Raw genomic sequence first — 57,671 nt, forward strand, 5'->3', positions numbered from 1 at the left:
CATCGATGAAGCCGCTGCACAAGCACCACTTCATCTACCGGCGCGACGGCGGCTCGGACGGGCGGACGAACCTTCGCCTCGTACACGCCGACTGCCATCGCCAGCACCATGCCGGCGACCACAGAAGGGCCAAGCAAGATGACCGACCCGCGTGACTCCAGGGGCCCGCTTGAGCCGGATGCGGTGAACAGCCGCACGTCCGGTTCTGAGGGGGCCGGGGGGCGGCAACGCCCTCCGGCTACCCGACTGAGCGTGGTCCTCGCGCCCGCCGCGATCCAAGACGTCGCGGAACTGCGGCAGTTGTACTTCGACGTGTACGGGCACGGCTACCCGGTACCGCTCGGCAGCGATCCGGCCGTCATGCGCAGACTGGTCTGCGACGGCACGGCCCACTGGCTGACCGCCCGCACGCCCCACGGCGACCTGGTCGGCTCCGCCGTCGTGCAGACCGACCCGGGCAACCGTGTCGGCAAGCTCGTTGGGCTGGCAGTCCACCCCGCACACCGCGGCGAAGGACTCGCCTCCCGGCTGACCGGCGCCGTGTGCGCGGAGGCGTTCAGCACCGGTCGCCTCGACTCGGTGTACGCCACCGTGCGCGTCGTCACCGAGGGACCGCAGAACGTCGTCGTACGCAACGGCTTCCGCCCGCTCGGCCTGATGCCCAACGCGGTCGAGGTCGAGGGCTGCGAGAGCCTGGCGCTGTTCGCCCGCTACGCGGACGGCGTGCTGGAGCACCGGGCCCCCGTCGACCACGTACCGGAACGCCTGACGGCACTGCTGTCCGCCGCGGCCTCCGGCATCGGCGTCGACTACAGCGGGGCCGGACAGGTCCCCGCCCGCCCCACGGCGCGGGCCGCCACCGGAGCGGAGCCGATCGAACTGATCGCGGCCCCCGCCTTCGTCCGCCGCCGCTTCCTGGAACGGTTCCCCGGCCCGGACGACCGCTTCTTCCCCCTCCACACACCCAACGCGCTGCTCGTCGCGGCCGACGGCGGCTTCGAGGCGTACGCCGATCTCGATCCGGTCGCGGGCGGTTGCGCCCTGGTCGCCGTCCACCCGCGTCCGGTGTCCGTGGCCGGAGCGCTCGAGGCGCTGATGACCGCGGTCACCCGGGCCGGTGCCGACTACGCCGAGACCCTGCTGCCGCTGGCCGACACCGAGGCCCTGGACGTCTTCCTGGCATCGGGGTTCGTGCCGAGCGCGGTGTACCCGGCGATGCGCCGCATCGGCGACCGCTTCCACGACTACGTGGTGCTGTCCCGCACCAGCCGTCAGATCGATTTCCGCACCACAGCCGTCAGCCCGCTGCTCCAGCCGTACCTGAGGGCCTACCTGACCGCCTGGACCGCCACCTACCTGCCCCTTCACGAGGTTTCCCGATGAACCCCCATCTCGCTCCTGTCGAGGTCCCCGACCCGGGGGCGCTCGGCCACGTGCAACGGCTGTGCGACCTCGCGGCGCCGTACACGACCGGCGCCGACGTCGACGCGTTGTTCGCCGACGCGATGGCCGAGGCCAACGCCTGGCACGCGCGGCGCTCACCGTTCTTCGCCTCGCTCCTGGGCGATCCCCCGGAGGAGGCCGCGCCCACGGTCGGCGAGCGGGTGCGTGCCCCGCTGGTGCCCGCCGCGTTCTTCAAGCGCCACGAGGTGCTCTCTGTCCCCCGTGACGATGTCTTCCTGCACCTGACGTCCTCGGGCACCACCGGCCAGAAGTCGCAGATGTTCTTCGACGAGTGGAGCATCCGCGCGGCGCAGCGCATGGTGGCCCGCGTCTTCGACCACTACGGCTGGATCACGCCCGATCAGCCGGTCAACTACCTGCTCTACAGCTACGAGCCGGCACCTTCCCTGAAGCTCGGCACGTCGTTCACCGACAACTACCTGTGCGACTTCGCCCCGGCCCGGCACACCACGCACGCGCTGCGGCACACCGGCGCCGGCCACGAGTTCGACGTGCACGGCTGCATCACGGCGCTGCACCGCTACGCCGAGGAGGACGTACCGGTGCGCATCCTCGGCTTCCCCGCCTTCCTGCACTTCACGCTGGAGCGGATGACCGCCATGGGTGTGCCGCCGCTGCGGCTGCCGAAGGGGTCGCTGGTGGTGCTGGGCGGCGGCTGGAAGGGCCACGCCGACCGGCAGATCGGGAAGGAAGAGTTCTACGCGGAGGTCACGGAACTCCTCGGAGTCCCCGGCGAACGCATCCGCGACACCTTCGGCTCCGTCGAACACTGCGTGCCCTACGTGGAGTGCGCCGAACACCGTCTCCATGTGCCGGTGTGGTCGCGCGCCGCCGTCCGCGACACGGCCGCCCTGCGGCCGCTGCCGTACGGCGAGCGCGGCTTCCTGCACCTGGTGAGCCCGTACATCACCTCCGTACCGGCCCACAGCGTGGTGATGGGCGACCTCGCCTCGCTGCACCCGGGCGAGGAGTGCGCCTGCCCGCTGTCCACCGACTGGTTCACCGTGCACGGCCGTGCCGGGACGAGCCGTAACCGCAGTTGTGCCGTCGCCGCCGCCGAGCTGCTGAAAGGGACGCCGTGACCACCTTCGTTCCCCGCCCCGTACTCCACCTGTGGCAGGGCGACTTCGTCGACGACGCCGAGGCCGGCCGGCGGCTCGCCGAGCTGCCCGAGCTGACGGGACGCGTCGTCGCCCGGCCGCTGCCCACCGATGTGGTGATCGGCGCGTGTGCCGCGGTCAGTGCCGAACTGGCCGACCCGGCCTCGCCGTTGCACGCACGACTCACGGCGCACCTGCCCCCCGACGAGGCAGGGACCGTCCTCGCCGAACTGGCCGCCGCGCTCAGCCGTCAGGCCCTGGAGCGAAAGCTGCGCCGGGAGTTGGGCGGTGTGCGCCCCGAGCGGCTGACGCGGCCGGACGCCCGCCTCACGACGTACGAGGCCTGGGCCCCGGTGGGTCTGCTGGTGCACATCGCGCCGGGCAACGCCGCCACGGTCGCGCCGCTGAGCGTCGTCGAGGGACTGCTGGCGGGCAACCTCAACGTGCTCAAGACCAGTAGCTCCGACACGCCGCTGGCCGTCGAGTTGCTGGACGCGCTCTGCGCGGCGGATCCCAGCGGGTCGATCGGCGAGCGGGTGGTGGTCCTGCGCTTCCCCTCGTCGCGCCGGGAGTGGCTGCGCGCGCTGTGCGGTCAGGCCGACGCCATCGCGGTGTGGGGCGGCGAGGACGCCGTACGGTCGGTGCGCGACCTGGCGCCGCCCGGCTGCCGGGTCGTGGAGTGGGGGCACCGGATCTCCTTCGCCTACCTGACCCGCGAAGCGGCGGCCGACGTCGCCACCCTCGACGGCCTCGCCGCGGACGTCTGCCGGTTCGAGCAGCAGGCGTGCTCCAGTCCGCAGGTGGTCTACCTCGACACCGAGGACGCGCAGGAGGTCTTCGCCTTCGCCGCAACGTTCGCCGAGCGGCTGGCGAAGGTCTCCCAGGCCCGGCCGGCACCCCGGCCGGCACCGGCCGAACAGGCCGAGATCACGACCGTGGAGCAGCTCGCCAGGCTCGAACGGCACCTGGGCCTCACCCGGGTGATCAGCGCCCCGGACGGCACCTGGCGGGTGCTGGCCGACACCCGCCAGGTGCTGACCGCCTCCCCGCTGCACCGCAGCGTCTGGGTGAAGCCGCTCGCGCGCCACGCGGTCACCGCGACCCTGCGGCCGATGCGCAGGTATCTGCAGACGGCGGCGGTCGGCGGCGACCCGGCCGACGTGGCCGAGCTGTCACGAGCCGTGCTGGCCGCGGGCGTCACCCGGGTCACTCCGGTCGGGTCCATGCACGAGGGCTACGAGGGCGAGCCGCACGACGGCGTGTACGCCTTGCAGCGCTACAGCCGGCGGGTGAGCGTCCGCGCTTCCGCCGCGGCGTTCCGCACGGTGCCCTGCCTGGACGACCTGGTCGCCCCGCCCGTGCTGCCCCCGCCGCCGGACGGCCCGCTGCTGGGCAAGGAGGGCGTGCAGACGGCGCTCGCCTCCCTGCCCGACGAGTACGCGCACCTGTACTTCCGCAGCGGGGGCTCCACGGGGGCGCCGGCCCTGTCGGTGTTCACCTGCGACGACTACGACAACCAGATGCGGGCCGCCGCCGACGGTCTGCTCGCCGCCGGATTCGACCCGGCCCGCGACCGGGCGGCCAACCTGTTCTACTGCGGCGGGATGTACGGGAGCTTCATCAGCTTCTTCTCCATCCTGGAACGGCTCAACGCCACACAGGTCCCGATGGCCGCCGGACCCGACCACGCCGGGGTCGCCGAAGCGCTGGTCAGTCATCGGGTCGACACCGTGTTCGGCATGCCTTCCTACCTGTGGCAGCTGTTCCACGCCGAGGCGGACCGGCTGCGGGCCTACGGGGGCATCCGCACCGTGTTCTACGGCGGTGAGCACTTCACGGCGGAGCAACGCCGGGTGCTGACGGAGGAGTTCGGTGTGGAGGTGATCCGTTCGGCCGCCTACGGCAGTACCGACCTCGGCCCCCTGGGATACCAGTGCGCCGCCTCGCGGGGATCGGTCCACCATGTGCTCACCGACCTGCACACTCTGGAGATCCTCGACCCGCACTCGGACGTGCCCGTGGCGTCCGGTGAACCCGGCCGGCTGGTGTTCACCTCGCGGGCGCGTGCAGGACAGCGGCTGGAACGCTACGAGATCGGCGACCTGGGGCGTGCCGTGGAGGAGTGGTGCCCGTGCGGCAGCCACGTACCGCGTCTGGAGCTTCTCGGCCGCTACGGCGACGTGGTGCGCGTCGGCACGTACTTCTTCAACTACCGGCGCTTCGTGCGGGCCGCGCAGGAGCGGCTGGACTACCGCGGTGAGACGCAGTTGCTGGTCTGCCCCGGCGCCGGCCGCGAGCGGCTGACGGTGCGCCTCGACGAGCAGTACGCCTCCGACGCCGCCGCCGCGCGGGAGGCCTTCGTCACCGAGGTGGCGGAGGTGGCCTCGGCCGAAGCGGAAGGACTCCTGGCCTTCTCCGTGGAAACCGTGCCGAGGGCAGCGTTCGAACGCACCGCGACCAGCGGCAAGCTGCGCACGGTGGTCGACCTGCGCGGGTAGGCGCGGCGCGGCCGGTGTTCGGCGACCACCGGATGACCAACGCCTCCGTCCCTGCGGTCGGTTCAGTGGTCGGCCGACCCCCTGTCCGGGGCTCGCAGAGGTGCCCGGGGGCTTCGGCCGGCGATCCGGTGCAGGGTCAGCGCGGCACCGAGGAGCTGGACTCCGCGGCCGGTGTGCGGGTCGACGCCGGTCAACTCGGCGACGCGGGCCAGGCGGTTGTCGACCGTGTTCGGGTGCACGCCGAGTGCCTGGGCCGTACGGCGCCGGTCGAAGTCGCAGGAGAGGAACGCGGCGACGGTCTCGGTCAAGCCGGGGTGACCGTCCAGCGGTTCCAGCAGGGCGCCCAGTTCGGGCGCGCTGTCCGCGGCCGTCGCCACGTGGTATTCGAGCAGCACGTCCCGCAACCGGTGCAGGCCCGGCCCGTCTGCCACCAGGGCGATGCGGCGTGCTCGTTCGGCCGCTGCGGGCACCTCCTGAAGGGTGTCCGCGGCCGCGACGCCCACGATCGGCGCCGTCGGAGGGTGGGAGGAGAGCCGGCCGGCCACCGCGTCGACCGCGATCCGGGAGGGCAGAAGGACGTGGCCGCCGCGCTCGTCCGGCAGGCTCAGAACGCGTCCCTCGGCCAGCGGGGCGAGCCGGGCGAGCGCCCAGCGCAGCAACCGGCGCGCCGTCACCGGTGTCTGCGGCTCGGGCGCCCGCACGCGGAGCACGAGGTAGCCCGGCTCCAGTGGCAGCCCGTAGCGGGCGGCGACCTCCTCGGGCTCGTCACCGCGGATCAGTGCCCGGGCCAGCTCCCTCGGCGCAGCCTGCTGGTCGGCGAGAGCCGCCAGGTAGGCCTCGGTGACGTTCTCGACGGTGGCCTGCAGCGCCCTCAACTGCATCCGGGTCAGGGACTGCAGCGCGGCTTCCTCGCCCGGACGGGCCAACTCGCCCAGCGCGTCCAGCAGTACCTCCGCCCCGACGTGGTATCCCCGGAGCAACTGCACCAGGGGAAGGCCCTCCTCGGCGCGTTCGGCGGCGCGCTCCCGGAACGGCCAGATGTCGACGTCCGGTTGGCCTCGGACGTGGCGGAGGAACCCGCGCAGCGCATGACGAGCCGTCGCCGCCACCTCCACGTCCCGCAGCTCCGCGGGCAGGAGGTCGAAGCCGGGCACCTCGGCGCGCTGTCGTTCCACGATGGATCTGGCCAGCTGGTTGACCCGCGGTTCGAGGCGTGCGGCCAGCCGGATCGCGCCGTCCCGCGCAGCGTCTGGTTGTGACATGTCCCAACAGTAGGCAGCCATCGGTGGCCCCGCAGTCGATTGCCGCGCGCACGGGTTCACGGTGGCATGGGCCCATGAACTTGTCCCTCACCGATTACGCAGACCGCGTCTGGCACGGCGCCGTCGACGACAGCGTCGTCCATGCCGGGCAGGCGGGTTCCGGCGTCATCGAGGTGGCCGACGGCGTCGGCTGGCATCCCGGCTTCGGCAATGTCGTCACCTTCCGCACGGACGACCAGGTCATCCTGTTCGACACAGGCAACCCGCTCTCCGCCGGCAGTCTCCACCAGGCCGTGCGCGCCTGGACACCACTCCCGGTGACCACCGCGATCTTCTCCCACGGCCACATCGACCACGTCTTCGGGATGGGTCCCTTCGACGCGGAGGACGCAGCACGCCCGACCGTGCTCGCCCACGAGAGAATCGGGGAGAGGTTCGACCGCTATCTGCTGACGGGCGGCTACAACACCCTCATCAATCGTCGGCAGTTCCAGGCACCGGACCTCCGTTGGCCGACCCGGTACCGCAGACCCGACCTGACCTATCGCGAAGCGCTCACCCTGACGCGAGGGGATTTCACCTTCGAGCTCTTCCACGTCGAGGGTGAGACCGACGACGCGACCGTCGCCTGGGTCCCCCGACACCGCATCCTGTGCCCTGGTGACATGTTCATCTGGGTGAGCCCCAACTGCGGCAACCCGCAGAAGGTGCAGCGCTACCCGCGCGAGTGGGCGCTCGCGCTGCGCCGCATGGCCGCCCTGGGCGCGGAGATCATGCTGCCTTCGCACGGAGCGCCGGTCTTCGGCGTCGGCCGGATCCGCCTGGCCCTGACCGAGACCGCCGAGTGGCTGGAGAGTCTGGTCGAGCAGACGCTGGACGGACTCAACGCCGGTGCCCGGCTGGACGACCTGATCCACTCCGTGCGCCCGCCCGCCCATCTGGCCGACCGCGTCTACCTGCGCGCGAGGTACGACGAGCCGGAGTTCATCGTGCGCAACCTGTGGCGGCGTTATGCGGGGTGGTACGACGGGAATCCAGCGCACCTCAAACCGGCTCCCGAGGACCGGCTCGCCACCGCGCTGGCGGATCTGGCGGGCGGTGGGGCCGCCCTGTCGGAGGCGGCCCGGCGTTACGCCGACGCGGGCGAGTTGAGGATCGCGGGCCACCTGGCGGAGTTCGCCGTGCAGGCCGCCCCGGACGACGCAGCCGCACACGCCGCACGAGCCGACGTCAACCAGGCGCGCGCCGAGCACGAGTCCTCCCTGATGGCCCAGGGGATTTTCACCTGGGCCGCCGCGGAGTCACGAGAACGGCTGGGTGACGAGCTCTGACCGGCAGCACAGCCGACGGCGGACCGCTCCCATCCCCTTGTCCGGTCGCGTCTCATCCCCTTGTCCGATCGCGCCGTGCACGACTTTTCCCTTCGTAAGGAGCCGCGATGCCCTCCGCTCGCACGGAATCCCGTCCCTGGCGCCGCAGAGCCTTCGGTCTCGCCGCCACCGCGCTGCTCGGCCTGGCCTCGGCGTGGGTCACTGCCACACCCGGCAACGCCGCCACGGTGAAGCCGATGCCGGACACATCGGCCTTCGACGATGTTCCCCTGAACCAGATCTCCGTGTCCGGACTGCACAACGCCTACGACAAGAGCAAATCGAAGTCGATCACCGCGGGCCTCGACCTCGGAGCCCATCTGCTGGAGATCGACGCCTACAGCACCTACGGCAATCCCGGCGGCTGGGTCGTCAGTCATTCCGATCCTTTGATCAACGACAACAACTGCACCTACCACACCGGTTCGGGCGTCTTCAGGACGACCTGGGAGAACGGCAGCCTCAGAACCTGCCTCGACGATCTCAGGGCATGGAGCGACGCTCATCCCCGTCACGACCCCGTCTACCTCAAACTGGAGCTGAAATGGGGTTTCCGCTCCAACGCGAACATGGGGCCGGCCCAACTGGACCAGCTGGTGACCGCACACCTCGGTGCCGGGAACCTCTTCACCCCCGCTGACATGCTCGGGACCGCCTACCCGACCCTTGACGCAGCGGCGCAGGCCGGCGCATGGCCCTCCTGGGGCCGGCTCCGCGGCAAGTTCATCGTCTTCCCGATCACCGGCACCATCGAGAACAGACTTTCCGGCTACGGACTGGACAACCTCTCCACCGAACAGGAATACGCCCAGCACCTGGCCGACCTTTCGGCGGCCGGCCGACTCCGCACGGCCTCCATGTGGCCCGCCATGACCCACCCCGGCCCGAACGGCGACCCCCGCCTCATCCACGCGGCCGCCCTGCGGCCCTGGTTCGTCATCTTCGACACCCAGGCTACCCACTGGCTGAACGACGGGTACCCCATGTCCTGGTACTGCCGCAGCAACTACCTCACCGTCGAAGGCTCGGCCGAGAGTGTCGCCCCCGCACTCGACGACACCGATCCCGACCCCACCGCCGCCGCCCAGCGCGTGCAGTACCTCGCGCAGCAGGGCCACTCCAGCGCCACGACGTTCGACTGGATGACCGCTCCCGGCGCCTTCACCCTCTGGCCCCGGAACTGTTGACGGGGCCGGCTGATGACGGGAATCTCCGACCGGCAACGGAAGGTTCGGACAGTCGACGGCGAGTGGCCCGAATGGAGTCGCCGCAACGCGCGCTCCGTGCAGACCACCATCGGATGGATCTTCTGGGATCCCGGGGCAACGGCGCGGTACGAGGCCCGCGGTCTGCCAAGCCCGCTCGGGTACATCGCTTCACGCGGAGCGCCTCTAGGTTCTGTCGTCAAACGTCACGTCCACATCAGCAGGGCTGCGAGGGTTGACGGCTGCTTGGTAGGACTCGGTGGTCTTGTCGTACCGGGTGGCGATGCCGCGCCACTGCTTCAACTTGTTGAAGCACCGTTCCACCACGTTGCGCCGCTTGTAGGTGTCGCGGTCGAAGGCCGGGGGCCGTCCGCCACGGCTGCCGCGGTTCAGCCGGTTGCGGACGTGATCGGCTCGCTCGGGAATGGTGTGGCTGATACCGCGCCGACGCAGCCAGGTGCGTATCGCCCTGGAGCTGTAGCCCTTGTCGCCCAGGACGTGCGAGGGCCGCACCCGGGGGCGTCCCGGGCCTGGGCGGGCACCCGGATCGCTTCCATCACGGCGGTGAACTGGGTGCAGTCGTTGGTGTTGCCGCCCGTGACGATGAAGGCGAGCGGGCGGCCGGCACCGTCGCAGGCCAGGTGAATCTTGCTGGTCAGGCCGCCTCGGGAACGTCCGAGAGCTGGACTGCGGAGCCCCCTTTTCGAGCACCGGCGGCATGCTTGTGGGCGTCGACGATGGTGGAGTCGACCGACACCAGCCAGTCGATGTCACCGACGGCGTCGGCCCGGGACTGGGCGGCGCGGAGCATCCGTTCGAACGTGCCGTCCGCCACCCACCGGCGGAAACGGGTGTGCAGCGTGGCCCACGGCCCGTACCGCTCAGGCACATCCCGCCAGGCCGTCCCGGTACGGAACTTCCACACGATCCCGTTGAGGACCCTGCGGTCATCCAGCCGCTTGCGCCCATGCGATGACACGGGCAGCAGCGGCCTGACGAACTCCCACTCGGCATCGGACAGTTCATGGCGACGTATCACCCGTCCATGATCCACCACTCAAGATCATTTGAAGACACTGCATAGGACCGCTACGCGCCAGCGCGCAGGGCCCCGTCGAAGTCCCGACGGGGGCCGGGGTCGAACCGGCTTCCGCCTTTCGGGCCGCGTCCTGGTGGGGCGCGGCCCGATCATAGGGGGCGTGGGTGTGGGGTGGTAGCTGTCTTGGTGCGCTGCTGTCGGCATACGGGCCGGCTCAGGCCCGAAGTCCCGTCGCGCTTCCGGAGGATCGGCCCATGGCCGGTCACTCCTGCGTCACGGCGTCTGGGTGAAAGCTGTGCGTACTCGGGCGCTGATGACGCTGCCGGGGTATGCCTCCGCATGCTTTCAAGCAAACAGGCCATGGGCCGTTTTCGCCGAGAGAGAAGGAGCGCGTGGGTGGAACTGAAGAGCAGGGTTGCTGCGTCACTCGCCGCCGCAGTAGTCATGACATTCGCCGGAGCCGGAGCAGCGCAAGCAGCGACGGGTGCCGGCCCGGCTCAGGTGGTGCGGCTTGCCCACGCCAGACCGACTCCGGAGGGGAGGAAGCACTGCGAGGACATCGACTCGGCGGGGGACGAGTACTACGCCGCCCACGCGTTGTACGTCTCGGCGGTCTGTGACGGGAAGGTGTACGTCTTGACGATCGACCCGACGACCACGCCGCCCACCGCCGTTGGTGGCTGGCAGGCCGTGGGCGGCCCCACAGATGTCGTCGATGCCACGTTGGCGGCCGGCACCCAGGACGTCCTTGGCGGCCCGGTGTTCGTCACCGCCCTGACCCGGAGTGGAGCCGTGTGGCAGGGGGTGTGCGCCAACACTCGGCCGCTTGGGGCGTGCTCGTTCAGGCAGCTGCCCCAGACGCCTCATTGATCCGATGTCGCGCCGGCTCCGCTGTGCGCCTGGCGGGATCTCTGCGCCGCCCTCGTGAGCGGCTGGCGTAATCGACACGAAAACGGCCCCACCGATGATCTCTGGTGGGGCCGTTTTCCCTGGTCATGGCGGCTGTAGCTGGGGCCGGGGTCGAACCGGCGACCTTCCGCTTGCTCCGCGCGTCCGGAGAGGATCGGCTGCACGCCCTCTACGTGCTGGCCCTGGTTCTGGGGGTGCGGCGCGGCGAGCTGCTGGGGCTGCGCTGGGACGCCATCGACCTGGACCGGGAGGCGCTGACCGCGGAGCGTGCGCTACAGCGTGTCGGGGGAGAGCTGTGGCTGGTCCGACCCACGACACAGGCATCGGTCCGCACTGTCCTGCTGCCGCCTCTCGTCGTGAAGGCGCTCCCCGAGCACCGCGAGCGGCAGGCACAGGAGCGGGCCGCCGCCGGCGTCGGGTGCAGGGGCTGATCTTCACCTCCCGCATCGGTACCCCGCTGGAGCCGGACAACCTGCGGCGGAGCTGGGCCCCGCTCCGGAAGCGGCTAGCTGTATTGATCACGAGCGTTGTTGACGCCTGTCGGGCTTGATCATGGCGAAGACCTCCGGTGTGGTGGAGCTGTCTAGGACTGCACCGCACGGAGGTCTTCGTGTCCCACCGTAATGCCCGGCTGACCGTTCATGGCAGGCGGCTGCTGGTCGAGCGTGTCCGTTCCGGCCGCCCCGTCGCGCATGTCGCTGCCGAGATGGGTATCTCGCGGGCCACGGCCCACAAGTGGCTGCGCCGCTGGCGGGCAGAGGGCGAATCCGGCCTGCACGACCGTTCCAGCCGGCCCCACAGGACGCCGCACCGCACGGCAGCAGCGGTCGAGGACCGCATCTGCCGCCTGCGGCAGGATCGCAAGCTCGGCCCGGCCCGCATCGGCCCGATCCTGGGCCTGCCCGCCTCGACCGTGCACCGGGTCCTGACCCGGCATGGCCTGAACCGCCTGGTCTTCCTGGACCGGCCCACCGGCCAGGTCATCCGCCGCTACGAACGCAGCCGGTCCGGCGAGCTCGTCCACGTGGACGTCAAGAAACTCGGCCGCATCCCCGACGGCGGAGGCTGGCGCGTCCACGGCCGTGCCGCCTGCCCCGACCGCCGCCGCACCACTGGCTTCGACTACATCCACTCCGCCGTCGATGACCACAGCCGCCTGGCCTACAGCGAAGTCCTCAGCGACGAGAAGGCCACGACCTGCGCGGCCTTCCTGGCCCGGGCCGCAGCTTTCTTCGCCACCCACGGCATCGACCGGATCGAGCGTGTCCTGACGGACAACGCCTGGCCCTACCGCAAGAGCTTCGCCTGGCGGCAGGCGCTCGCCGACCTCGGCGCGGCCGGCAAGCTCACCCGTATCTACCGGCCGCAGACCAACGGCAAGGTGGAACGCTTCAACCGCACCCTGCTCGACGAATGGGCCTACCTGCGGCCCTACACCAGCAACGACGAACGCACGGCCGCCCTGGCAGCTTCCTGCACACCTACAACCACCATCGCTGCCACACCGCACTCGGCGGCCAGCCACCGATCAGCCGCGTGAACAACCCTGCGGGTCAATACACCGGTAGTGAGCATGGGCATTGCCCACGCATCGGACAAGGGAACGCATGCCGTCAACATCACCATCGACGACGGCCCGGATCCGGTGTGGACGCCGCGCGTACTGCAGGTACTCAAGGACAACGGCGTCAAAGCGGTCTTCTGCATGATCGGGGAGGAAGCGGCCGGCTATCCCGCCGTGGTGCGGCAGGTCGTCGCCGACGGGCACCGGTTGTGCGACCACAGCCTTCATCACGACACGACGATGGGTCGTAAGCCACCTTCCTACCAGTACAGCGAGATCGTCAACGCGAAAGGGGAGATCGAGCGTGCCTCGGGAGGCGTGAAGCCGCTCTACTACCGCGCGCCGGGCGGCGCGTTCACCCCCTACAGTCGGCAGATCGCCGCGTCGATAGGCATGCGCCCGCTCGGCTGGAACATCGACGCCCGGGACTACAAGCGATCCGGTGCGCTGGCGATCGTAAGTACCGTGGAGCATGAGCTGCCCAACGGCCCCACGATCCTTTTCCATGACGGCGGCGGGGATCGATCGCAGACGGTCGCCGGGCTCGCCGCGCTCCTGCCCCGTCTGCGGCAGCAGGGCTATGCTTTCGGTTTTCCCGTGCGATGAAATACGCAGCGCCCAGGAGTGTGTTCCCTCGTCACCAGATCATCGGCGAGGGTGTGGAACGCCGACTCGGAGCGGACGGGCACATCCTGGAACAACACAATCGCGTCCCTGTGAGCCGAACTGCTCATGACCCCTGGGCTGGCGGAGCGGACGTTAGAGAGTGTGCTGTCGTCCGCCGTGCTCAGGGAGCGGTGATCACTCTGGGCAAGTTGACCTTCGGGCGGATCGCCGTGGGAACGGACGACTCCCCGGCAGGGCGCGGGGCGGGGACACGAGCGGCCGAGCGCGAAGGGCGCGGGTCGAGGACAGGAGGGCCTCGTGGTGAGGCCAAGGAGCGGCCATCGGATCCGGGCGGCCGGTGCGTGCCGGGGATGCCAGTGGAATGAGGTAGCCAACGCAGAGCACGCCGCGCGGCGGAGCAGGATGAAGCGCTCTCACTGCGGCCACCGGCGCCTGATCAGGTATGCGGCAAGCCCGAACACTGCCAGGGCCCCGCCCACCATGGCCGCGGCAGTGCTCAAGCCTGCGGAGCCGGAACCAGCAGTAGCGCCTGGTTCCGACGATGGCGTGCCACTCCGAAGGGCGCTCTGCGGTGCCACCAGTTCGCCCACCGGGGTCACCTTGCCGTCTGCTCGGAAACCCCAGTCGAGAAGCTTGGCGGTCTCCTTGTAGACCTGGTTGTGCTCGCGTTTCGCCGGGTGCATCACCGTGACGAGCAGTACCTTGCCGCTCCGCTGGGCGGCTCCGGTGAAGGTGGCGCCGGCGTTGGTGGTCTCGCCGTTCTTCACGCCTGCGATGCCCTGGTAGACGGGTACGTCGGTGTCGCCGCTCAGAAGCCGATTGGTGTTGCGGATCTCACGGGAGTCGAACGTGGCGCTGACCGTCGAGCAGTAGTCGCGGAAGTCCTCCTTGTGCAGCCCGGACCGGGCGAACAGCGTCAGGTCATACGCCGACGACAGCTGGCCCGGCTCGTCATAGCCGTCGGGCGTGACCACGTGCGTGTCCAGGGCCTGCAACTCGTCGGCGTGAGCCTGTATGTCCTTGACCGTCCGCTGGAGCCCGCCGTTGAGGTGCGCCAGGGTGTGCACGGCGTCGTTGCCCGAGCGCAGGAACACCCCTAGCCACAGGTCGCGGACAGTGTAGGTGTGCCCCTGCTTCATCCCGACCACGCTGGACCCGGCGCCCATGCCCGCGAGGTCAGACGGCTCGACCTTGTGCCGGATGTCTTTGGGGAAGCGGGGCAGCAGAGTGTCCGCAAACAGCATCTTGAGGGTGCTGGCCGGAGGCAGCCGCCAGTGCGCGTTGTGCGCGGCGAGCACCTTGCCGGATTGGGCGTCGGCGACGACCCAGGAACGCGCTGTGAGGTTCTTGGGCAGCGCGGGCAGGCCCGGAGCGAGGTTCACCTGGATGCCCGGCCGGCCGAGCCGCTCTCCGCCCACGGTCGACATATGGGCAGGGGGCGTGACCGTCGGGCTCGCCGAGGGGCGGGGGACGGCCAGGGCGGTCGGCGCGGTCACGGACAGGGACAGCAGTGCGGCGGACGTGACCGGCAAGGATCGCCGGGTAAGCTTCTTCGGCGCGGGCACGGTCGCGACCTTACCCGGAGCGCACCGCGAAATCCCGGCTTGCCCTCCGACACGCAACCCGACGCGACGCGAGGCTTCCGGTTCGCCGTCCGCACCCCAATTGCGCATCGTGGTGCCCAGTCGATCACGACAGAGCCTTCCGCCCATTCACTGGCTTTGCCCGGCCGAGCTTCTCCCTGCGATGCCCAACGGCATCGCAGGGAGCGAACGATCGGATGACAAGCAGTCGCCGGACGATGCTGGCGGCCATGACGGGAGGCCTGCTCGCCGGCTGCGCTGGCCCGCAGACCAAGACAAGCGGCCGTTCTGACACCGCCGCCCGCGCTGAATCGACGCCAAACCGGTCGCCTTCCGCCAGTTGGCCGCCGAGCCGCTGTTCGAGATCGCGAACCACGGCACCCACCACCTCCCCTTGTCGGGCACAGGCCGGTCGCAGCATGCGGGAATGATCTTCACCGGATCCTGCGGGGGAGGACGAACCCGCTGTCAGGCTCCGCAAGACCTCGGGCCGATCACCAGGCTCTACGTCAATGCATGGGTACCAAGACCGTCAAGGATCTCCTAAAGAAAAACCGTCCCTGAGACCTCACATCGAGAACGTTGTGCGCTCATCGTCACGGTCCCGGAAGAACACGCTCCAGGGCTTCCCAGCTGGTGTCGCGGGCTTTTTCAGCCGCTTCGGCTTTTCCGCCGCCGCGTAGGCCGAACAAACGTTTTGCGCTGAGGAGGTAGAAGCTGATCGCCACGTTGATGGCCAGGGTCAGGATTTTGGTCGGCGTGATACGTCCTTCGGCCAGCTCATAGATCTCAGGAACGAGCAATACGGTTGTGGCCACGAACGTCAGGTATTCCGCCCAGCGCTTGGCCAGCCACAGTCCGATCGCCTCGATGCCTTCGAGGAGTGCGTAGGCGCCGACAACCAGCCCGACTGCCCACAAAGTCGATGAGCGGGCGGTGAAGGCCTTGCTGAGCTCGCCCAGCATTCCCCGCCCGGATCTGCCAGTGGGGCCGCCGACACCGTTTTGCAGCAAATCCATCGTCCGATAGAACGGCGCACTGAGCCGTCGGCGTTCGTGCGCGAAGCCGAGTACAGCGATCGAAAGAACGCCGAGTACGAGAAAGTGAACCAAACGGTCGAGCGCGATCAGTCGCAGCACATATCGGTCACGCAGCGGCTTGCCCCGCAGCGGGATGTCGATGTCCGCGCGTTCGGGCGGGAACTCCCGGGCCGGGTGTGCTGCGGGTCGCACCGGGAGCCAGGCATCACAGCGCAGACACCGGTGCCAGCGAAGTCCGTCTCCGAAGTCTTTGACCAGGATCGCGTCCGTGCCGCGCACACGGGCCGCGTCCGTGCCCTCCAGATGGTGCCCGCGCCGCGCGCACTCAAAGAGTTCGTACCAGACCAGGTGGTGCCGCTTGGAGCCGATGCCAGGGGGCGCATCCATGATGTCTTCCGTCATGGTCGGTATCGTCTTGCCGCAAGGGCGTCTGCGCAGCCCACCTCGCCGTGTTAGCCCTGCATTTTGTCCACAACGCCTCAACCTCCGCCCATCGGCTACAGGACGGGAAGACGGGCTGCGCACGCCTCAATTCACGGATAGGGCAGGACGGTATGGGCGCGTCACCGGCCTGGCCCGGCGTGATGACGAAGGCCAGCGGCCGGCAACGGCCGTCCGTGACGAGGTGGATCTTCGTAGTCAGTCCACCGTGGAGCGACCGAGGGCATGGTCGGCCGGCTCGCCGGCCGGGTCCCCTTTTGATCAGCCCTGAAGGTACTGGGGGCGTTCGGTCCGGCCGCGGCCGGTGCGGCGGGAGACGATCCGTCGCTGACCACGGCCACCGACGCGCACGCACGTCCTGCCGCAGTCGCCGCGCTGTGGGCCGCGATGGAAGCGGCTGGCCCCCTCCTCCCGAACCCCTGAGGACACCGCGCCCTGAAGGGCCTCTCGCGGCTCTCCAACCAAAGTTTCACCGAACGACTACGGCGTGGAACCCGGCGTCCAGGACGTAGTGGGCGGTCAGGTCGGTCAGGCCGATGTTCGCAGCGCCGGGCCGGTCGCGCTCTCGGAGTACGACGCGGCGGAGATTGTCCTGGCCGACCAGGGCCAGGCCACGGCCGAACCGCTCGCGCAGGCGGGCGGCGACGGACGACTTCCCTGAGGCCCTGTTGCCACGGACCACGATCAGCCGAGTTTCTCCGGTACCCACCACGACGGCCGAGCAACGGCGTATCTGCGGACGAAGACGCAGCAGGTCAGGGAGCGCTCGCAAGCCGGCCGCCGGACCACAGCTTCGTTGCGAACTCCGGCCGCAACCTCCCGCACCGGCATGCTGCGCAGGCCGCTACGGCAACAGGCGGCCAGGCGGGCGGAGTCGTCGCGTACATGATCAACGTGTTCGGGAATGCCTACAGGTCGCACTCGACGTGCTCGATGTCGGTGAAGCGCACCTCCTCCAGCGTGCCGGCGCGGCGGGGGGCGCCCTGGAGTACACCTCTTTGAGTTCTTCAGCGGCGATTCCACCCAGGTCGCCACCTCCGACGGGCAGCACACGACCGCCGGCGCCCAGTGCGAGCACGCCCACCCGGCGATCCTCGCGTGGACGTCAGAGCAAGGCGGCGGACCGTGGCACGCAGGGGTCACGTCCAGGACCTCTCGTGTTGGGGTGCCGACTTCTGGTCGGTTCGGGTCGGGGTGTGCGAGGCTGGTCGGACAACCAGCCTGGTCTGGTGGGAGACCCCGCGTCGCCCTTACAGGTCGCCACGGCGGCCGGGGCGCGGTGCGGGTGTTCTTGCTCGGCTGTGGGCGGCCCTCATGTAGCCGCGCACTTGATGCCCCCGCCGTGTGAGGGGGTGTGATGGGCTCGACCCCCTGATGGGAGGGGCGAACCGTGAACGATCTCACCGTGACCCTCCAGCAGCACACCGACCGCACGGTGATCAACGTTGCTGGAGAGATAGATCTCGACACCTGTCCGGCCCTGGCCAAGGCCACCGGCGCCGTCCCGCAGGGCGGCACAGCGCTGCACCTGGAGATGTCGGGCGTGTCCTTCATGGATTCCAGCGGCCTCAATCTCCTGCTCCAGCTGCGTCAACGCCTCCTTGCCGAGGGCGGGCAGCTGGTCGTCGCCGGCCTGCAGGGCCAGCCCGCCAAGGTCCTGCGCCTGACCGGCGCTTACGACCTGCTGGTCGCCAGCCCTGCCGATACAGCCGATGTCGCTGCAGCTTAAGCGGTGTGGACGCAGGTCGCTGTGGTCGGGACCGCCCGCAAGATGTGCTGAGTGTCGCTTCGAGGGGGCGCGGGGAGCGCTGGACGCGTGGGCGTCTTGATCGCCCTAGTGCTCCAGCAGAAATACAGAAGTCCGGCTCAGAGCCACGACCCTGCGAGCCGGAGGCCCGGCACGTACCGGCCCGGCCTCCTCGGCGCGGGCATCCGCACCATCAACGACAAGAACCTGATCTGGAACGACACCGAAGGCCGGGAACCGGAGCTGATCCCGCCCCGGTTCGAGACTGGCGCCAAGGTCGGCACCGGTTCGACCATCTTCAGTGATGGAGATGACCTGCGCAAAGGCAACGGCTCTGGCGGCCCGCGCGCTGCCCGACCTGATCCCGCCCCGGGACCCGTCCGCCGGCTGGGCGCGCCCACGTCCCCTGCCCGCGGCCCGGCCACGTTCGAAGGCTGCACCCGGCCCGCAACCGGTAGACGGGAAAACCGGTACCGGCCCCGCTTCGGACAGCAAGGAGTGACACCAGGTGGCTACCGCTGTCAGCAGGTGCAGGGCGCGTCTGCCCGGGGAACGCGACGATCACTTCATGCGCCTGCCCGGCGCCCAGGTCGTCTCCAGGCGAGCGCTGCTCACAGCAGCGGGAGAGCATCCGTGCCGCGATCGAGGAAAGCGATGAGCTGCATCTACGGGCAGGCCGGCAACGGCAAGTCCTTCGCGGTCAACGCCTGTCTGCGCGAGCACGCCCCGGCCCTGACCCGCCGCATCCAGTGCCGGGCCCTGAGCCGTCCTCCAGGATGGCCTGTCGGAGCAGTCCCATCCGCAGCTCGAGCGCTCGAGAGAAGTGCTTTCGAGCCGTCTTGCGCGCACGCTGGCCGTCGCGCTGCGTGATGGCGTCAGCCAGCTCCTCGTGCTCGTCGAGGGATTCCGACCACCGGTCCCCGACGGCCAACGTGGTTCCGGGATCGTGGATCAGGTGTCCTGTCAGCCGCTCCAAGAGGTCCACCAGGACGTCGTTGTGGGTACTGCGCCATACCGTCTCGTGGAACTCCATGTTGCTCCGGATCATCTGCTGATCGGAGATATCGCTGCCGAGCGCACGGTCCCGTTGGATGAGAGCCTCGAGACGGAGCAGGTCGTTGATCGTCCGTGCTTCCGCGGCCTGCCCCGCCGCATCCTCCTCCAGCAGGATCCGCAGCGAGTAGACCTGGACCACCGTCTCCGGGTCGACGCGCTTGACGAGCAACCCGCGCTTGCCGCGCACTGCCAGCCCGGTCTGCTCCAGCCGGCTGAGTGCATCGCGGATAGGAGTGCGAGAAAGACCGAACCGCTCGGCCAGGGCCACTTCCCGCAGGGGATGTCCAGCAGGCAGCGTGCCGTCCAGGATCTCGACGCGCAGCTGTTCGAAGACCGCGTCTCGATCCCAGGGTTTGGCATCAAGAGAAGGCATTTCCCCCACGTTCCTTGGGCCGAAGGGTCCGGCACGACCGTATGCACCGAACCCTGTGCTGCAACGATCCTAGGCCAGCGAACCTGCGCGACGTCCGAACACGCAGCCCGCGGCCAACCCCGAGCCACCGGGGTAGTTGTCGGCGAACAGACCGCCGAGCATCTCGCCGGCCACGAACAGTCCGGGGATGGTGTTGCCCGCCTCGTCCTGGACCCGGCCGTGCGTGTCGGACTTCAGCCCGCCGAAGGTGAAGGTGATACCGCAGGTGACCGGGTAGGCGTAGTACGGAGCGGATGCGATCGCCCGCGCCCAGTTGCTCTTCGGCGGTGTGACTTCCGCACGGCGACCATCCAGCACGTTGGGGTCGGACTCCTTGGCGTCGTCGATCGACGCATTGAACTCGTCCAGGGTCCGGCGGAGGGCCTGGGCGTCGACCCCCATCTTCTCCGCGAGCTCCTCCGGCGTATCGGCCACGATCTCGCTGACCCCGGGCATCTGGTACTCCTCGACGCGGAGCATGTCCCGGGTGGAGGCGTCGAAGACCTGGAAGGCGAGGGAACCGGGTTGTTCGAGGATGACCTTGCCGTACTTCGCGTAGGTGTAGTTCCTGAAGTCGGCGCCTTCGTCGAGGAAACGCTCGCCCCGGGTGTTCACCAGGATGCCCAGCGGGTAGCTCTGCCGCGTGAGCCGGTTGGTGAGAGCCCGGTTGCTCTCGTTCTCGGGGTTCCACGCGTCCCACTGCACGGAGTGGCACGAGGCCCAGTCACCGCCACGTCCGGCGCCCAGGTCGAGCGCCGCTTCGAGCACCTCGCCGGTGTTGTAGGGGGTGCCGCGCACCTTGGCGTGGCTCCATCGTTCGCCCAGGTACTTGGCGCGCATCTCCGGGCTGGCCTCGAAGCCGCCCGCTGCAAGGATCACCGACTCGGCGCGCAGCTCCACGGGACCTTCGCCGGTCTCGGCACGGACGCCGGCCACGGCACCGTCCTCGACAAGAAGAGCCACGACGCGGTGCTGGTAGCGGATGTCCACACCGAGCCGTCGAGCGACCCGCAGGTGGTCCTCGATCAGTCCCTCGCCGCCGCCGACGTTCCCCACGTGGAGGCCGCCCCAGAAGAGGTAGGTGCCGTCCGCTTGCAGGTAGGCCTGACGCTCGTACATCAGGCGGTACCGCAGGCCCAGCCCGTGCAGCCAGCGCAGGGTCGGGGCGGCCTCGCGGACGAGGACCTCGGTCAGTTCGGGGTCGTTGCGGCCGCCGGTGACGCGTTCGAGGTCGGCTCGGTAGTCCTCCGGCGTGTAGGCGGGCACCGTGGTGACCTCGTGCCGCGGGTCCGGCTCGACCAGGTCTGACAGGTCCTCGAGCCCGGCGTGTGAGATGCGGGTCGCCCCGGCGGTGTAGAAGCTGTTGCCTCCAGCCTCGTCCTCGGGGGCCTTCTCCAGCAGCACAACCCGTCGTCCTCGTTCGGCGGCGGCGTGGGCGGCGGTGAACGCCGCATTGCCCCCGCCGACCACGATCACATCCGCGTCGTGGGTCCTCGTCTCGTCCGCCATCACCAACCTGGCCGACTCGGTATCGATGAACCCCCTGCTGCTCGGCTGGCTCATCGGCCTGGTGCTCTGCCTTCTGCACCGGATCGGCCACCGTCGGCATCGTCTCGGCGACGGGAATCCTCGCGCCGATGGTGACCGACGCCTCCCCGGGCCTCGTCTCCCTGCTCGTGCTCGCGATCGGGTGCGGTTCCATCGGTCTGAACTGGGTGAACCACTCAGGCTTCTGGTTCATCAAAGAGGTTTTCGGAATGACCATCGGCCAGGCGACCAAGACGCACATGATCGTGCAGACGATCGTGAGCGTCGTCGGTTTCGCGGCGGTGTGGGTGCTGTCGCTGTTCCTCACCTGAGCCACCGTGCGCCCGGCCCGGCCAGGCGCACGCCCCTCATCGTGAGGAGCACCGGCCGGAGATCCGGGCCCTCCAGAAGGCCGCCAGGGCGACGAGGACTTCGCCCGAGGGAGTGTAAATTTAACGGCCGATCCGACGATCACGGGGAGACGCCAAGTGACTGACATCGCCGTGGAGTTGGAGGCTGTGAAGCCTGTAGAGAGTGCCCGGCCTGGGCAGCCTGCGCCCGTGTCCGACGAGCAGCTGGTCGCGATGCTGGTGGAGCGGGCCCGGTCGGAGGGGGCTGCAGCTGACCGGGCAGGGTGGGCTGCTGCAGCAGCTGACGAAGCGGGTCTTGGAATCTGCCCTGGAAGGTGAGATGACCGATCACCTCGGCTGCGAGAAGCACGATGCCGGCGGCCGGGGCAGCGGGAACTCCCGCAACGGGAGCCGGGCCAGGACCGTGCTGACCGACGTCGGGCCGGTCGAGGTCAAGGTCCCGCGGGACACCTCGGGCACGTTCGAGCCGCAGATCGTCGGGAAGCGGCAGCGGAGGCCGACCGGCGTCGACGAGATGGTGCTGTCGCTCTCGGCGAAGGGCCTCACTCATGGGGAGATCGCGGCTCACCTGGCCGAGGTCTACGGGACGGAGGTGTCCAAGTAGACCTTTTGTTCGTCGATGCCATCAACGTCGAGATCAGGGGCGGGCAAGTCGCGAACCGTCCCGTCTCCGTGGTGATGGCGGTGACCGTGGAGGACACCCGCGACATCCTGGGCATCTGGGCCGGCGACGGCGGCGAGGGCGCCAAGTACTGGCTGCACGTGTTCACCGAGCTGAAGAACCGCGGCCTGGGCGACGTGCTCATGCTGGTCTGCGACGGGCTCAAGGGCCCGCCCGAGGCCGTGGAGGCCGTCTGGCCTCGCGCGATCGTCCAGACATGTGTGGTTCACCTGCTGCGGAACTCGTACTGGTACGCCGCCCGCCAGGACTGGGACAAGGTCGCAGGAGCACTCAAGCCCGTCTACACCGCACCCAGCGAGGACGCCGCGACGATACCGCCGACAGAGGCCCTCGCGCCGGACAGATCCCATGCCTTGCAGTGCGGTTCCCAGGCACTGGCCGTCCGACCACAACGACCATCCGTGTGTCTGCGTCGACGACGACTTGGTGATTGGTGGAGTACCTGCAGTTCTTGGACTGCTCGGCGACGTTGTGGTCGCGGGTGGGCACGAGCGTGCCGTCGACGATGAGCACGGTGCCGGGGCGACAGCGTTGCCGCTGTCTGAGCGCCGGCAACGGCCCAACCTGGTCGGTGATGCGGTCGGCAGCTGACTTGGAGATGCCGAACAACACGGTAAGGGCGCAGTGTCACGTTTGTTCGCAAGTACGCGGTGACCAGCACGACCCGGTCTTCGAACGGCAGTGACCAGGGACGTCCCCGGCGAGTCAGCTCAGCACCTTCTCTGCCCGCTGCCAGATCTCGTACAGTCCCGTCATCCATCGTTCCCTCACCGACCGCGTCTCTGCGCCCCGAATCCTATGACGCGCCCCCGTCAACGACCTGAGCGGCAACGCGAAAGTCAGTCCCGCCCCTTGCTCAGGTTCCGCCGGTTGCGCCGCCCAGCAGTTGCTGCATGGAAGCGAGGTCTTCGTCGACCAGGTCGCGCCGTGCCCGCGGGCTGCAGGCGCTCAGCAGACGGGCGAAGTCGGCTGCGGCGGTGGCGATGCGTTCTCCCAGGGCGGAGCCCGCCTGGGAGCCGAAGTCGCTGGTGGCGGCATAGACGGCTCGCGGGGAGACGATCGCGTGCAGGTAGGAGAACATGGGGCGCAGCGCGTGCTCGAGGACCAGGGAGTGTCTTTCGGTTCCGCCGGTCGCGCCGATGAGGACCGGCATGTCGGAGAGGGCCCCTTCCGGCAACACGTCGAAGAAGGACTTGAACAGTCCGCTGAAGGAGGCGTTGAAGGCGGGCGTGACCGCGATGATCCCGTCGGCGCGTACGACCGCTTGGAATGCGGATTGCAGTGCATCGGTGGTGAACCCCGTAAGCATGGCGTCCATGATGGGGTGGGCCAGGGGACGGAGTTCCACGAACGATGCGTCGGCCTGGTCGCCGCGGTGTTCGAGTTCGCCGGCCACGGCTGTCACCAGCCGGTCTGCGAGGAGTCGCGTCGAGGACGGCTCACGCAAGCCGCCCGTGATGATCGTCAGTTTCATCGCGCTTCCGGATTGTCTGCGCTGTCGGACTGCGTTCCTTCGCCGGCCGTGCGGGCACGCAGCAGGGACTCGTGAGTGGGAGCTGCCGGGACATCGGCCGGCCTGCCGACGGCGAACTCCTTGCGGAGTACCGGCACCACCTCTTCACCAAGGAGATCAAGCTGTTCGAGCACCGTCTTGAGCGGGAGACCCGCGTGGTCCATCAGGAAGAGCTGGCGCTGGTAGTCGCCGACGTAGTCACGGAATCCCAGTGTCCTCTCGACGACCTGGGCCGGTGATCCGACCGTCAGGGGCGTCAGCGCCGTGAAGTCCTCCAACGAGGGACCGTGTCCGTAGACCGGGGCATTGTCGAAGTAGGGCCGGAACTCGTTGACCGCGTCCTGGCTGTTGGGGCGCATGAAAACCTGTCCGCCCAGGCCTACGATGGCCCGTTCGGGACTGCCGTGGCCGTAGTGCTCGAACCGCCGGCGATACAGCTCCACCATCGCCTGGGTGTGCGAGGTCGGCCAGAAGATGTGGTTGGCGAAGAAGCCGTCTCCGAAATAGGCCGCCAGCTCCGCCACTTCGGGCGTGCGGATGGAGGCGTGCCACACGAAGGGCGGAACGTTGTCCAGCGGCCTCGGCGCAAGCGTGAACCCCTGCAAGGAAGTACGTAGCTTGCCCTCCCAGTCCACCACCTCCTCGCGCCACAGGCGGCGCAGCAGGCCGTAGTGCTCGACCGTGAGCGGTACGGCGTTGCGGATGTCCTGCCCGAACCATGGATACACGGGGCCGGTGTTTCCCCGTCCCAGCATGACGTCGGTACGACCGCCGGACAGGTGCTGCAGCACACTGAAGTCCTCAGCGATCTTGACCGGGTCGTTGGTCGTGATCAGCGTGGTCGAGGTCGACAGAATGATCCGTTCGGTCTGCCCGGCGATGTAGCCGAGCAGCGTCGTCGGCGAGGACGGTACGAAGGGTGGATTGTGGTGCTCGCCGGTGGCGAAGACGTCCAAGCCCGCTTCCTCGGCCTTGCGGGCGATGGCTACGGTCGCCTGGATACGTTCCGCCTCGGTGGGTGTGCTCCCGGTAGTGGGGTCGGTGGTGACGTCACCGACTGTGAAGATGCCGAGCTGCATTCCGGACGCCTCGGACGAGCCCATGTCGAACTCCCTAGGACGCGCGGTCTTGGGCCGTCTCCCATATTTTCCCACGCACGCGCCCGCCCCGCAGAGCGCGCTCATGGAACGAAGTCCTCGCCGAAGGTGACCTCCGCGTTGCGCATTTCCCGGGTCACAGACCGGGGAACGACTCCTCCAGTGACTCCAGCACATAGTCGGCTTTCGCGGCACGAAGGTGCTGCGCGGTGTAGTGCCCGCTGGCGACTCCGACGGCGGTGGCGTCCGCCGCGTGCGCGGCCTCGATGTCACGTGGGGTGTCTCCGACGACATACACCTCGGTTCTGGCGAGGGCGCGGCCATGAAGTCGTGCGGCCTTCGCGACGGCCAGGCGCGTCACCTCTTCCCGGTCGGGGGAGTCCGATCCGTAGGCGCCGAAGACGAAGTAGCGGCCCAGCTTGCCCGGTTCCATTTTGAGCCTCGCCGCGCCTTCCATGGCGCCGGAGACCACGCCCAGGATGGCACCCGCTCGTCCGAGCCGGCGCAAGGTGGCCTCGGCGCCGTCGAGGACGCGATAGGTCTCGGAGGACCAGATTTCCTCGGACAGGTGCCACAGGTAGGTGCTGTAGAGCCGCATCATCTCTTCATGACTGGGATCACGACCCAGCACCGCCCGGAACGTTTCCCGTCCCACCTGCGGGTCGGTTTCCCCCGCCGACGTGTGTTTTCCGATGTCCGCGGGGACGCCGTGCAGCTGATCAAACGCCCACGCCCAACTGCGTGCTCCCGCACCTCCGGTGTGGACCAGGGTTTCGTCGATGTCGAAGAGGACAGCGAGGGGGCCTGTCATATCCGTTCCTCTGGACGCGAGGTGGTCAGTGGTGTCCGCGGGACCCTGAGCTGCGGACGGACAGATGCTTCCTTACTGCAGGGAACCACACTGCGGGGAACCACGGCGAGGTGTGCTGGGCGCTTCGAGCGGATCCGATGGGAGGAGCCGCGCACGGTCAGCAGCTGGGGCCAATGTCCCGGCAAGCGGGCTGTGCGGATGCGGCGGAGGATAGGGAGCAGGGAGGGCTCGGCGCACGATGAACCGAGTCGGCGAAGGCCGGCACTGGCAGGGATGCCGGCAGCGCATCGCCGAAAACGGTGAGCCAGACGATACCCAGACGATATGGAGAGCGAGCGTGGCAGCTCCGTCCGGCAACCAGTACGAGATTCGTCATGGCGCACAGCGTGTCGTGATCGCGGAGGTCGGCGCGGGCCTGCGGTCGTACCTCGTGGGAGAACGCCGGATCCTCGACGGATACGGGCCCGAGGAGATGTGCACGGGCGCTCGCGGCCATTCCATGATTCCTTGGCCCAACCGTGTCCGCGGGGGCAAGTACACCTGGGCGGGCAAGGAGTTCCAGCTCGACCTCACTGAGCCGGAGAAGCTGGGTGCCATCCATGGCCTGACCCGGTGGGCGCCGTGGAGGTACCTGGAGGGCAGCGCCCACTCCGCGGCGTTCGGGTACGTCCTCCACGCCTGCCCGGGATGGGACTGGGTCCTGGACTGCCGTCTTCAGTACACCCTGGACACGGGCGGGCTCATGGTGTGCACGACGGTGACCAACCGGAGCGGGACGGCTTGCCCCTACGCCACCGGGGCGCACCCCTATCTGCGCGTCGCGACGCCGAAGATCGACACCGCGGTCTGTCAGGTGCCGGGCGCCGTGTACCTGCCAGTGGACGACGCCGGCATTCCCACAGGGCGGCTCCCGGTCGACGGCACCCCCTACGACCTGCGGGAGCCGCAGACGCTCGGTGACCGGCACATCGACGTGGCGTATACGCAGCTGCGGCGCGATGCCGATGGCAGGGCACGGGTGCGGCTCGTTCACGGCGAGGGACCGGCCGTCACCCTGTGGGTCGGTGACGCCTATCCCTTTGTGGAGATCTTCACCGGCGACACACTCCCCGAAGCGGACAGGCGGCGCACCGGTCTGGGCGTGGAGCCGATGACCTGCGCACCGGACGCGTTCAACTCCAGGGACGGGCTGATCACCCTGGAGCCCGGACAGACGCACCAGGCACGGTGGGGCATCGATCCAGGACGTGAGGAGGCCTCGGCATGAAGGCGATCACCGTTGTTCCGGGCGAACCCGGCCAAGTGGCGGTCAGCGACGTCAGCGAACCCGACCCGGTGCAGGGGGCACTGCTCGTGGAAGGGCGGCTGCTCGGCATCTGCGGGACCGACGTCGACATCGTGGAGGGCGGCTACGGTTCACCGCCACCCGGCCGAGATCGCCTGGTGATCGGGCACGAGTCACTCGGTGAGGTGAGGGAGGCACCCGCGGGAAGCGGCTTCGCACCGGGCGACCTGATCGTGGGCATCGTGCGGCGCCCCGACCCGGTGCCGTGCCCGCCGTGCGCGCACGGGGAATGGGACTTCTGCCGCAATGGCCGGTACACCGAGCGAGGGATCAAGGAACGGGACGGGTTCGGATCCCAGCGATGGCGGATCGAACCGGAGTACGCAGTCCGGCTCGATCCGCAGCTCGGCGACTGCGGGGTACTGCTGGAACCCGCCTCGGTGCTGGCCAAGGCATGGGAGCAGACGGAACGCATCTTCAGCCGGGCCTCGTGGCGCCCCCAGGTGGCACTGGTGACAGGGGCCGGGCCGATCGGCCTGTTCGCCGCCCTGCTGGCGGTGCAGCGGGGCCTGCAGACCCATGTCCTGGACATCAGCGACCGCGGTCCGAAGGCCCAGCTGGTCACCGATCTGGGCGCCACTTTCCACACCGGTGACGTGCGGGACGTCGACGTGGTACCCGACGTGGTCATCGAATGCACCGGTGCCGGACCGCTGGTCTTCGCTCTGACGAAGACCGTGGCGCCCGATGCCGTCATCTGCCTGACCGGTATCTCCTCCGGCCGGCGTAGGGCCGAGGTCGGCCTGGACGAGGTGAACAAGGAACTGGTGCTGGAGAACACGGTGGTGTTCGGTTCGGTCAACGCGAACCGTCGTCACTATCAGCAGGCCGCCGACGCCCTGGCGAAAGCCGATCGGAGCTGGCTCGAGCGGGTCATCACCCGCAGGGTGCCGATGAGCCGGTTCTCCGATGGCCTGCACAAGGGCGGCGACGACGTCAAGGTCGTCGTGGACCTGCGGTCCTGATCACCGCCCTGGAGGGGGGGGCACTTCGGCGATGGCAGGTCAGGGCGGTCGAGGGCGGGGCGCGGACTTGCAAGTCGTCCGACTGCTCGGGGGCGGTCCGGGCCGGAGGCGGCGTGCAGCAGCGTGCGTCGCCACCGTGCCACGAGCCCGCGAGGCAGACGCCGCATCACCCCGGACTCATGTCCTGTGGCTGCCTGTTGAACCGGGCCTGCAGTGCGGCGTCGACCTGGGCGAAGTCACGGTCGCGGGTCTCGGGGACGTAGCGGGCCACGAACCACAGCCCGAAGGCGCACACCGCGGCGAAGACCCAGAAGGTCTCGCCCTGGCCGATCGCGTTCACCACCGGGAGGAACACCAGGCTGACCACGAAGTTGGAGGCCCAGTTCACGGTGGTGGACACGCTGGAGCCGGCGGCACGCGCGGAGGGCGGGAAGAGCTCACCGATCAGCACCCAGAACACCGGGCCCAGCCCCACGGCGAAGGCAGCGATGTACACCACCATGAACAGCAGCGACAGCAGCGCGTTCATGCCGAGGACGAAGGACAGCCCCAGCAGGACGAGCATCACCAGCATGCCGGCCAGCGAGCCGAGCAGCAGCTTGCGTCGCCCCGCACGGTCGATCAGCCGGATCGCGGCGATGGTCATCAGCAGGTTGATCACGCCGATCGCCACCGAGTAGAGGATCGAGTTCGCCGCGGTCAGGCCCGTGTTCTCGATCGTCGTCGGCGCGTAGTAGATGATGGTGTTGATCCCGCCGAACTGCTGCACCGCGGCCAGCGTCAGCCCGACGACGAGCGCCGGGCGGACCTGGGGTGACTGGAGGACATGCCACCCCTGGCTCTGTGACGTCCCGTCACTTTGCGTCTCCCCGTGTCTGCGCTGCGTCTGTTCGATGAGTACGTCGGCTCTGGTCTCGTCGCTGACGGATGCGATCACGGTCCGCGCCGTGTCCGCGCGGTCGTGCAGGATCAGCCACTGCGGTGATTCCGGCAGCAGGAACAGCGCCCCCAGCACCATGACGAGCGCGGGGATGGCGCCGACCGCGAACATGCCTCGCCACTGCCCGTTGCTCGAGAAAGCAAGGTTGATGAAGTACGAGATCAGGATCCCGCTCGTGATCATCAGCTGGTTGAGCGTGAGGACGCGCCCGCGGATCTCCTTGGGAGAGACCTCCGACAGGTAGACGGGAACCGTCGCGGAGGACGCTCCCACGGCCAGGCCGAGCACCAGCCGCCCGACGATCAACGTCCAGTAGCCCGGAGCGGTCGTCAGGATCGCGGTGCCGACGAGGAAGACCGTTCCCTCCGCCGCCAGTGCTTTCCTGCGCCCCAGATGCTCGGCCATGCGGCCCGCGGCAACAGCGCCCGCCATCGCCCCGATCAGCAGGATGCTCACCACGCTGCCCTGCTCGAACGCGTTGAGCCTGAAGTCGTGCTTGATGTAGAGCAGCGCGCCGGAGATCACGCCGGTGTCGTAGCCGAACAGGAAACCGCCGAGCGCGATGATCGCCGCCCACCGCCAGACCCGACGGCGTCCCTGCGCCGGGACCCCGGCCAGGGGTCCCTCGGTGCCCGGCTCTCTGGAAAAGCCCTGGACCATGTGCGTTCCTTCGCCTCAGGTGAGCATCGCTCCCGCTCGTCGGACCGGAAGGACTCGTCGTCTTCCGCGTCCGGCTGGGCAGGCGACGAGCTGTCCCGCGGGCACCCCTACTATGTGTCGCTGCGATCCGGGGCCGCCCCGTGAGGCACCGCGATCGGGTGAACCCGTGCCGGAGGGCGGGCCGCCAGGAGCAGGTATCGCCCGACGGTCAGAGATTCAGGCGATAAGGGAGGAGGCACACGACCACGTCGGTGCGCGCGCTCAACACGCCGGCCAGCAGGATGCCGCGTTGGTTCTGCAGGATGCGGAAGCGGCGATGGCCGGGCTCCACCTGAGGGATGAGTACGGCCACCTGCCTGCCGTCGCGGCCGGCCTGCTCCACATAGCCGAGGACCGGATGCACCAGGGAGTGCAGGGGGCTCTCGACGACGTCCAGCCGTACGCCGGGATTCCACCGTGCCCAGTCGGCGCGCATTGCGGCGGCTTCCGCCTGGTCGGAGAAGACCGCCACCGCCACGACTTCGTCACCCAGCGAGAGGGCGGCGGTGACGGCGCGCTCGGCGACGGCGTCGACCTCGCCCAGGGGGACGATGACCAGGCTGGAGGACCGGGCCGGCGCCGCGGGCATCCGCCCCAGTCCGAGTTCGGTGCCGGCGAGCGTGTAGTAGCGCTGGGTCCTGGAGAACAGGAGCATGAGCAGGGGCACGGTGAGCGCCACGAACCAGGCTCCCGCGAGGAACTTGGTGGTGAGCAGCACCACGGCCGCCACGGCGGTGAGCACCGCTCCGACTCCGTTGACCAGCGCCCGGGGCACCCAGCCGGCCGGGCGCAGGGTGGCCCAGTGCCGTACGAGGCCGGTCTGGCTGATGGTGAAGCCGACGAAGACCCCGACCGCGAAGAGAGGGATCAGCCGTTGCGTGTCGGCGTTGACGGCGATCAGCAGCGCACACGACAGCAGGGCGAGAGCGAGGACACCGTAGCGGTGGACGGGCCGCTCGGCACGCAGTGCGAACAGATGGGGCAGGCGGTTGTCCCGGGCGAGCAGGCTCATCAGCACGGGCAGCCCGCCGAAGCTCGTGTTGGCGGCCAGGCCGAGCGCGAGGGTGACGACGAGGCTGGTGGCGTAGTAGGCCCAGCCGGTGCCGTAGGCGCCCGCGGTCAACTGGGCCAGGACCGTCACGCCTTGGCGGGGGACCACGTGGTGACGGTGGATGACCAGCGTCAGTCCGATCAGCAGCGCCGCAAGGAGCACGCCCAGCAGGAGTTCGGTGTGCTGTGCCCGCCTGATGCGCGGCTTGCGGAACATCGGGACGGCGTTGGCGATGGCCTCGATCCCGGTCAGCGCGGAGCATCCCGCGGAGAACGCCTTGAGCAGCAGGAGCAGTCCCAGTGCCTCGGTGACGTGGAAGGACTCAGGCGTACCGACGGTCGCGGCGGGTGCGGAACGCGACAGGCCCACGACGACGATGCCGAGCACGCTCACGACGAAGAGCGCCATGGGCAGCATCAGCAGGCGCGCGCTGTCCGCGATACCCCATAGGTTCACGGCGGTGAGCAGAGCCAGCCCGCCAAGACACACAGCCAGAGAATGGTGTGCGAGGACCGGGAAGGCCGACGCGAGGCTTGCGGCGCCGGCGGCAAGGCTGACCGCGACGGTCAGAACGTAGTCGACCACCAGGCCGGCCGCGGCAAGCAGACTGACCTTGGTTCCCAGATCCTTCTTCGCCACGGCGTACGATCCGCCGCCGTCCGGATGCACCGCGATCACCTGGCAGTACGAGACGACCAGGACGCCCAGCAGCCCGACGATGACCAAGGTGATCGGCAGCGCAGCGGTGATCGCTCCCGCCCCGGCGGCCACCAGCGTGACCATGATGGCCTCGGGACCGTACGCGACCGAGCTCAGCGCGTCCAACGACAGCGCGGCGAGCCCCTCGAGGGTGGTCAGATGTGACTTGTCGCCCTCGCCGTGGCGCCGCGCAACCTTCGGATACAGCTTTCTGTTGGCCAGTCCGAACGTCACGCCAACCCCTCTTGGTTCCTTGGCGACCCCCCACTCGTCTCGGGCATGGACGTGTCACGTCCCTGATGACAGAAGGGATACATTTGTACCGGAATAATCCCTTGCGGTTCGCCCATCGACGGCCGTCGCTTGTACGCGTTCGCTCACCTGGCCGAAGCACCGGCCGGCCAGGGCAGCACTGCGGGTGCGTCGCGACACGCTGCCGGGCGCAAGGGTGACGCGCGGGCCTTCGGCGCATACAAGCGCCGCCGCGGGGGATGGGCACGCAGCTGCGCCAGGCGGCGGCCGGAAGAGCCGCGAGGGCCTCGACCCGACCCTCCGCCCTCCGCTCGGACGGGCAGCCCGGGGCACTGCCGCTCACCCAGCCCGATCGGAAGGCGGCAACTTGAGGATCAACATCGTGGGTCCCGGCAACATGGGCCGAGCCATCGCCGCCCGCGCACTCACCGGCGGCCACGGCGTGTGCCTCGTCCACCCCGAGGCCCAACGCGGCCGAGCGGCAGCCGCCGAGCTCAAACAGCGCTTCCCGGACGGCGAAACCGACTCCGCCACCGCGGCGCAGGCGGCCGACATGACCGTGCCGGCCCTGCCCTACGACGCAACGCCGGAGGTCGCCGGATCCGCCCGTGCCACGCTGTCCGGACAGGTCGTGGTGGACATCCGCAATCCCGTCGACTTCGCCACCATGGACTCGCGTCGCCAACCCTCCGTAGGCTGATGATCGTCTACGAAAGGGGCGGGGTGAACGGCAATCCGCTGTACCACTGGATAGCGCTGGCTGTGTCCACGGCGCTCATGCTGCCGGTGCCGGTGGCGATACTGAGCGGGTGGACACCGCCGTGGTTGCGCAAGCGACAGGCTGGGATGCGGCTTCGCGCCTACGGCATTCTGTGCATCTACGCTCTCACGCTCGTCAACGGCATCCCCCGGATCGCCGACGCCTCATTCGAGACGGTCATGGTCTGCATGAACGTCGGCTTCGGCTTCGGCGCCGCCGCTGCGGTCCTGTTCCTGCTTTCTGCACGCACGGATTCAGGCGGAGGCTGAGGCAGCCTGAACCAAGAATCGGCCGACCACTGGGCCGACCTGGCGCGCGACTGCCAACGCCGCGGGATGCGCGCGGTGACGAGGGTGAGTGCTTGACCGCTTCCTCGACGACGTCGCCGGGCCTGGGGCACAGCCGAACTGAGTCAGTCGGCTGCCTCGAGGTACGACGCCAGGTTGGCCAGCGAGGAGGCGATCCCGGCCTCGTGGACCGCTTGTTCGATGCCGGGTGGCACGTCCGTCGCGGTGACCGTCACCTCGGTCCCCTCACCGGTGGCAGTGAGGTGCCAGGTCATCGTCATGGTGCCCGCGTACGACGGGTCCTCAGCCTCGAACACCGCCCGCTGCACCACGCGTTCCGGTGGCACCAGGGCGGCGAACCCGACGTCGACGACGTCCGTCGCATCTGACGTCTTGCCGGGGCTGTCGGCGGGGTCGAGGTAGGTGAGGACCATCCGGAACCCGCCACCAGGCCGGGGGTCCCACTGCTCGACCCGCCCGCGCATGCCGTCCGGTGGCAGCCAGACCTCGAGGGACTCCCGGTCGAGGAGGGCGCTGTAGACGGTCGCCGGCGGTGCCGCGATCACCCGGCTGGCGCGGTCGGTCCTTCCCATGGCCCGATTCTAGGATCGAGGTTCCCGCCAGGCCCATCGTCATCGACTAATCCGCCAATCCGCCGAAGAAGCCAGCCTGGCATTCGGGTCGGCTGTTGTCGGTGAAACAGAGGGATCAACCTGTGAGTGTTGAATCCCTCTGCTTCAACTGGGGGAGATGCCAGGAGGTGCATCCTTCGGTGACCTGGGGTTGGGCGTGGGGGAGACTGCCGCGCGGGCGGGGGCACCGCTCATTGAAGTGCCACGGCGCCCGCTCACCGGCGAGGGCACCAACTCACAGGTTGAGGACGTCGAGGACACGTTCCATGGCCAGGACGCCGCCCAGTCCGAGGATCGCGAGGACGGTCGTGTAGGTGGTACGGACCTTGATCGCGTCGATGACCGACAGGTTGAAGTACTCCTTGAACATCCAGAAGCCCGGGTCGTTGACGTGCGAGAAGGCGATCGAGCCGCAGGAGACGGCGAGCACCATGACTTCGGCGTGGATCCCGCTGCCCGCGACCAGCGGCAGCGCGACACCGGACGCAGTGACGACTGCGACCGTCGCTGAGCCGAGCGCCACCCTGAGGATCACGGCGATGAGCCAGGCCAGGATGATCGGCGAGACGGACCAGCCCGAGGTCGCCTGCTTGATGTAGTCCGAGATCCCGCCGTTCACGAGGACCTGTTTGAAGGCGCCGCCGGCCCCGATCACCAGCAGGATCATCGCCATCGCCTGCGCCGCTCCCCGGCACGAGGCACTGACCTCCTCCAGGCTCCGGCCGATGCGCGGTCCGAAGGCCCAGATCGCGACGAGCAGCGTCAGCAGCAGCGCGATCGGAGCCGAGCCGACGAAGTTGATGAAGTGCATCACCGGGGTGTCCGCCGAGGTGACCATGTCCGTCACCGCCGCGCCCGCGATCAGCACCACGGGCAGGAGGGCGACCGACAGCGACCAGGCGGCGCTCGGCATCTCCTCCTCCTCGAAGGTGCGGTCGCTCACCAGGCCCGTAGGCACGGAGGGGTTCATCGCCCGGACGAAAGGCAGCCTCGGCCACACCAGGGCGATGAACGCGCCGGCCGGGACGGCGATGAACAGGCCGTAGAACAAGGTCAGTCCGACCGAGGCGTGGAAGGTCGCGGCCACCGCGGTCGGGCCCGGGTGCGGGGGCAGGAAGCTGTGCATGGTGGACAGCGCGATCGACATCGGCAGCCCGACCCAGAGCAGTTTGGAGCGCGTGACCCGCACGAGCGTGAAGGCGATGGGCACGATGATGACGAAGGCGACCTCGTAGAACATCGTGACGCCGATGAGCGTGGCCGTCAGCACCATGGCGACCTGCACCCAGCGCGGACCGCAGACGGCGAGCAGCTTGGCGGCTATTCGCTGGGCGGCGCCGGAGTCCCCCATGACGCGGCCGACCATCGCGCCGAGCCCGATGGTGAGCATCGTGTCGCCGATCTGGCCGCCGATGCCCTTCGAGAGGACGTCCGGGATGTCCGCGACCGGGATACCCCGCACCAGGGCGACGCCGACGGCCACGAGGAGGAGGGAGGCGAAGCCGTTGAGTCTGAGTTTCGTCATGAGGAAGAGCAGGACCAGCACGCTGATCCCGACGACGACAAGTGGCATGTGCAGTTCTCCTTTGAACTGTGCTGTCGGCTGTCTTCCGGCTGTCTTCCGGCTGTTGGGAGGTTTCGTCCGGGGCCAGCGCTTGGCGCCGACCAGGTCCAGTCCGTGGTCCACGAGGTCACGGAGGGCGGCGAGGTCGTCCGTGCCGGGCTCGGTGGGCGGGGCACGTACGGGGCCCACGGGCAGTCCGCGCAGTCGGGCCGCAGCCTTGACGAGCGGGACGGCGTAACCGGGCCTCGCTGTCGCGTAGTTCGACGAGCGGGACGTGGAAGCCGCGCAACAACTTGTTCGTCTGGTCCGGGTCGTTCTTGTCAGGGGCCTCGAAGAAGGCCTGTGCGATTTCCGGGGCGAATGCGTGGACGGCCGACGCGTAGGTGCGTACGCCGATACCGGCGTACGCACGGGCCTGGAGCTCGGCCGTGGCGGCGCCGTTGAAGAGGAGGAAGCCGTTGGGCGCAACCTGGTCGCGCTGACGGGCGATCAGCGGCAACCGGGTGCCGCCACCGATCCTGCGCAGCTGTTCCACGCGGCCGCCCTGGGGTGCCTGGATCGAACAATGCGGGAGGACGAGCGTGGCCTCCGCGCCCGCGTCCTCCGCGATCCGCGCAAACCGCAGTGCCCGGGCCCAGCCGTAGCCGATGCCTGCCACGACCGGGCGGCGTCCGTGCGCCACGTCGGTCGCGACGGTGATGCCCGCGCGGTACTCCTCCTCGTCCAAGAATGTGAACTCCCCGGCCCCGCAGGCGAGGAGGACCGCGTCCGGACCGGCCGCGAGCCGCTGCTCCGGGTAGGCACGGTGGGCGCCCGGATCCAGGTCGCCGTTGCGCTGAATGCTCGTCAGAGGGAAGGACGAGCCACCCCGCTTCATCCACTCATCGAGACGCCGCACGACGTCCGCGATCTTCCTCATGTGCCCACCCCGCTAGGTGGCGTCTTCAATTGAAGACAGCGTCTATGCATGAAGACGGAGGCTAGATACATGAACAGTTGGGGTCAAGGACTCTGACCGACGGGCTTAGGATCGCGACATGGCGCGGAGTGGGGGCGTACCCGAAGTGAAGTCGGCAGTCCGAACCGTGGCACTGCTGGAAGTGCTGGCCGCCAGGGGTGACCGCCCGGCGCGACTGCGTGAGCTCTCCGAGGAACTCGGCGTGCCCCGCAGCAGTATGTATGCGCTGCTCCAGACCCTCGTCGAGCACGGGTGGGTCCGCACCGACACCACCGGAGCCCTGTACGGCATCGGCATCCGGGCACTGCTGACCGGAACCACCTACCTGGACAGCGACAAGCGCGTCCGCCTCATCCGCCCCTATCTCGACGAGGCGTCGGACGCCCTGGGTGAGACCATCCACCTGGCACGGCTGGACGGCGCGGACGTCGTCTACCTGGCGACCAGGGAATCCCACGAGTACCTGCGAACGATCAGCAGGGTCGGCCGCCGGGTCCCCGCACACGTCGGCGCCCTGGGCAAGGCCCTGCTCGCCGAGCGCCCGGACGACGAACTCCCGCTTCCTGAGGACCCGTTGCCGACCTACACTCCGAACACGCTCACCACCCGGTCGTCACTGCTGGCCGACCTGGCCGAGGTGCGGGAACGTGGTTACTCCATCGACCACGAGGAAACCGTCACCGGCATCACCGGCTTCGGCTTCGCCCTGCGCTACGGTCCCCCTGCCACCGACGCCATCAGTTGCTCGGTGCCGACCTCCCGCCTCACCGACGAACACGAACAACGCATCGTCGCCGTCATGCGCGGGGTTCGCGCAAAGATCGAGTCTCTTCTGCCGCTACCGTCCCGTGACGTCGACTGGCGTGAACCGCATCCGTGAGTGAGCAGCAGACCCATGAGCGTCCACGATCGTGGGATGCCCTCCCCACTGCGCCGGCTCGGCACACGTCAACCAGCCGTGGCACGGCGGGTATTTGACCGCCGCGCCCAAGTGCCGGAACCGGCAGGCCACCCTCAATCCTTCTCAATGAGAGGGACATCTTCACCAGGCCGGGCGGCGCGCTGACCAGTTGGTGCGCGCCTCCCGCCACCGTCAGCGCGTGTCCGACCCGCAGCCGCGTGGCGGTCCGACCGGACACCGTCCTCGGCGGCCGCCGTCCCCGCGGCCCGGGCTACTCGCAGGCGACCTGCACGCCGTACGGAGTGGAACTTCACCTCTGCCTGCCCCCGTGCCGTCGCCACGCGCACCGGCGGGCCCGTGCCCCCGTCGACCGCGGCGCAGGCATTTCGTGCGCACGGACGGATTTCAGGTCGCTGGTTCGTCGGCCGGCACCAACAAGCACGGCCCGGTCGGCTCCTAGGGTCAGGGGCCAGCAGGTGTTCGTGAGGAGACGACCATGCAAACACTGTTGCGGGGCGGCCGGGCCATCGATCCCGCCAGGAATTTCGACGGGGCGGCCGACGTACTGGTGACCGACGGGAAGATCGCTGCCGTGGGATCCGAGGTCGAAGCACCGCCGGGCACGACGGTCATTGATGCCACCGGGCTGATCATCGGACCGGGCTTCATCGACCTGCACAGCCACGCTCACTCGATCGCCGGGCATCGGCTGCAGGCGATGGACGGGGTGACCACCGCACTCGACCTGGAAGCCGGGCTGATGCCCATCGCGCGTGCCTACGCCGACGCGGCCGCGGCGGGACGCCCGCTCCACTACGGCTTCTCCGCTTCCTGGAGCGGCGCGCGGGCCCAGGTCCTCGCAGGGATCGAGCCCGACGCCAGCTTCGAATCGGGTCTGGCGGTGCTGGGCAACCCGCGTTGGCAGCGGTCCTCGTCCCCGCGCGAGCTGGCCGACTGGCTGTCCCTCCTGGAAGACGAACTGGCCTCCGGCGCGCTCGGGATCGGTGTCCTGATGGGCTACGCGCCGCTGACCGAGCCCGCCGAGTTCCTGGCCGTCGCGCGCCTCGCGGCACGGGCGGGCGTCCCCACCTTCACCCATGTCCGCGAGCTGGTCGAGACGGATCCGGCCACGCCCGTCGACGGGTCCACGGAGATCGCGATCGCCGCGGCCGAGACCGGCGCCGCGATGCACCACTGTCACGTCAACAGCACCTCCGGCCGGCATGTCGACCGTGTCCTCGGCACCCTTGAGGAGTCGCGGCGGGCCGGGTCGCGCGTGACGGTGGAGGCCTATCCGTATGGAGCGGGCAGCACGGCTATCGGTGCGGCGTTCCTGGCGCCGGAGCGGCTGCGCCTGAAGGGGCTGGGCCCGACGAGCGTCATCATGGTCGAATCGGGCGAGCGGATTGCCGACGAGGGCCGCCTGCACCAACTGCGCCGGCAGGACCCGGGCGCATCCTGCATCCTTGAGTTCCTCGACGAACGCGAGCCTCGCGACCTGGCGCTCATGCGGCAGGCACTCGCGTTCCCCGATGCCGTCGTCGCCAGCGACGCGATGCCGGTGTTCTGGCCGGACGGCCGTCACGACAGCACCCAGTGGCCGCTGCCGCCGGGCGGGACGACGCACCCACGCACCGCGGGAACCTTCGCCAAGGCCCTGCGCATGATGGTGCGCGAAAGCGGTGCCTGGACGTGGCTGGAGGCCTTCCGGCGCTGCTCCTTCCTGCCGGCGCGGATCCTCGACGACGTGGCACCGGCCGCGCGGGCGAAGGGGCACCTGGGGGTCGGGGCCGACGCCGACCTCGTAGTACTGGACCCCGGGGCGGTCACCGACACCGCCACCTACGCTGATCCCACCCGGCCCTCGCGCGGGGTCCGGCACCTGTACGTCGCCGGGGTGCCCGTCGTGTCGGACGGTGCCCTGCGAGCCGATGCGCTGCCCGGACGGCCGCTGCGAGGCGAGCCGCGATGACCGTGCCGGACATCGGCGCTCTGCTCGCCGACATCGAAACCTTGGTGCGCTGCGAGTCGCCGTCCAACGATCATGAGGCACTCGCACAAAGCGCCGTCGCGGTGGCCACCATTGGCCGGCGCCTGCTGGGTGCAGAACCCGAGTACCTCACGACGCAAGGATGCACCCACCTGCGGTGGCGGTTCGGTGACGGCCCCTCCCGTGTACTGCTGCTCGGGCACCACGACACGGTATGGCCCCTGGGGTCCCTGCGCACCCATCCGTACTCCGTGCGCGGCGGGGTGCTGCGCGGCCCTGGCTGCTTCGACATGAAGGCGGGGATCGTGATGGCCCTCCACGCTGCCGCGACCCTCCGGCAACGTGACGGCCTGGCGCTGTTGTTCACCGGGGACGAGGAGATCGGCTCGCCGTGGTCCAGGGCGCTGATCGAGGAGGAGGCCCGCGGATGCGACGCGGTGTTCGTCCTCGAAGCCTCGGCCGAGGGCGGCGGGCTCAAGTGCCGCCGCAAGGGCGTGTCCCTCTACCGCATCGAGGTGGAGGGACGTGCCGCGCACGCCGGGCTGGAACCGGACAAGGGCGTCAACGCAGGCGTGGAGATCGCGCACCAGGTCCTGACCACCGTAGGGCTCGCCGACGCCGCGCGCGGAACATCTGTCGTACCGACGGCCCTGTCGGCCGGCACCACGTCCAACACCGTTCCTGCTGCCGCCGAGGTGGCGGTCGACGTGCGGGCCTGGGACCGGGCGGAACAAGAACGCGTTGATCAGGCCATCCGTGCCCTGCGCCCGGTCCTGCCCGGCGCCTGTGTGCGCATCACGGGCGGGATCAATCGGCCGCCCCTGGACGCGGCCGCGTCCACGGAGCTCTTCGCACTCGCTGACTCGTTCGCAGGAGATCTCGGCATCGGACCGCTCACCGCTGCAGCGGTCGGTGGCGGGTCGGACGGCAACTTCACGGCAGGCCTGGGTGTTCCGACGCTCGATGGCCTTGGCGCGGTGGGCGGCGGAGCACATGCCGACGACGAGCATGTCATCGTGGCGGAGCTGCCGGGGCGCACGGCACTGCTGACCGCTCTCACCAAAGCCGTCCTGGCCCGTCGGGCGGGTGCCGAGCACGCCGAACGAGCCGAACGTCTCTCGCACGGGCCGGCGCTGAACCGGTCAGAGCCCTCGGCAAGGGCGCCGCGATGACGAGACCCGTGACCGACGGGCAGGGGAAGACGCTCGCGGCGATACAGACCGAGGCCGACCTGGCCGCGGGCATCGCGGCCTCCGCCTCGGACGTGACGGTCCGCGAGTTGGCCGGGGTCTCCGAGTTGTCCGCCGTCTCCGAGTTGTTCCAATTGATCTGGGGGTCGGATCGGGGCAGCCGGCCGGTGCCGACCGAACTGCTCAGAGCGATGGCCACAGCAGGCAACTACGTGGCCGGCGCGTTCGACGGCGATCAACTCCTGGGCGCCTGCTTCGGGTTCTTCGGCGAGCCCAGCCGTGGCAGCCTGCACAGCCACATCGCCGGGGTCGCCCCGGGTGGGCTCGGACGGGGGCTGGGCTTCGCCCTCAAGCTGCACCAACGCGCCTGGGCCCTGCGCCGGCAGGTCGGCACGATCTCCTGGACGTTCGACCCGCTGGTGTGCCGCAACGCGCACTTCAACATCACCAAGCTGGGGGCTCGCCCCGTCCAGTACTGGCCTGACTTCTACGGGCCCATGCACGACGGTATCAACGGCATGAGCGAGACCGACCGGCTCCTGGTCGCCTGGGACCTCGCCGGCCCGCCCGCCCGCGCCGGGGCCCGCGGCGAACCGGCGCACACGGACGCGAGCGCCCTACGTGCGCAGGGCGCCGGGATCGCCTTGGCGGCCGGTGAGGACGGCCGGCCGGTGACCGGGCCGGGCGATGGGCCCGTGACCCTTGTGGCGGTGCCGCCCGACATCGAGGCGCTACGTCGGCGTGACCCGGCGATGGGCCAGTCGTGGCGCAGCGCACTGCGGGATGTCCTGCACGGCTTGATGACGGACGGGGCCGCAGTGACCGGCTTCGACCGGGCCGGCTGGTACGTAACGGAAAGGAAGCGCTGGTCGTGAAGCTGAGCGGTATGGAACTCCTCAGGGTCCGCATGCCACTGGTGGCACCGTTTCGGACGTCGTTCGGGACACAGGAGGCCCGTGAGCTTTTGCTGGTGAGGGCGGTGACACCGACCGGCGAGGGCTGGGGGGAATGCGTGGCCCTGGCCGACCCGCATTATTCGTCCGAGTACCTCGACGGCGCCGAGCACATCTTGCGCGACTATCTGGTGCCCGCACTGCTGCGGGCCCAGGAGGTGACCGCGCACAAGGTCGCTCCGCTGCTGGCCCCGGTCAAGGGGCACCGCATGGCCAAGGCCGCACTCGAGATGGCCGTGCTCGACGCCGAACTGCGCGCGTGTGGGACATCGTTCGCCACCGCACTGGGTTCCACGAAGGACTCCGTGCCGTGCGGGGTCTCGGTCGGCATCATGGATTCGATCCCGCGGCTGCTCGACGTGGTCGGCACCTACCTCGACGCGGGATATGTGCGCATCAAGCTGAAGATCGAGCCCGGCTGGGACGTCGAGCCGGTGCGCGCGGTCCGCGAGCGCTTCGGTGACGACATCCTGCTGCAGGTCGACGCCAACACCGCGTACACCCTCTCCGACGTGCCTCAGCTGAAGCGGCTCGACCCGTTCGGCCTGCTGCTGATCGAGCAGCCGCTGGAGGAGGAGGATGTCCGCGGCCACGCCGAACTGGCCCGGAACATCACCACGCCGATCTGCCTCGACGAGTCGATCGTCTCGGCCCGTTCGGCCGCCGACGCGATCGCGCTCGGTGCCTGCCGGATCGTGAACATCAAACCCGGCCGGGTCGGCGGATACCTGGAAGCCCGCCGTGTGCATGACGTCTGCGCCGCGCACGGGGTGCCGGTGTGGTGTGGCGGCATGCTCGAAACCGGACTGGGCAGGGCCGGCAACCTCGCGCTTGCCTCGCTGCCCGGGTTCACACTGCCCGGCGACACCTCGGCCTCGGACCGCTTCTACCGCACCGACATCACCGAACCCTTCGTCCTCGACGCCGGGCACCTGCCCGTGCCGTCCGGGCCCGGCCTCGGCGTCGCTCCGATCCCCGAGGCGCTGGCGGAGGTGACCACCGCCAAGGCCTGGCTACGTTCGTAAGTCCGGACGAAGCAGATGCTAGGTTTCGTCGTCCAGAACCAACTGGCCGGTTCGAGTGTGACCTTCAGATGGAGTTGGCGCCGATGCCTGGCAAGCCCCACACAAGTCTGGCGCGGGTGCTCGACGCCCTCGGGGACGTCCTGCTGGAACCGGTCGCAGGAACACGCAACCGGCCACAGCACCTCGACGGCGTCGTGATCCACGACCCGCTGGACACCTCGGAGCTCCCCGCGAGGGCCGTGGTTCTGGGCGTGTCCGTGCAGGAGCCGGCCGACATCGCCCGGCTGCTGCACGCATACGGCCGCCGGGGCGCGACCGCACTGGTCGTCCGGCAGCCGATCGAGACGACCCCCGAGGTCCTCAAGGCCGCCGATGACACGGGCGTGGCCCTGCTCGGTCTGGCCGCAGGGGCCTCCTGGGCCCATCTCGCTGCCATGCTCCGCACGCTCCTGACCGAGGGTGACGTCGGCGACGCCTCACCCCAGACCCTCGACGGAATACCGGCAGGAGACCTGTTCGCCGTGGCCAACGCGGTGGCCGCACTGCTGGACGCTCCACTGACCATCGAGGACCGCGCCTCACGGGTGCTCGCCTTCTCCGGCCGGCAGGACGAGGCCGATCAGGGCCGGATCAAGACGATCCTGGGCCGCCAAGTGCCCGAGCACTTCACCCGCGGCCTTGAACGCAACGGTGTGTTCGACCGGCTCTACCGTGACCCGGCGCCCATCTACATCGCCCCTGACACACAGGACTTCGAGATGGACATGCCGCGGGTGGCAGTCGCCGTCCGGGCCGGGGACGAGATCCTCGGCTCCATCTGGGTGGCCGTCGCGGGCCCGCTCGGCGAAGCCCGCACGCAGGCACTGACGGACGCCGCCGCAGTGGTGGCCCTTCATATGCTCCGGCTGCTGGCGGGCGCCGATGTCGAGCGCCGACTCAGGGCCGACCTGGTGAGCACGGTGCTGGAAGGTGGCACCGCCGCGCCCGAAGCACTGGCACGCCTTGGCCTGCTCGGCCGACCTGTGATCGTGCTGGCCATGGGACTGGGCGGCGCTTCCGAGACCGCGCCGGAAGAAGATGCCATCCGCATGGCGGACCGGCAAAGGCTTGCTGACGCGCTGTCAATGCACCTGAACGCGGTGCAGCCGCGTTCCGCAGTCGCGCTCGTGGGAGACATCGCCTACGCGATCGTCCCCATGCCAGGCGGCCAGGAAGACTACGCGGAACGCTCGCTGCGCATCACCTCAGCCTTCCTGGAGCGCACAGGACGCCACACGGGGGCAGCGATCGGCATCGGCTCGCCGGCCCAGGACGTCTCCGGGATCCGAAACGCACGCCAGGGGGCAGACCGAGCCCTGCGCGTCCTGCTCACAGCCGGCCACGGCCGCCGCGTCGCCACCATCGAGGACGTGCACATCGAAGCGCTCCTCCTCGAACTCGCCGACCTCTCCGCGGCCCGCAGCGATCGGACGACGGGCGCGGTCTCCCGGCTGCTTGCCTACGACGCACAACACCAGTCCCAGATGCTTCACACCCTGCGTTGCTGGCTCGACGCGTTCGGCGACGTGGCCGCCGCTTCAGCGATGGCACATGTCCACCCGAACACGTTCCGCTACCGTTTGCGCCGCCTGGCCGAGGTCGGCGCAATCGACCTGAACAGCCCGGATCAGCGCTTCGCCGCCATGCTGCAGCTGCGGCTGTTGCCACCCTCCACGGCAAGGGCCGGCCACTGGCCCGCGCCCGCCGAGTAGAGCGGCCACCCTCCCGCTCCCGGCTCACTCCGAACACCACCACGGGAGCGCTCGCCTGGCCGGGCCCGCGCAGGCGGAACGTCCAACGTCTGCACGCCGGCTTGGCGAAGCAGTGCCTCGGCCCCTGCGTCCTCGACAGCGTTCCCCCAAACGGCCCCGTCGGATCGGACGAAACGAGGCTCCTTCTGTCGTGTGCCTGCACGAGTCGGTGACGAACCGCACCGCCCTACGCTCCCCTCCACCAACAGAACGGAGGGACCATCCTTGCGCCCGAACAGCACACCCAGAACCGTCCTTCGCACAGAGAACACCACGCTCGCCCTGCTCATGGGCGGGTACGTCGTCGACTACATCGACCGCGTGATGATCGCGATCGCCCTGCCGCTGATCGGCAAGGAATTCGGACTCACCCGCACCGAACAGGGACTGGTCGTCTCCGCCTTCGCGATCGCCTACATGCTCGTACAGTTCCCTGCCGGCGTGCTCGCCGACCGGATCGGGTCCCGCCCGCTGCTGGTGGTGTCCTTGGCCGCGTGGTCAGTGTTCACCGCCGCGACGGGCCTCGCGCCCGGCTTGCTCGTGCTCCTGCTGCTACGGGTGCTGTTCGGCGTCTCGCAAGCGCTGTTCCCGGCAGCCTCGTTCAAGGCACTCACGGAACGAACCACACCCCGCACGCGCAGCCGCGGCGCCGGTCTCATGATCGCCTCGAACAGCCTCGGCGCCGGCCTGGGCCCGCTGATCGCCGCCCCGCTCGTCGTCATGACGGGCTGGCGCCACACCTTCTGGATCGTCGCTGCCGCCGGACTGGCCATCGGACTGGTCCTGTGGAAGCTGATGCCTCCACCGCTCCCTCGTGAACTCACCGAAGCCGACACCCACGCGGACACCCTGGCGGCAGCCCCGGTCACCCACGTACTGCGCAACGGACTGGTCCTGCGCTGCGCCGTCATGTTCGCCTGCTTCAACATGCTGGACTACGGAATGATCACCTGGGTCCCGTCGTACCTCGTCGAGACCAAGGGAATGTCCATGGTCGAGGCCGGCATATCCTCGGCCATCCCGCTCCTCGTCACGGCCGCCGCCGTAGTACTCGGAGGCCAACTGATGAGCCGCGGACTCGACGCCGATCCGCGGCGGCTGGTCGTCCCCGCCTTGCTGCTCTCCGCCTCGCTGCTGGTCGCCATGCTGCTCACCAACTCGACCACCGCCTTCACAGTCCTGCAGTCACTCGCAATGTTCGCGGCCGGCCTGGCCTCCATCGGAATCATCGGCATGCCCCTGCGCGCACTGTCCCGCGACGTCGTCGGCTCAGGTATGGGGGCGGTCAACACCGGCGGGCAGCTCGCAGGCGTACTTGCCCCGCTCATCATGGGCTGGCTCGCCGACCGTTCCGGCTTCGCGGCGGCGTTCGGGTTCCTGGCCCTGGCCACTGTCGTGGCGGCGAGCATCTCACTGACCACCCGCCCCAACCCCACCACCGAGAAGACAGCTTCACTGCATCCGTCCTCTCAAACTTCGTGATCACCGCCTGCGGGGAACAACGACGACCAGACAGACGCCGCCTCTAGTGCGCCTCTGCCTGTGGCGGCTGCTGAAGCCGCACGGGGGCGGACCCACCCCTTGGCTGACGTTACGAGGGCTGTGGGAAGCCGATCCCGACTCAACGCCTGGAGGTGCGCCCGGCGGCGCGCACCTGCGTACGCTGCGCCGCAGGATGAGGTTTGCCGTGTGCCGAACGCCGTCCGCGCACCCGTCTTCGAACGTGTGGGTGCCGACAATCCCGTCGCCCCTGCTGGGCTGAGTCGTCGGGGGTATGAACGATCACGTAACTTGAATCACTGCCGGATGTGGCGGCTGGACTGGCGAACTCCCGGCTGCCTGGATCTGGTCGGGCTGCAGCGGTGGCTGGTCGGACTGTCCCGCCCTGGGCTGGCCAGGTGCGGCCAGCGCCGGCCCGTTACCCGTCGCGGGGAACGGCGAACGCCTTGACAACGGTGGTGGGGGAGTTCCTACGGTTCGGTGCTTCGCACGGCCGGGTGCCGCCCGACAGAGCCGGGCTGCTGTCCCAGCCGAAGCTGCTGCGTTCACCCCGCCCGGCTTCGACACCGGCGCCGCCTCGGCCACGCCGGGCGAGACGCTGTTGCAGCCGCTCGAACGCAAGCCGACTTTCGTCCCACACCACCAGTTCACCGTTTATACGGGCTACCACGCCTGTCTCGTCAACGGCCACCTTCGAGGCGGTGTGCAAGGTGCAGCAGATCTTCCAGGTGCAGCACCCGTCCGTCGAATCCTGGGAGGGGGACATGGAGCGGCTGGGTCCAGTGCACGGGGATTGCGTCCAGCCCGTAATAGGCCCCCGCGAGGCCTCCGGTAACCGCGGCGACGGTGTCCGTGTCACCGCCGAGGTCGATCGCCGCGCGTATTGCGTCTTCGTAGCTGTTGGTGGTGCGCAGGGCCCAGACGGCGGAGCCCAGGCAGGGCCAGACGGCGCCGTTGAACTCGGTCGCCTGATCGGGGTGCCAGTCGGGCGCGAGGACGGTGGCGTAGCGGCCGCGGTGGTCGGGGTGGACAAGAGCGAGGATGTCCGGGAGTGCGGTGAGGGGGTCGGTGTCCTCGAACGTGACGCGGATGAGTTCGTGGAAGATCGCGGTTCCTTCCCAGGCCGCGCGGTCGCCGTGGGTGAGGGCGGCGATGCGGCGCGCGGCGTCCATGGTGGCTTCTTGGCCGGCGGCCGCGAAGTGGACTGCGGAGGTCGATGCCCGCATCAAGGAGCCGTTTCCCGCTGCTCGTTGGTTGACCTGGAAATGGATCGCGGCGGCGAGGTCCCAGGGCATGCCGTTGGTCAGGACGTCTTCGGTCTGCAGGCCGATGTCCTTGGGGTCTGATGCTGCCCACCGCTGGAAGCGGGCGAAGATGTCCGGAAGATCCAGTCCGCCCTGTTCCAGCAACGACTCTGCGACCAGGACGGCCATCTGCGTGTCGTCGGTGGCCTCGCCGGGGTCCCAGCCGCCGCCTCCGCGCATCTCACCACCGTCACCAGACGCGGGAAACCGCGCGGAGAACGCTCCTTGGGGTCCGAACTCGAAGGGTCCGCCCAGCGCGTCACCCACCGCTGAGCCGACGACCGCGCCAGCAGCCCGCTGTATCCGCTCCATCCGCGCAGGTTATCTGTGCCGCGCCGACGGCCGCGCGGCCCTTTTCCCGTCTTGGGCTCCCCGACCCATCGCCGACGAGCGTGTCTTGTCGTGGTGAGTTGGCACGGCTGTCGGAGGCCAATGTCCACCGGCTTCCGGCCGCATACTTCGCAACGAGGGTGGAGGACGTGAGTGGGCTGTTGCTCTCGAGCCAACGCTGCCCTGGAGCGGTTGCTGTGCGGTACTGCTCGGACCACGGGACGGTATGGGTGGGCGCGGCCGTGGCGGCCGTCGAGCTGATCAGGGCCGCTGATCAGGGCCGTGCCAAGAGGTCCGCTGGGCCTCGCCGCCACACCCGAGGACCGCCTGACCGCTGGCCGACTGCGGGCAGGCGAGCCCTGGTTCGAGAAGGCCTAGCCCGCCCTCCGCGCCTGGCTGGCCGGCACCGGCGAGTACGCCCCGGCGTTCACCCCTGGTAGCGAACACTATTCGCGATCGCAACTTCCGCATGGGTTCCGGGCGCCCCTGATCAAGTAAGTGCAAAAGCCGCTGGCCCAAGCATGGTTGACACCGTCCCGGTGACGGCGTCGCGAGTGCCAAGTCGTTTCGTGTTCCATCAACATTCAACTCCCCATCCCCTGAGCAGCGTGATCAGTCCCTAGGGTCCTTAAGGCTTTTGTAAGGAAGGGACCCATGGAACAACTCCTCGCAATCCGGGCTCGCGGCATCACGAAGAGTTTCGGTGACGTCGTCGCGCTCGACGGCATCGACCTCGATGTGACGCAGGGGCAGATCCACGGCCTGGTCGGACCGAACGGCGCCGGGAAGACGACGTTGCTCGGTCTTCTGCTGGGGCTCGCGGTTGCCGACGGCGGTCGCCTCGAGGTCCTGGGGACGCCGGTCGGGCGGGCGCTCGATGCCCCCGACGGTGTCGCCGGTTTCGTGGATGGTCCCGCTCTCTACCCGTCGCTGACCCCGCGGCAGAACCTCGCCGCGCTGGCCGCACTGCGCGGCCACGACGCGCGCACGGCGGGAATCGACGACGTACTCGCCGAGGTCGGCCTCACCGGCGTCGCCGACGACCGAGTCCGCGGCTTCTCCCTCGGAATGCGCCAGCGGCTCGGACTCGCCGCCGCCCTGCTGACCAGGCCCCGGCTGCTCGTGCTCGACGAACCGTCCAACGGCCTTGATCCGGCGGGAAAGAGGCACGTGCACGGTGTTCTCAACCGGCTTGCGGCCGACGGGACCGCCGTCGTCCTGTCGAGCCACAACATGGACGACCTCGAGGCGCTGTGCTCCGAGGTGACCATCGTCGCCACCGGACGCGTCGTCTTCTCCGGTCCGCTGAGCAAGCTGGCCACCGACAACCGTGAACTCGACTACCGGCTGCTCACCTCCGACCCGCAGGCCGCCCGCCGGATGGCCGACGACACGCCCGGGGTCCGGATCGTCGACGACGCCGGCGTACGCCAGGACGCCGAACTGCTCGTCGTCCGCGCCATGGTGCCCGCCCTCGACGACCTCGTGGTGCGGCTCGTGGACGAGGGCGTCGCGCTGCGCGAGCTCACTCCCGTGGTGTCGCCGCTCGAAGCCGCATTTCTCGCTCTCACCGAGCAGCAGGAGGCCGGCCGATGACCGCGACCCTAACCCAGAGCGCGGAACACGAACACGAGCCCGTGACCCGCGGCCGTCGCGTCCCCGTCACCCGCGCCTGTCGCTTCGAACTCGTCAAGCTCGTCTCCCAGTGGCGCATCCGCCTGCTGGTCCTCGCCTGCTGGATCGCTCCCGCCCTCTTCGTCGCCGGCGTGAGCCAGCAGAGCACGCTCCCCGTGGACACCCTCTTCGGGCGCTGGATGCACGCCACTGGCTGGGCAGGGCCGCTGGTGGTGCTCGGCTTCGCGGGCACCTGGGCGCTCCCGCTGCTGACGTCGGTGGTCGCAGGCGATGTGTTCGCCTCCGAGGACCGGCTGGGCACCTGGCGCCACCTGTTGGTGGCGGTCCGATCGCCTAGACGGATCTTCGCGGCGAAGGCACTGGCCAGCCTCACCGTCATCCTGGTGCTCGTGGCCGGGCTGGCCTGCTCCAGCGCGATCGGCGGCCTCCTGACGGTGGGCAGCCGTCCGCTGGTCGGCCTCGACGGCCACCTGCTGTCGCCGGAGGACGCCGCGCTCAAGGTCCTGCTCGCCTGGGTGTGTGCACTCGCCCCAACGCTGGCCCTCGCCGGCATCGGACTGCTCGGCTCCGTCATGCTGGGCCGCTCCCCGATGGGGCTGCTGCTGCCCGCGCTCGTCGCCATCATCATGCAGGTCACGCAGATACTGCCCCTGCCTGTGGCGGTGCGGCTGGCACTGCCGGGTTACGCCTTCATCTCCTGGAACGGCCTGTTCACCAGCCCCACGCAGCTCGCACCGCTGCTGATCGCCATCGCGGTCAGCCTCGCGTGGGCGGTCCTTGCGACCGTGCTGGCCTATGTGCTGTTCCAGCGGCGGGACTTCACCAATCTCGCCTACGACGGTTCCGGGCGCCACGCGCTCACCGTCGGGCTGCTGCCCCTGGTGGGGGTGACCACCCTCAGCATCGCGGCAGTAGCCGTATCCACATCTTCCATGGGTTCCGGGATCGAGCAGGGCAAGGTGCAGCGCTCCGTCGCAACAGCCTTCGCCCACCTCTATCGCATGCAGACCGACCAACTGCATCGCCCCGCCGTCACGGAGGCGCAACTGCGCACCACGGCGACATGCGCCAAAAGCGCGGGCAAGGGAGCACAGGAGGGCGCAGGCAACAACTGGCGGTGCGCCGTCAGTTGGCATCTGCCAGGCATCGCAGTCACGGGGACGGCGATTTACCAGATCGACATCACCTCAGACGGGCGGTTCGTGGCCGACGGCGACGGTCCCAAGGAAGTGAACGGCTACTTCCTGCTGCGGACATCGACCGGAGACGCCCCGAATCCGCTCTGGCAGTTCGACGGCAACGTCGAACTGCTCGACACCTCCTCGAAGGGATAGTTCCATGCAGGTTGCACGACAGCGCCGGGTTCAGCAGAGGGAGCAGGTCAACCTCTTCGGCAGACTTGTCGGTCGTCGGACCATGATGGTGACCGCCGGTATCGCGGTCGCCCTCGGTGTCACCGGCACGGCGGTCGCCTCGACGGCACAGTTCGGCACCCAGCAGGTCGGCCAGGTCACCGACCACGGCACCGTCGTCTCCGACGACCAGTACATCAAGCCCTACGGTGACCGTACGGTCATCAACTCCGGCAAGATCATGTCGTCGGTGGTCAGCCCGGACGGCAAGCACCTGGCCGCCTCGGTCACCGACGGCGACTCCGCCCTGGTGATCATGGACCTCGCCACCGGCAAGGTCGCGCAGAAGATCGGCACCAACACGGCCGACGACCTGCGCATCAGCAGCAGCGCTGTGGGCCAGGAAGGTCCGACCTACTCGCCCGACGGCAAGTCGCTGTGGCTGGGCCAGGCGACCGGCTACACCAAGTTCACCGTCAACGCCGACGGCACCCTGGCCAACCCGGTCGCCGTGAACATCCCGACGGTCAGCGGCCACCAGGCCCTCGTGGGCGCCGCGGTGTTCTCCGCCGACGGCTCCACCGTGTACGGCGCGGTCAACGGCCAGAACAAGGTCGTCGCCATCGACGCCGCCACCGGCACCGTCAAGGCGACCTGGACCACCGGCACCGCCCCGCGTGGCCTGGCGCTGGTCGGCGGCAAGCTGTATGTCTCCAACGAGGGCGGCCGTCCGGCCAAGGACGGCGAGACCACCATCAACTCGTACGGCACCCAGGTCCCGGCCGACCGGGAGACCGGCGCCGCCACCACCGGCACCGTCAGCGTGATCAACACCGCCGACGCCTCCGCCGCCGTGGGCACCATCGACGTCGGTCTGCACCCGACCGCCGTGTACGCGAAGAACGGCGTGCTGTTCGTCACCAACACCTCCGACAACAGCGTCTCCGTCATCGACACCAAGAGCGACAAGGTCGTCCAGACCATCTCCGCCCAGCCGTGGGCCGAGTCCTCGGTCGGCTACGAGCCCAACGCCGTCACCCTCACCGACAACGGCCGTCTGCTGGTGACCCTGGGCCGCGCCAACGCCGTCGCGGTCTACCGCTACTCGGATGCGGCGACGCCCGCCCGCTACGTCGGCCTGCTCCCGACGGACTACTTCCCCTCGGAGATCGCCCAGGTCGGTGGGAAGATCGTCGTCTCCAACACCCGTGGCATAGACGCCCGCCGTAACCCCTCCAAGCACGGCACCCACGACACCACGTCCAGCCTGACCACGTTCACCCTGCCGAGCGACGACGAGATCAAGTCGTACACGCCCAAGGTGTTCCGGATGAACGGCTGGAGCGGCGACTCGCTCAAGTTGTCCAAGAACAAGGGCAACGTGCCCGCGGTGCCGGTCCCGGCGCGCCTCGGCGACCCGTCGACGATCAAGCACGTCTTCTACCTGGTCAAGGAGAACCGCACCTACGACCAGGTCTACGGCGACATCCCGCAGGGCAACGGAGACCCCTCGCTGACCCAGTTCGGCGAGAACGTCACGCCCAACCAGCACGCACTGGCCAAGCAGTTCGGCCTGTACGACAACTTCTACGACATGGGCACGAACTCCGCCGAGGGCCACAACTGGCTGAACCAGGCGGACAACCCGGAGTACACCGAGTCCTCCGCCGGTGAGTACACGCGCTCCTACGACACCGAGGACGACGTTCTCGGCCACCAGAAGTCCGGCTTCATCTGGACCGGTGCCAAGGCGGCCGGCAAGTCGGTCAAGGACTACGGCGAGTTCCAGACGCTGGAGCAGAAGCCGTCGGGTGCGAGCTGGCAGAACCTGTACTGCGACAGCAAGGACATGGCCGCGACCGGCTCGCCGACCAAGTACCCCATCCAGACGGGTTCGGCGATCCCTTCGCTCAACGACGTCTCGGTGCAGGGCTTCCCGAAGTTCGACACCAGCGTACCGGACGTCTACAAGGAGCAGATCTGGGAGCAGGACTTCAAGAAGAACGGTCCTGCTGACCTGAACATGTTCTGGTACTCCAACGACCACACCGGTGGCCCGGCGAACTCCGCCGCCCAGGTCGCCGACAACGACCTCGCGGTCGGCCGCATGGTCGACACGATCACGCACAGCAAGTACTGGAAGGACTCGGCGATCTTCATCGTCGAGGACGACTCCCAGGCCGGCAAGGACCACGTTGACGGCCACCGCGCGCCGGTCCAGATCATCAGCCCGTACGCCAACCACGGCACGGTCGACAGCCACTACTACTCGCAGGTCACGATGGTCCGCACCATCGAGCAGATCCTCGGCATCCACCCGATGAACCAGCTCGACACCGCGGCCACCCCGATGGCCGGCGCGTTCACGAACAAGCCCGACTTCACGCCGTTCAACGCTGTGGCCAACCGCACCTCACTGACCCTCGGCGTGAGCCCGGCCCCGTCCTGTGGTGTGGACACCCCCGCCCCGCAGAACCCGGCGGCGGCGCCCGCGCCCACGACGACGGCCGTCCCGTCGGCGCAGCGGCCGCTGGCCGACGAGTGGAAGAAGTGGCTCTCCAAGCAGCGTCTGACCGGCGACAACGCCGTGCCGGACTACGCCAACAACGAGCAGATGGACCGCTACACCTGGTACGACACCCACAACTTCGACAAGCCCTACCCGGGTGACAAGAAGATGTACGCGCCCAAGGACGTCCCCGGCGCCAACCTCCCGTCCGCGGAGAACGACGGCTGACGCAGTAGACCAATCGGCCTAGCCTGACCGTCGTCAAAGGGCCCCTGCCCGGCATCCGCCGGCCAGGGGCCTCCGGCCGTTCGGGAGTGCCGAAGAGCAACTGGTCGCGCCAGGCACTCGAAGCCGCCGGCTGGAAGCCATAGCAGGTCACCCCGTTCGCTCGGCAGGACCACGGACTGCCGCTGTGCAGGGGACCGGTCGTCTTCAGGGCCTGAACTGACAAGCGGCGACCGTCCACGCGGTGCCGCGCCCTCGGGGCGGACGGTCGCCTACGTGTCTGGATCCAGCCTGGACGAGTTGTGCGAGCAGTTCGGATGCAGCCCCCACACCCCTTCGAGCCATTCGGAAGAGCCGCGGCGTGGTCCTGCGCCCGAACCGCCGCCGTCACATCCTCGCTGGTGAGTCTTCACCGCCCTGGTGGCCCAGGCCGACGCGGACGAGGACCTCGACTGGGCCGTCCCGGTCGACTCCACGATCGTGCGGGCTCACCAGCGCGCGGTCGGGGCCCCCAGAAGGGGGCCCCGACCGGCGAACCGGACGACCATGCCCTCGGCCGGTCCCGGGGCGGGCTGACCATGAAGATCCACCTCGCTTCCGATGCCCGCTGTCGGCCGGTGGCGTTCGTTCTCACCGCCGGACAAGCCGGTGACGCACCCGCCTTCGCCGATGTCATGGGCCGCCTGCGCGTTCCCCGTCGGCGAGGATGGCCCCGCACACGCCGCGTGCGTCCTGGTATGGGCCGCGTCGGCCGCCTGGACGGGCTGGCAGGCGCCGGGAAGCCGGCAGATGTGGATATCCGTCCTGCTCCTCGCTGTTTTCACCGGCCTCCTCGTCACCGCCGCCCTCTTCCTGCGGAGTCTTCAAGCTCCGGGTACCGGCTGTCCCGCGCATCACACCGCTTCCCGCAAAACCGCACGCCCCGGTCACGCCCACGCCTGACCGCTTGTCAGCGGCAGCTGTGGTCCGGCAGTTGCCGGCTTGCCCGGGGCGTCCTCCCGAGACTGAGCTTTCGGCGTCTGTTCAGGCGATGTCAGGGCATACGGGCTTCACCCACCCTTGTGAGAGGAGCTCAATGCCATGCTCGGCATAGTCGCGGCGGTGCTGTTCTTCGTGTCGTTTCTGATCAACGCCGCGGACCTCAGTACGAATCATGTGTTTTCCTCGACGAACGTGATGCTGCTGGGGCTGACTGCTCTGGCCCTGCATGCGGCCGGGATCGGCGCCGGGTGGTCCCGGAGACGTTGATCCACGCCCTGTCTCCTCGGGCTCGGTGACAGCTCGTCACCGAGCCCGAGGTGCGTCTTCGATCCTCGACCCGGCGGCTCGAGAAGGGGGAAGCAACACGAGATCTACGCCCGCCTCGTCCGCCAACTGAACGCCGTCCCCCGAGGTAGGCTGACGCTGCCGCGCACCGCGGCCCGCCTGGAACGCAGCCCCTACAGGCTGGCCTTCACCGCCCTCGCCGCCAACAACCTTCGCCATGGCCCTGTACCTGCCGTACGAGACCTTCGGTCCCGCCCTGCCCGCAGGCGCCCGCTCCGCCGCGGTGGTGTGGGGCGCTCGCACAGCGCGTCTTCAAGGAGTACCCCGGCGCCATGCGCCGGGCCGGACACCGAAGCGCCGACGCCCTGTGCGACGCGATGCTGGACGGCCGCTCCGGCATCACGTTCACCAAGGACGAGTACGCCGGCGCCTGGAACCACGTACCCCCACCGTGGCCACCGCGTCCCGCCGCCCATCCCCGAACTCCTCGGCCCCTCGCCGCCCTGGACACCACCCCGGCCGTCCACACCAGCGAGGAGTTCCGCACCGTCCTGGCCGCCGGCCGGCGCCGGGCCTTCACCGCGAACACCATCTTCCGGGACAACACCTGGCGCGAGCGCGACCGACAAGGCACGCCGCGCGGCACTGCCCAGGCGGTCGCACGTGCGCCTCCAGGATGTCTCTTGGCGCGCGGCGAGGCGGGCGGCAGGAGCGGTCGCGGCTCTGCCGGTTCGAGTCCAGAGTTCACGATCATGCCCTCTCCGGACTCTTACTGGGTGACGGGCTTCGCGGAAGACGCGGGGCCGAGACACCTGAAGAGGACACGCATGGACTCTGCCACGACGACTCTTGCCTCGCTGATCACAGCGAACGCCTGTGCCCTGACGGCCCTCTGGCTGCGCTTACGCTGGCGCACCCGTGGCGAAGAGGTTCGGCGGCAGTCCCTGCTGGGCGTAACTGAGGCGGTGCCACCAGGCGTTCGGATGGAGCTGGATGACCAGAGCCATGATGGACACCGCATTCGCATGAAAATCACCCGTACCCCGGCTCGCGAGGGAACTGCGGCAGAGTGAGCGACCAAGACCCCCTGGACGGCACCGACCTGCCGAGTGCACCCGCCGCTCGTCGGAAGGATCTCGAGGGAGGCCGCGCCGCGCCCCTCCGGCAGGTGGAAAAAGAATTCTCTGCCTTCTACCGTGAAAATACCCGGCAACTCGTTGGTTTTCTGATCAATCAGGGGGCCGCGGTCTCTGCCGCAGCTGACATTGTTCAGGACACCATGCTCAAGGCGTATGAGCACTGGAACCATCTTCGGGAACCTCGGGCCTGGGCGCACACCGTCGCGTCCCGGGAACTGGCCCGGAGGATCGCATCCGTCGAGGAGAACCCGGTCGAGCAGATCCCCGAACCGACCTCGCTGCTCTCTGATCCGGATGCAATCGCGGAATGGGAGGACCGCTACGACTTGTTGCCGCTGCTGCGTAGCTTGCCACCTCGGCAACGGCAGGTCCTGGCTTGGACTCTCGACGGCTTCACGCCCGGCGATATCGCCGCGCAGCTACGGATCACATCGGAGGCCGTGCGAAGCAATCTTCGGAAGGCACGTCGCGCCGCAGCGGCCTACTTGAAAGCGCGAGAGGGGGAATAGTGACCCACCGCGGCGAGCCCGAATTCCACGACCGGACTGCCGACCGCCTTCTCAGCCAGTACGGAGGCGACCTGGCCGCCCGCCTGGACGACGCCCTGGATGTCGAGGCCGGCCTGCGAGAGGCGCTGCTGCAGGTCCGCCACGACGCAGCGGTGGATCGTCTCGGCTGGGTGCTCGACGTGGAGGCAGGTCTGAGGGCAGTCCTCCCACCCCTGCCTCCGTCCTCCCACACGTCCACTCGCTCAGCCCGTCGGGGCGACGACAACCGGTTCGCCTGGCCGGTCGGTGCGTCAGACCGCTTGTCACTGCGCACGAACCCGCATGTCGCGACGGCCTACCGTGCCCTCACCCGCGACATCGTGGTGGACGGTGAGTACCTGACCGGTGATGACGCACGTGACCTGGACCTGGATCTGGTCCGTGCCCTCGCCCACGACTTGGACCACGCCTTCACCCTCGGCGTGGACGCCGAGCGCGATCGCGGCGGCGATTTCCGACGTGGTCTGGAGCGCGTGCGCTCCCTCAACCTGGCTCTCCGCCTCGACCTCGAGCGCGGTACCGGCCGCAACCACAACGGAAACCGCGACCATCCCCATGCCATCGCGCGCGATCTCGACCGCGTCCGCGCCATGATCCGCGTCCTCGACCGCATCCGTGCTCGCAGCCGCCGTCAAGGTGCTTCCCTCGGACTCCTGCTTGATCGCGCCCACTCTCGCGCCCGCGACCTCGAACTGGCCCTCGGTCGCGCCGGCTCGGACCGCGTTCTCACCTCTACCATCGTCAACATCCGAGTTCACGAAGTTGCACGAGCCATCGGTATGGTGCTGGACCGGGTAGCGCCCGCGCTCGACCTGGACTCCGTGCACGCGTTCATCAACGACTTCACCACCGCTGATCTCCGGGCCGTCGACCTCGACGGCCTCGACCTCGCTGGAGTGCGGTGGTCGGAAACCGGAACCCGGTGGCCTGCGGCGGTGGATGTCGAAGAACTCAAGAGCCGCTCGGAGGAGACTCCTCCCTGCAGCGGGATCTGGGTAGTTCGATCTGGCACTGCGACCGTGCGAGGTCTTCCCGTCGACATGGGATCGTGAATCGATCACCACCGCCCGCAGCACTCTGGTCACCGGGTGAGTCGCTCGCAGGCCGCGGGCCCGCAGCGGTCAAGGGTTCTTGTTCACGTGCCGCGTCGGGCGACCCACACCGGGATCTCGGCAACTCACCGTCACTGACGCAGCCCGTGCCGGTCCACCCACGCGGAGATCGCCGCGGCGATCTCGGCAGGGTGGTCCTCCGGGGTGTGGTGCCCGGCCGGGACGTCATGGCGCTCGATCTCCAGGGCGGCCATGTGCTGCGCGCACCATGCGACGAGGCCGGGGCCCATCATGGTGCCCGGGCCGGGCGCGAAGTCGATCAGCAGCTTGGGGACGTCCGCGCTGCTCGCGAGCCACGCGTCGTACGCCTCGACGCGGGCAACGACATCGGCGGGCTCGCCCGCCAGGGGCATGGCTCGCGGCCACTGCAGCAGCGGTCGGCGGCTCTCCCGGGTCGGGTAGGGCCGGAGGTAGGCCTCCAGGTCGACGGTGTCGAGGGGGGTGGCGACGGTGTCGGGCAGCCCCTTCTCGATCATGAGGTTGTCGTCGAGGATCATGGCCTCTCCCACTGCCTCCGTCTTGATGGCCCGGAACAGCTCGCGGCCGTCCTCGGGGAACTCCTCCCAGGTCATCGGTTTGACGATGGTCTCGGTGAAGGCGATGCCTCGGACCCGGCCGGGGTGGCGGGCGGCGAAGTCGAAGGCGAGCGCGCCGCCCCAGTCGTGCCCGACCAGGACGACGCCGTCGAGGCCGAGCGCGTCGAACCAGGCGTCGAGGTAGCGGGTGTGGTCGTCGAAGGTGTAGTCGATGTCGGGTTTGCCGGACTCGCCCATGCCGATGAGATCGGGAGCGAGCAGGCGGCCCCGGCCGACGGCCGGCAGAACGTTCCGCCACAGATGTGAGGAGGTGGGGTTGCCGTGCAGGAAGACGATCGGCGCGCCGGAGCCGAGCGCGCGATAGTCGATCGTCGAGTCGAGGACGGGGGTGGTCGGCATGAGGATTCTCCCGGAAGTGTGTCGAGGGGACGTGCAACCCGCCGGATCAGCGGAAGGCGGCGGTGCTGCGGGAGGCCCACTCCGCGAAGGGGCGAGGCGCACGGCCCAGGACCCGCTCGACGTCGGGGCTCACCCGGCGCTCGGCGCGCAGCGGCTCTCCGAGGATGGCGAGGGTGCCTTCCACCACCGGTTCGGGCATGAACGCGAGCATCTGCTCCCGGGCTTCTTCGCGGGTCTGCTCCACGAAGCGGACCGGCTCGCCGAGCGCGGCGCCGATCGCCGCGGCCCGCTCGCGCGGGGTGGTCGGAGCGGGGCCGGTGAGCTCGTACACGGCACCGGCGTGGCCGGGCTGCAGCAGCGCGGCGGCGGCGACCTCCGCGACGTCCGCCGGGTCGACCATCGGCAGGCCGACGTCGCCGAACGGCGCGGCGGCCACCCGGTCGGCGCGGATCGCCCCGGCCCAGGCGAAGGCGTTGGAGTTCAGCCCGCCGCAGCGC

General features: G+C 69.2%; 42 protein-coding genes and 12 pseudogenes (1 of these 54 running past the window's edge). 33 read left to right on the forward strand and 21 right to left on the reverse strand.

The window, feature by feature from the left end; translation table 11 throughout:
* The first annotated feature begins 5 nt into the window (after positions 1–5).
* From IE217_RS30870 to IE217_RS30885, 4 genes are all read left to right on the forward strand, one after another.
* Entirely contained in the window at positions 6–155 is a 150-nt protein-coding gene (locus IE217_RS30870; protein ID WP_229865735.1) for an HNH endonuclease, read from the forward strand.
* A gap of 97 nt (positions 156–252) precedes the next feature.
* Positions 253–1,383 (forward strand): GNAT family N-acetyltransferase, encoded by a 1,131-nt coding sequence (locus IE217_RS30875; RefSeq protein WP_229865710.1) that lies wholly within the window; start codon positions 253–255, stop codon positions 1,381–1,383.
* On the forward strand, positions 1,380–2,546 hold the full coding sequence (locus tag IE217_RS30880) for a LuxE/PaaK family acyltransferase (RefSeq protein ID WP_190181266.1): 1,167 nt from the start codon (positions 1,380–1,382) through the stop codon (positions 2,544–2,546). Before IE217_RS30875 ends, IE217_RS30880 begins: the two co-directional genes overlap by 4 nt.
* Positions 2,543–5,062, forward strand: coding sequence for an acyl-CoA reductase (locus IE217_RS30885; RefSeq protein ID WP_190181267.1), 2,520 nt, complete (start codon positions 2,543–2,545; stop codon positions 5,060–5,062). The genes IE217_RS30880 and IE217_RS30885 overlap by 4 nt, the downstream gene beginning before the upstream one ends.
* 62 nt (positions 5,063–5,124) lie before the next feature.
* Here IE217_RS30885 and IE217_RS30890 read toward each other — a convergent pair whose 3' ends face one another.
* Positions 5,125–6,324, reverse strand: coding sequence for a PucR family transcriptional regulator (locus IE217_RS30890; RefSeq protein WP_190181268.1), 1,200 nt, complete (start codon positions 6,322–6,324; stop codon positions 5,125–5,127).
* Between the two features lie 74 nt (positions 6,325–6,398).
* On the opposite strand from IE217_RS30890, the gene IE217_RS30895 reads away from it, so the two are divergent.
* From IE217_RS30895 to IE217_RS35475, 3 genes and pseudogenes are all read left to right on the forward strand, one after another.
* The gene (locus IE217_RS30895) at positions 6,399–7,655 is read left to right on the forward strand and encodes an alkyl sulfatase dimerization domain-containing protein (protein ID WP_190181269.1); all 1,257 of its coding nucleotides are present in this window, start codon (positions 6,399–6,401) and stop codon (positions 7,653–7,655) included.
* Positions 7,656–7,762: 107 nt separating this feature from the next.
* Positions 7,763–8,881 carry a Ca2+-dependent phosphoinositide-specific phospholipase C gene (locus IE217_RS30900; RefSeq protein WP_190181270.1) on the forward strand — a complete coding sequence of 373 codons (1,119 nt, stop codon included), beginning with the start codon at positions 7,763–7,765 and terminating at the stop codon, positions 8,879–8,881.
* 12 nt (positions 8,882–8,893) lie between these two features.
* Positions 8,894–9,052: pseudogene (locus IE217_RS35475) on the forward strand (hypothetical protein); the annotation flags it as partial.
* Between the two features lie 53 nt (positions 9,053–9,105).
* Here the strand turns inward: IE217_RS35475 and IE217_RS30905 are convergent.
* Positions 9,106–9,935: pseudogene (locus IE217_RS30905) on the reverse strand (IS5 family transposase).
* Between the two features lie 399 nt (positions 9,936–10,334).
* Between IE217_RS30905 and IE217_RS30910 the strand changes: the two are divergent.
* The 4 genes and pseudogenes from IE217_RS30910 to IE217_RS30925 all read left to right on the forward strand — a co-directional run.
* Positions 10,335–10,808 (forward strand): hypothetical protein, encoded by a 474-nt coding sequence (locus tag IE217_RS30910; protein WP_190181271.1) that lies wholly within the window; start codon positions 10,335–10,337, stop codon positions 10,806–10,808.
* A gap of 125 nt (positions 10,809–10,933) precedes the next feature.
* The gene (locus tag IE217_RS30915) at positions 10,934–11,278 is read left to right on the forward strand and encodes a site-specific integrase (protein WP_229865712.1); all 345 of its coding nucleotides are present in this window, start codon (positions 10,934–10,936) and stop codon (positions 11,276–11,278) included.
* A gap of 179 nt (positions 11,279–11,457) precedes the next feature.
* Positions 11,458–12,410 (forward strand): annotated as a pseudogene (locus IE217_RS30920) (IS481 family transposase); the annotation flags it as partial.
* 4 nt (positions 12,411–12,414) lie between these two features.
* Positions 12,415–13,017 (forward strand): annotated as a pseudogene (locus tag IE217_RS30925) (polysaccharide deacetylase family protein); the annotation flags it as partial.
* A 434-nt stretch (positions 13,018–13,451) separates the two neighbouring features.
* Here the strand turns inward: IE217_RS30925 and IE217_RS30930 are convergent.
* The 5 genes and pseudogenes from IE217_RS30930 to IE217_RS34980 form a co-directional block, all read right to left on the reverse strand.
* Entirely contained in the window at positions 13,452–14,603 is a 1,152-nt protein-coding gene (locus tag IE217_RS30930; RefSeq protein ID WP_190181273.1) for a D-alanyl-D-alanine carboxypeptidase family protein, read from the reverse strand.
* Positions 14,604–15,217: 614 nt separating this feature from the next.
* Positions 15,218–16,063 carry a DUF2127 domain-containing protein gene (locus IE217_RS30935; RefSeq protein WP_190181274.1) on the reverse strand — a complete coding sequence of 282 codons (846 nt, stop codon included), beginning with the start codon at positions 16,061–16,063 and terminating at the stop codon, positions 15,218–15,220.
* Positions 16,064–16,223: 160 nt separating this feature from the next.
* Positions 16,224–16,360: pseudogene (locus tag IE217_RS35480) on the reverse strand (IS5/IS1182 family transposase); the annotation flags it as partial.
* Between the two features lie 220 nt (positions 16,361–16,580).
* Positions 16,581–16,814 (reverse strand): annotated as a pseudogene (locus IE217_RS30945) (P-loop NTPase family protein); the annotation flags it as partial.
* A 196-nt stretch (positions 16,815–17,010) separates the two neighbouring features.
* Positions 17,011–17,141 (reverse strand): annotated as a pseudogene (locus IE217_RS34980) (telomere-protecting terminal protein Tpg); the annotation flags it as partial.
* Between the two features lie 351 nt (positions 17,142–17,492).
* Here IE217_RS34980 and IE217_RS30950 point away from each other — a divergent pair.
* The gene (locus tag IE217_RS30950; RefSeq protein ID WP_190181275.1) at positions 17,493–17,831 is read left to right on the forward strand and encodes an STAS domain-containing protein; all 339 of its coding nucleotides are present in this window, start codon (positions 17,493–17,495) and stop codon (positions 17,829–17,831) included.
* Between the two features lie 718 nt (positions 17,832–18,549).
* Here the strand turns inward: IE217_RS30950 and IE217_RS30955 are convergent.
* Positions 18,550–19,278, reverse strand: a complete 729-nt coding sequence (locus IE217_RS30955) for a GntR family transcriptional regulator (protein WP_190181276.1) — start codon at positions 19,276–19,278, stop codon at positions 18,550–18,552.
* A gap of 69 nt (positions 19,279–19,347) precedes the next feature.
* A complete protein-coding gene (tcuA, locus tag IE217_RS30960; RefSeq protein WP_190181277.1) occupies positions 19,348–20,826 on the reverse strand; it encodes an FAD-dependent tricarballylate dehydrogenase TcuA in 1,479 nt (492 codons plus the stop codon).
* A 128-nt stretch (positions 20,827–20,954) separates the two neighbouring features.
* Between tcuA and IE217_RS30965 the strand changes: the two genes are divergently transcribed.
* Positions 20,955–21,176, forward strand: coding sequence for a GntT/GntP/DsdX family permease (locus tag IE217_RS30965; RefSeq protein WP_229865713.1), 222 nt, complete (start codon positions 20,955–20,957; stop codon positions 21,174–21,176).
* 252 nt (positions 21,177–21,428) lie between these two features.
* Positions 21,429–22,205, forward strand: a pseudogene (locus IE217_RS30970) (transposase); the annotation flags it as partial.
* Positions 22,206–22,213: 8 nt separating this feature from the next.
* Here the strand turns inward: IE217_RS30970 and IE217_RS34985 are convergent.
* The 4 genes and pseudogenes from IE217_RS34985 to IE217_RS30985 form a co-directional block, all read right to left on the reverse strand.
* A pseudogene (locus IE217_RS34985) lies at positions 22,214–22,618 on the reverse strand (transposase family protein); the annotation flags it as partial.
* A 135-nt stretch (positions 22,619–22,753) separates the two neighbouring features.
* A complete protein-coding gene (locus tag IE217_RS30975; protein ID WP_190181278.1) occupies positions 22,754–23,371 on the reverse strand; it encodes a CE1759 family FMN reductase in 618 nt (205 codons plus the stop codon).
* On the reverse strand, positions 23,368–24,489 hold the full coding sequence (locus IE217_RS30980; RefSeq protein WP_190181325.1) for an LLM class flavin-dependent oxidoreductase: 1,122 nt from the start codon (positions 24,487–24,489) through the stop codon (positions 23,368–23,370). The genes IE217_RS30975 and IE217_RS30980 overlap by 4 nt, the downstream gene beginning before the upstream one ends.
* A gap of 154 nt (positions 24,490–24,643) precedes the next feature.
* Positions 24,644–25,318, reverse strand: coding sequence for an HAD family hydrolase (locus IE217_RS30985; protein ID WP_190181279.1), 675 nt, complete (start codon positions 25,316–25,318; stop codon positions 24,644–24,646).
* Between the two features lie 337 nt (positions 25,319–25,655).
* Between IE217_RS30985 and IE217_RS30990 the strand changes: the two genes are divergently transcribed.
* Both IE217_RS30990 and IE217_RS30995 read left to right on the forward strand, forming a co-directional pair.
* A complete protein-coding gene (locus tag IE217_RS30990; protein WP_190181280.1) occupies positions 25,656–26,585 on the forward strand; it encodes an aldose 1-epimerase family protein in 930 nt (309 codons plus the stop codon).
* Positions 26,582–27,628, forward strand: coding sequence for a glucose 1-dehydrogenase (locus IE217_RS30995; RefSeq protein ID WP_190181281.1), 1,047 nt, complete (start codon positions 26,582–26,584; stop codon positions 27,626–27,628). The genes IE217_RS30990 and IE217_RS30995 overlap by 4 nt, the downstream gene beginning before the upstream one ends.
* 166 nt (positions 27,629–27,794) lie before the next feature.
* On the opposite strand, the gene IE217_RS31000 is transcribed toward IE217_RS30995, so the two are convergent.
* Both IE217_RS31000 and IE217_RS31005 read right to left on the reverse strand, forming a co-directional pair.
* A complete protein-coding gene (locus tag IE217_RS31000) occupies positions 27,795–29,228 on the reverse strand; it encodes a sugar porter family MFS transporter (RefSeq protein WP_190181282.1) in 1,434 nt (477 codons plus the stop codon).
* A gap of 208 nt (positions 29,229–29,436) precedes the next feature.
* Positions 29,437–31,251 (reverse strand): APC family permease, encoded by a 1,815-nt coding sequence (locus IE217_RS31005; protein WP_190181283.1) that lies wholly within the window; start codon positions 31,249–31,251, stop codon positions 29,437–29,439.
* Positions 31,252–31,636: 385 nt separating this feature from the next.
* Here IE217_RS31005 and IE217_RS31010 point away from each other — a divergent pair, with 385 nt between their 5' ends.
* Both IE217_RS31010 and IE217_RS31015 read left to right on the forward strand, forming a co-directional pair.
* Positions 31,637–31,969 (forward strand): NAD(P)-binding domain-containing protein, encoded by a 333-nt coding sequence (locus IE217_RS31010; RefSeq protein ID WP_190181284.1) that lies wholly within the window; start codon positions 31,637–31,639, stop codon positions 31,967–31,969.
* On the forward strand, positions 31,969–32,298 hold the full coding sequence (locus IE217_RS31015) for a hypothetical protein (RefSeq protein WP_190181285.1): 330 nt from the start codon (positions 31,969–31,971) through the stop codon (positions 32,296–32,298). Before IE217_RS31010 ends, IE217_RS31015 begins: the two co-directional genes overlap by 1 nt.
* A 143-nt stretch (positions 32,299–32,441) precedes the next feature.
* On the opposite strand, the gene IE217_RS31020 is transcribed toward IE217_RS31015, so the two are convergent.
* The 3 genes and pseudogenes from IE217_RS31020 to IE217_RS31030 all read right to left on the reverse strand — a co-directional run.
* The gene (locus IE217_RS31020) at positions 32,442–32,909 is read right to left on the reverse strand and encodes an SRPBCC family protein (protein ID WP_190181286.1); all 468 of its coding nucleotides are present in this window, start codon (positions 32,907–32,909) and stop codon (positions 32,442–32,444) included.
* 274 nt (positions 32,910–33,183) lie between these two features.
* A complete protein-coding gene (locus IE217_RS31025) occupies positions 33,184–34,521 on the reverse strand; it encodes a gluconate:H+ symporter (protein ID WP_190181326.1) in 1,338 nt (445 codons plus the stop codon).
* A gap of 84 nt (positions 34,522–34,605) precedes the next feature.
* A pseudogene (locus tag IE217_RS31030) lies at positions 34,606–35,431 on the reverse strand (dihydrodipicolinate synthase family protein); the annotation flags it as partial.
* Between the two features lie 118 nt (positions 35,432–35,549).
* Here IE217_RS31030 and IE217_RS31035 point away from each other — a divergent pair.
* From IE217_RS31035 to IE217_RS34990, 8 genes and pseudogenes are all read left to right on the forward strand, one after another.
* On the forward strand, positions 35,550–36,350 hold the full coding sequence (locus IE217_RS31035) for an IclR family transcriptional regulator (protein WP_190181287.1): 801 nt from the start codon (positions 35,550–35,552) through the stop codon (positions 36,348–36,350).
* A 529-nt stretch (positions 36,351–36,879) separates the two neighbouring features.
* Positions 36,880–38,343, forward strand: a complete 1,464-nt coding sequence (locus IE217_RS31040) for an amidohydrolase family protein (protein ID WP_229865714.1) — start codon at positions 36,880–36,882, stop codon at positions 38,341–38,343.
* Complete coding sequence (locus tag IE217_RS31045) at positions 38,340–39,533, forward strand: M20 family metallopeptidase (RefSeq protein ID WP_229865715.1); 1,194 nt, start codon at positions 38,340–38,342, stop codon at positions 39,531–39,533. Before IE217_RS31040 ends, IE217_RS31045 begins: the two co-directional genes overlap by 4 nt.
* Entirely contained in the window at positions 39,530–40,426 is an 897-nt protein-coding gene (locus tag IE217_RS31050; protein ID WP_190181289.1) for a GNAT family N-acetyltransferase, read from the forward strand. The genes IE217_RS31045 and IE217_RS31050 overlap by 4 nt, the downstream gene beginning before the upstream one ends.
* Positions 40,423–41,529, forward strand: coding sequence for an o-succinylbenzoate synthase (gene menC / locus IE217_RS31055; protein ID WP_190181328.1), 1,107 nt, complete (start codon positions 40,423–40,425; stop codon positions 41,527–41,529). Before IE217_RS31050 ends, menC begins: the two co-directional genes overlap by 4 nt.
* 83 nt (positions 41,530–41,612) lie before the next feature.
* The gene (locus IE217_RS31060) at positions 41,613–43,280 is read left to right on the forward strand and encodes a PucR family transcriptional regulator (protein ID WP_190181290.1); all 1,668 of its coding nucleotides are present in this window, start codon (positions 41,613–41,615) and stop codon (positions 43,278–43,280) included.
* A gap of 264 nt (positions 43,281–43,544) precedes the next feature.
* Entirely contained in the window at positions 43,545–44,801 is a 1,257-nt protein-coding gene (locus IE217_RS31065; protein WP_229865716.1) for an MFS transporter, read from the forward strand.
* A gap of 125 nt (positions 44,802–44,926) precedes the next feature.
* Positions 44,927–44,998: pseudogene (locus IE217_RS34990) on the forward strand (TraR/DksA C4-type zinc finger protein); the annotation flags it as partial.
* A gap of 501 nt (positions 44,999–45,499) precedes the next feature.
* Here the strand turns inward: IE217_RS34990 and IE217_RS31075 are convergent.
* Positions 45,500–46,435: an ADP-ribosylglycohydrolase family protein gene (locus tag IE217_RS31075; RefSeq protein ID WP_190181291.1), complete on the reverse strand. Its 936-nt coding sequence runs from the start codon at positions 46,433–46,435 to the stop codon at positions 45,500–45,502.
* 672 nt (positions 46,436–47,107) lie between these two features.
* Here IE217_RS31075 and IE217_RS31080 point away from each other — a divergent pair.
* The 7 genes and pseudogenes from IE217_RS31080 to IE217_RS35005 all read left to right on the forward strand — a co-directional run bounded on the left by IE217_RS31080 (position 47,108) and on the right by IE217_RS35005 (position 56,179).
* Complete coding sequence (locus tag IE217_RS31080) at positions 47,108–48,049, forward strand: ABC transporter ATP-binding protein (RefSeq protein WP_190181292.1); 942 nt, start codon at positions 47,108–47,110, stop codon at positions 48,047–48,049.
* Entirely contained in the window at positions 48,046–49,422 is a 1,377-nt protein-coding gene (locus IE217_RS31085) for an ABC-2 transporter permease family protein (RefSeq protein WP_190181293.1), read from the forward strand. Before IE217_RS31080 ends, IE217_RS31085 begins: the two co-directional genes overlap by 4 nt.
* Positions 49,423–49,426: 4 nt before the next feature.
* Positions 49,427–52,177, forward strand: a complete 2,751-nt coding sequence (locus tag IE217_RS31090) for an alkaline phosphatase family protein (RefSeq protein ID WP_190181294.1) — start codon at positions 49,427–49,429, stop codon at positions 52,175–52,177.
* 548 nt (positions 52,178–52,725) lie between these two features.
* Positions 52,726–52,896: pseudogene (locus tag IE217_RS35485) on the forward strand (IS5/IS1182 family transposase); the annotation flags it as partial.
* A gap of 358 nt (positions 52,897–53,254) precedes the next feature.
* Positions 53,255–53,422, forward strand: a complete 168-nt coding sequence (locus IE217_RS31095; protein WP_190181295.1) for a hypothetical protein — start codon at positions 53,255–53,257, stop codon at positions 53,420–53,422.
* Between the two features lie 1,087 nt (positions 53,423–54,509).
* Positions 54,510–55,088, forward strand: a complete 579-nt coding sequence (locus IE217_RS31100) for a sigma-70 family RNA polymerase sigma factor (RefSeq protein ID WP_229865721.1) — start codon at positions 54,510–54,512, stop codon at positions 55,086–55,088.
* Positions 55,088–56,179 carry a hypothetical protein gene (locus tag IE217_RS35005; protein WP_229865723.1) on the forward strand — a complete coding sequence of 364 codons (1,092 nt, stop codon included), beginning with the start codon at positions 55,088–55,090 and terminating at the stop codon, positions 56,177–56,179. The genes IE217_RS31100 and IE217_RS35005 overlap by 1 nt, the downstream gene beginning before the upstream one ends.
* A gap of 131 nt (positions 56,180–56,310) precedes the next feature.
* On the opposite strand, the gene IE217_RS31110 is transcribed toward IE217_RS35005, so the two are convergent.
* Complete coding sequence (locus tag IE217_RS31110) at positions 56,311–57,174, reverse strand: haloalkane dehalogenase (protein ID WP_190181296.1); 864 nt, start codon at positions 57,172–57,174, stop codon at positions 56,311–56,313.
* Between the two features lie 46 nt (positions 57,175–57,220).
* A protein-coding gene (locus tag IE217_RS31115) for an SDR family oxidoreductase (RefSeq protein WP_190181297.1) crosses the window boundary here: on the reverse strand, positions 57,221–57,671 show its 3' portion. 368 nt of this gene lie beyond the right edge of the window; only the last 451 of its 819 coding nucleotides appear in the window; its start codon lies beyond the right edge, outside the window; the stop codon is at positions 57,221–57,223.

Source organism: Streptomyces naganishii JCM 4654, from assembly GCF_014650575.1.
GTDB lineage: Bacteria > Actinomycetota > Actinomycetes > Streptomycetales > Streptomycetaceae > Streptomyces > Streptomyces naganishii.

Bases quoted from the DNA above. Each gene is read 5' to 3' on its own strand.
- IE217_RS30980 (WP_190181325.1), bottom strand. From the start codon at position 24,489: ATGCAGCTCGGCATCTTCACAGTCGGTGACGTCACCACCGACCCCACT.
- IE217_RS31045 (WP_229865715.1), top strand. From the start codon at position 38,340: ATGACCGTGCCGGACATCGGCGCTCTGCTCGCCGACATCGAAACCTTG.
- IE217_RS31095 (WP_190181295.1), top strand. From the start codon at position 53,255: ATGCTCGGCATAGTCGCGGCGGTGCTGTTCTTCGTGTCGTTTCTGATC.
- IE217_RS31025 (WP_190181326.1), bottom strand. From the start codon at position 34,521: ATGCCACTTGTCGTCGTCGGGATCAGCGTGCTGGTCCTGCTCTTCCTC.
- tcuA (WP_190181277.1), bottom strand. From the start codon at position 20,826: ATGGCGGACGAGACGAGGACCCACGACGCGGATGTGATCGTGGTCGGC.
- IE217_RS31110 (WP_190181296.1), bottom strand. From the start codon at position 57,174: ATGCCGACCACCCCCGTCCTCGACTCGACGATCGACTATCGCGCGCTC.
- IE217_RS30880 (WP_190181266.1), top strand. From the start codon at position 1,380: ATGAACCCCCATCTCGCTCCTGTCGAGGTCCCCGACCCGGGGGCGCTC.
- IE217_RS30985 (WP_190181279.1), bottom strand. From the start codon at position 25,318: ATGACAGGCCCCCTCGCTGTCCTCTTCGACATCGACGAAACCCTGGTC.
- IE217_RS31000 (WP_190181282.1), bottom strand. From the start codon at position 29,228: ATGGTCCAGGGCTTTTCCAGAGAGCCGGGCACCGAGGGACCCCTGGCC.
- IE217_RS30995 (WP_190181281.1), top strand. From the start codon at position 26,582: ATGAAGGCGATCACCGTTGTTCCGGGCGAACCCGGCCAAGTGGCGGTC.
- IE217_RS30870 (WP_229865735.1), top strand. From the start codon at position 6: ATGAAGCCGCTGCACAAGCACCACTTCATCTACCGGCGCGACGGCGGC.
- IE217_RS31050 (WP_190181289.1), top strand. From the start codon at position 39,530: ATGACGAGACCCGTGACCGACGGGCAGGGGAAGACGCTCGCGGCGATA.
- IE217_RS31020 (WP_190181286.1), bottom strand. From the start codon at position 32,909: ATGGGAAGGACCGACCGCGCCAGCCGGGTGATCGCGGCACCGCCGGCG.
- IE217_RS30935 (WP_190181274.1), bottom strand. From the start codon at position 16,063: ATGACGGAAGACATCATGGATGCGCCCCCTGGCATCGGCTCCAAGCGG.
- IE217_RS31090 (WP_190181294.1), top strand. From the start codon at position 49,427: ATGCAGGTTGCACGACAGCGCCGGGTTCAGCAGAGGGAGCAGGTCAAC.
- IE217_RS30965 (WP_229865713.1), top strand. From the start codon at position 20,955: ATGGTGACCGACGCCTCCCCGGGCCTCGTCTCCCTGCTCGTGCTCGCG.
- IE217_RS30915 (WP_229865712.1), top strand. From the start codon at position 10,934: ATGGCGGCTGTAGCTGGGGCCGGGGTCGAACCGGCGACCTTCCGCTTG.
- IE217_RS31080 (WP_190181292.1), top strand. From the start codon at position 47,108: ATGGAACAACTCCTCGCAATCCGGGCTCGCGGCATCACGAAGAGTTTC.
- IE217_RS31060 (WP_190181290.1), top strand. From the start codon at position 41,613: ATGCCTGGCAAGCCCCACACAAGTCTGGCGCGGGTGCTCGACGCCCTC.
- IE217_RS30900 (WP_190181270.1), top strand. From the start codon at position 7,763: ATGCCCTCCGCTCGCACGGAATCCCGTCCCTGGCGCCGCAGAGCCTTC.
- IE217_RS30955 (WP_190181276.1), bottom strand. From the start codon at position 19,278: ATGCCTTCTCTTGATGCCAAACCCTGGGATCGAGACGCGGTCTTCGAA.
- IE217_RS31085 (WP_190181293.1), top strand. From the start codon at position 48,046: ATGACCGCGACCCTAACCCAGAGCGCGGAACACGAACACGAGCCCGTG.
- IE217_RS30975 (WP_190181278.1), bottom strand. From the start codon at position 23,371: ATGAAACTGACGATCATCACGGGCGGCTTGCGTGAGCCGTCCTCGACG.
- IE217_RS30895 (WP_190181269.1), top strand. From the start codon at position 6,399: ATGAACTTGTCCCTCACCGATTACGCAGACCGCGTCTGGCACGGCGCC.
- IE217_RS31075 (WP_190181291.1), bottom strand. From the start codon at position 46,435: ATGGAGCGGATACAGCGGGCTGCTGGCGCGGTCGTCGGCTCAGCGGTG.
- IE217_RS30890 (WP_190181268.1), bottom strand. From the start codon at position 6,324: ATGTCACAACCAGACGCTGCGCGGGACGGCGCGATCCGGCTGGCCGCA.
- IE217_RS31015 (WP_190181285.1), top strand. From the start codon at position 31,969: ATGATCGTCTACGAAAGGGGCGGGGTGAACGGCAATCCGCTGTACCAC.
- IE217_RS31035 (WP_190181287.1), top strand. From the start codon at position 35,550: ATGGCGCGGAGTGGGGGCGTACCCGAAGTGAAGTCGGCAGTCCGAACC.